Genomic DNA, 57,056 nt, shown 5'->3' on the forward strand with positions numbered 1-57,056 from the left:
TGAACGCCTCCTACAACGCCGAGAAGAAGGAAATGACCTATCACTCGCAGGTCAACCTCGGCATTGCCGTGGACACCCCGGCTGGTCTGCTTTCCCCAGTCATCCACAATGCCCAGGACATGACCCTGCCGGAGCTGGCTCAGGCCATCACAGACATCGCTGACCGTGCACGCAACAACAAGTTGAAGCCAGCTGACCTCAGCGGCGGCACGTTCACCATCACCAACATTGGTTCCGAAGGCGCCCTGAGCGACACCCCGATTCTGGTTCCGCCGCAGGCAGCCATCATGGGTACCGGCGCTATTGTGAAGCGCCCAGTTGTGATCTCGGAGCATGGTGTGGATGCCATCGCCGTACGCCAGATGGTGTACCTGCCGCTGACCTACGATCACCAGATCGTTGATGGCGCGGACGCTGGCCGGTTCCTGACCACCATTCGGGATCGCCTTGAGACCGCCAACTTCGAAGGTGACTTGGGTCTGTAATACAGCAGCTCTGTAGTCATCCACACTATCCCCCGTTCCATGCGGAATTGGGGGATAGTTTTGTTTTATAGCCACCAGTACCGTTTGCCAGGTATAATATTGCGCTGATAATTTTCTGTTTCTTTCCTGTAAATTGGGCTATCTAATCTGTTAGATTGGTAACAACAACTGTCATCGCACCTGCAAGGATTCTGTATGCCTCATTCCCAGCACACCACTGCATCGTCCCTGGAAGGGGACCTCGTGTGGTGTCGGCAGATGCAGGTTTCCCAAGACGAATTCCGCAGTTTCGCCACCCACCTCAGCACGGCAGTTGACAAGGTAAAAGAGGCAAGTTCCCATGTAGACAACGAGCTCGCCGTCATTGATTGGTGCATCACGCAGAATATCGACCGGGCTCACACACTGATCTCGCAGATAAGCTCCTATGCTGCCGAGCGATTCGATATTGGCGGCACGGCGTCATTTATCGCACCGGATTTTGGGGCGACACCACAGGCATGGTTACAGAAAATCTGCTATTGGCTGGACAACGGTGCCTACGAGGATATTTCTCAAGAACTTTCTCGCCTGCCTGTAGAAGAGTTCGCCCAGTGGGAGCTTCGCGCTGTCAGTGTTTTAGAAGAAGTCGGCACATGCACCATCCCGATTTTCGGATCGGCCAGGAGAACGCTAATTGCCCACATTCAGACGCGAGTGTACGAAGCACTCATCTCTGGCTGCGCGCAACTGGCCAGGCTTTATTATGCACGGGTCAATGAGCCTCATCTACATATCGCCAGCTGGCATCGACGCATGGACCATGAACTGCGCTCGATGCTTCTGGAACGCCAAAGCCAGGTGCCTGAGTGCGATCCGTCGGGACACGCTGACGCCCACACCAACAACGCACCGCATTATCACCCCATTGCGTCTGTCGGTTCCCTGACGCTCAGTGCCATCAGCGGACAGCGCACCGGATTACATGGCGAACCCGACCATCGGTGGAACCTCACTTTTAACGCAACGGAACCAAGTGTGTGCAACTGGGGATTGTTCCTAAACTTTGACCACACCGGTGGTTTTGCTACCACAGACGTGAAGACGGTGCAGTTTGCTGTGCTTGACTTGTTGCGTCGCATACCTGCTGGCCGGGTGATCGTTGATGCATTTGACCCGGAACAGCTGGGGGATTCTCTGTCGTTTCTCTTCGGATTGGGTCCTGAAGGCGAGCGTATTTATGGCGACACGGTGCGAACAAACACCAAGCACCTGGAGCAATTGCTGACACAGGTAGAACAGCACATCGCTGTGGTGACTCAGCGGTGTCTGCAGGGACAGCATCACACCATCACCGAGTACAACAAAGCAGCTCCTGAAGCCGCTGAGCCGTACCGGCTGTTGTTGCTTTTCGATTTTCCAAGCGGACTCACCGAGGAACTAACGCGACGCGTGTCCCGCATTGCAGCGGTCGGGCGCCGCGCGGGGGTGTTCGTCATCGTGGTCTCAGCACAACGGCCTGAACTGCTTGAAACGTTGCCGTGGCTTCCCCGCAACGGCACGCCGGTGTATTCCGCGCCAGAAGGTGAGCTACCTCCACACACAATGGACTCGATGGGTCTGGAACACGATGTGCTGTTGGAGTGGACATTCCGACCTGGCACCGCTCCCACTGGCCAGCAGCTTGAGGTATTGCTTCGCGGCATCCGCACGCAGCTGCAAGACTCCCAACCTGCCGACCATGCTCCCGTGTCGCTTGCGGATATCGACGCCGCGCGCCTCGTCACTGCTGATACGCATCATCAGGTTGCTCTCCCTGTGGGCACGGCAGTGCAGACAGGAGTGCCCCTCCTTGCCGAGGTAACCCGCAAGGTTGCTGCTAACGTCGTGGTGGCGGACGTCGATAATCTGCATACCTTGACTGCGATGCTCACCAGCCTGGTGCTGAACAAGGTGGACACGCATCTGATTAACTTCATCTCGGCTAATGCGGAGTGGGAGCAACTTCTTGAGCCTTTAGAGGAACATGGACTGACGGTACAACGTGCCATCACGCTGGATTCCACCGTAGAGTCGTTTCTGAAGGAAGCCCGTGCTCGTGCGGCGGAGGGACGTGATTACGCACCGCAGTTCCTAGTCCTGGCGGGGGTACATCGGGCGAAGCGACTTGATCCAGCAAACCGCGCGACGACTGTATCTGACATGTTGCATGAATTGCTGGCCATTGGGCCTGCCGTGGGCGTTCATACAATCATGACTGCCGACGGGCTAGCTTCCGCCCAAAGCCGCGTGCAGGAATGTGATTGGCATGAGTTCGGGTTACAGGTGCTTGAAGCATCACGTACGAACGACAACCAGCTCCTCTTTGAGGATCACGTTCATGCCTTCACCCAACAAGTTCACGGGTTTGCACCCAGCGAACCCGCCGATATAGAGCGCCTGATCAACACCGTGATGATCCACTCCGGGAGGAAATAACAATGAACTCACCACGCACAGTTCACGATGCGGCACGAACGGAAGGGCTGATCAAATGGGTGACCGCCATTGCGATTGTCATTGGAGTGGTCGGGGCGTTCATCGTGTGGCTGAACAACCTGGAGTATCACCCAGCGTCTTCCCCGGCAGGGCAGGCAGAAACCACGTCCAAGGCAGAAACATCGGAAGCAACCACAACTGCCTCTCAATCGACCACAGCCACATCTGACTCCACAAAGGTGTCCCCCGTTCCCGCTAGCACGCAGAAGGCACAGTTGGTGGACACACCGTCGGAGAACATTTCCTGCGAGCTTCATGACACGTACGTGGGGTGTTCTATTCGCGACCGTTCCTACAGCTCCCACGGATTAGAGGACTGTAACTCCGAGCTTTATTCGATCGCCTTGTATGACAGTTCATCGTCGCCAAGCACTGTGTGCGGCGAACGCTACCTGGGCAGCCCTGGAGATCACGTGCAGCGGCTTGATTACGGGGACCAAGCACAGTGGGGCGATTTTGCCTGCAAGGCCCAACCAACAGGTATGACCTGTTGGCAGCAAAGCACGGGCAAGGGGTTTGTGCTAAACAAGGCCGCGCATAACTCACTGTAGGATGCGCGTAAAATTATTTGCATGACTGCACCCCGTGCCCCTTTTACCGCCCCTGATCAGCCAATTCGCGATATCTCCACTCCCCTAGAGGTCTATAACCTGGGCACGGTGGATTATGTGGAGATGTGGGATCGGCAGGCGGAGTTGGCTGCGCAGCGCGCGGACGGTCTTATCAACGATCAGCTGCTGTTCCTTGAACACCCCAACACCTACACGGCTGGCAAACGAACGCAACCCGAGGATCGCCCCACCAACGGCCTGCCGGTGGTGGATGTAGATCGCGGTGGCCGGATCACCTGGCACGGCCCCGGACAACTGGTGTGCTATCCAATCATCAAGCTCGCTGAGCCGGTGGACGTGGTGGATTATGTGCGCCGCGTGGAGGAAGCCATCATCCAGGTGGTACGTGACCTGGGGCTTCAAGATGCGGGGCGTGTCGACGGCCGTTCGGGCGTCTGGATTCCAGGCAATGATACCCGCCCAGAACGCAAGGTCGGTGCCCTGGGCATTCGAGTAACCCGAGGCGTTACCATGCACGGCCTAGCCTTGAACTGCAATAACACGCTGGAGTTTTACCAGCATATTGTGCCCTGCGGCATCGCTGATGCCGGGGTGACCACCCTGAGTGCAGAGCTGGGGCGCGACGTCGATACGCAAGAAATGGTCGCGCCGCTGGCCGCAGCGTTGGGCGCGGCCTTCTCGGGTGAACTGACGGTCGCGGATCATTCTTTTACACGCCGCGAGCAGCCATAAGACCGTTGATATGCGCCAGCCGTTCCTGATGGTCATTGGGGTGGTAGGCGCCTAGAGTGACGTCGTCGGCGATGGTACCGTCGACGAGGATAAGTACGCGGTCGGCGTGCGCCGCCACCACTGGATCGTGCGTGACCAGCGCAATTGTGGTGCCCTCGTGGTTAATGTCGTGGAAAATGTCCAAGATTGTTGCCGAGGTCGCGGAGTTGAGCGCGCCGGTGGGTTCGTCGCCAAAGAGGATCTTTGGCTTGTTGATCAGCGCCCGGCAGATCCCCACCCGCTGAAGCTGCCCACCGGAGGCTTCAGTGATGGCTCGATCAGCCAGGTCGGCGATGCCGACGCGCTCCATGAGTTCCCGCCCGCGCTCCACAATCGTCTGGCGCGGTTCTTGTTTGGCTAGGAACCCAGGAAGCACGACGTTATCTAGCACACTGAGCGAGCTCAGCAGGTGCGGTTGTTGGAACACAAAGCCGAAAGTGACAAGCCTGAGTTGTGCGAGCTCGGCTTCGCTGAGGTCGGTGAGTTCACGGTCGTCGATACTCACGGTGCCACTGGTGGGCCTATCAAGTCCGCTGAGCGCATGCAACAGCGTCGATTTGCCGGACCCGGACGGCCCCATGATGGCCACGAACTCTTCGTCGTTGATGCTGACGTCGATATGGTCGAGAACTCGGATCTGGTAATCCTTGGTGACCTGGTGCGCGTTAAGCATGGCTGATACCTCGTATCTTTCGGGTTGGAAGAACAATGGCAGTGGCGATGACCAGCGCCAACACAAGTGGAATGAGAACCCACGCCAGGAGCATGTCGGGCAAGAGCTCTACGGCCGGGGCGCCCATGCGGCCGAGGCCGAGTTTGAATAGGCTGTTGCCCAGGGTGTTCACAAGCACCACGCCGACGATGATGCCTGCGAGTCCGACAGTGCCGAAGCGCGTGAGATAGTGCCCCACGAGTCCTCGACTGGTGGCTCCGATGGCGCGGAGGCTAGCAATGTCGTCGTGTTCACGCGCCAGGATGAGAATGAGGAATAGCGTAGTGACCAGGAAAATCAACCCCACTGCGGCGATGGCTGCGAGCAGCGCGATCACACCCAGTTGTGAGGATGCCGCACCGAAAATCTGCTGGCTCACGTCGCTGACATTGTTCACTTTGGCCTCTGGGTAAGTATTCGTGAGCTGCTCGGTTTTCGCATGCACGTCCACACCAGACGCGAGCTGCAGGTACACAACCTCCCAGACTGCGGGTGCGGAGTCCTCGAAGACGGCTTTCGCGGTGCGCCCGCCATTGGTCACATCCTGATAGATGCCGCTCACGCGGAGCTGTTTCTCGCCGCCAGGTGTGCGCATGGTGATGGTGTGCCCGAGGTCCGCATTGACCTCCTGCGCCTGGTTGTAGGACAAGGCGATCTCGTCGGGGGCGGTAGGGGCGTGCCCACTGGTGTAGGACAGTGGGAAAACAGTATGGTCACCACGTTCAACGACGATGGTTTCCCACCCGTCGGCTTTCTTAATGTCATAGCGATTGGAAGTGAGCCGCACCACGTTGGTCACGTCGGGGTCGGATTCTGCGTCCTTGGTGACTTTTTCGGGGTTGATGGTGTTATCGCGGATGTCGATGCGCACGTCCGCCGCGCCAATGCCCACATAGGTGGCAAAACGCTGATCCGCGAAGGTGGAGGCAAGGGTGGTGGGCAGAATCATCAGGAAAGTGCTCAGCGCCACCACAGTCAGTAGCAGCAGGTTCGCGGGCCGCAGCGCTGCCGTCAGTCCGGTCCATTGATGAACGGGGAGGAAGCGGGAACGGGTCAAGCGGAATCGGCGCCCGCTTCTCGACGCCCGCGTCTGCTCCTGCAGCACCTGAACTGCGGAAATACGGTCCATGCGACGCAGCAACAGCCAGCACAAGCCAATGAGCAGCAGCGGCACAATGAAAGCCGCGAGCAGAGGTGCCCACAAGTTGGTCGGCGGCGTGCCCAAATACAGCAACACGGGTTTAAGGCTGGTGTGTGTCATGGGGATGGCCAACAGCAACCCCACAACGGTACCGACGCCCGCCAACGCGGCGTATTTAATCAGGTACAGGCGTTTCATCGCCCGCGACGGGGCACCGATGGCTTTCAGCACTCCGATTTCTTTGAGGTCATTTTCAATCGCCGCGAGGAAGGCAAAGCGCACCGACAGGGCAGCCACCACAACCAGGAGGCTAGCAATCACGATAGCCAGTGCTGCTACCAGCAGAGTACTCAGGGCATTCATGAGGCGGAAGATGGTGGAATCCACCACGATGCCGCGGTTCGGGAGGTGCGCGTCTCTGTAAGCGTGCTGGAATGCGCCGCGATCCGCGCCCTTGGCGAGCTTGAATTCAATAAAGTACTCAGGGTTATTCAGATGCTGATTAACCACCGAGAAATCATCCGGGTGCACCACCATGCGTTTGGAGGTCACCAAGGAGGGGTTCATCTGAGCATCACGCAGAAACGAGGTGACCACAAAATCCTTTTTCACCCCTTCCGCAAGCTGCACCGTCACCGTGTCCCCGAGCTTCAACGTGCCTTGTTCTTGGTAGATCACCGGCATGGCTATCTCACCAGGGCCTGGTTGGACCCGGTTGTAGTGCTCATCCAGCAGGAGGTCAAAGCGCTCTGGGGAGGTCACAAACGCTGGTTCCAGCACAGAATCGGCCTGTGACTGTCCCGCAAGCCACATTTGGGCACCCGGAACCGGGAGTGTCCGCATAAGGTGCATGTCTTCCACCTCTGAGCGCTCGGCGGCCCAGGTTTTGAGCGCCTCCGATTCGGCTCGGTTGGCTTCTAAGTCACCGATGTACATCTGAACCACATCGGGTGGCGACGCCGATTTCCACAGCACATCCACCGCGCCCATTGTCTGCACAACAAGGGAAACACCAGTAATCACCAGCGCTGATGCCAGCGTCATGAGCAGCGTCAGCGTGATAGATACCCCCTTAGATCGGCGAACATCGCCGACGAGCATCTTCCACAGCATTGTTCTTTAGCCTTTCTCAGCGATTGTGTTGGCTTGGGTTCTATTGACGCTGGTTGCGTGCATTGAGGCAGCAATAGCACCCGGCTCGCACCCCAGCAAGCGTTCCGCCGCCGTGACAACCTGTACCAACTGCTCCCCCGCATCCCACTCGGGGAAAAGCCCGTGATCAGGCAACATGAATCCGGCTGTGAGGATGATCCGACAATCCCCCACTGGGTCTGGTGTAGAGAACACGCCTTGATCCACGCCCTCCTGCACTGCGCTTGCCAACAATGGGGCGAGGGCGACGATCGCGCGGGTCATCGTGAGTACATGAAAGTCAGTATTCTCCACGTGATGCAGCTGCTCAATCATCTCAGCCTCCTCCCCCTGGACCCGTGCTGATGCTACGATTTCAGCAAATTTTTCAAGGGGATGGGCATCGGATGATGCTGCTGCCTCGGCTTTTTGACGCATGACATTAGTTGTGCGCGCAATAAGTTGGCGCATGATGTCTTCTTTGCCGCTGAAATGATGATAGAGCGTTCCCTTCGCAATACCGGCCCGATTCAAAATGTCCTCCACCGTTGTGGCGGCAAACCCACGTTCCACAAAAAGCCGCTGCGCCTGGTCAAGAATCAGGTTTTTCCGTTCCTCTGCGGGAAGACCACGCATGGTAAGTTTCCTCTTTTCGCACTCTTCGCATGCTCGCTGTGTGGCTACTGCTTGGTTGCTGTGTGGCTGCCAGTTGGCTTCTAAACGCCGCTAGCAAGCATGGCCTACTTTTCTTACTAGACCGACGGTCCGTCTATATGAGCCAGGCTAGCAATAGCTTTGGAAAGGAAACAATAGGAAGTAAAGGCTTGAACGATAAATGAAACCACGATCACTAGGGGATCGTGGGATTGTTATGATGTTTGCACACCGTCAGGGCCGAAGACGGGCGCTTTTGTCCAGTTAGGACTGGAGCGCTGTGCTGAGGTTTTACTGTAGTGACATCGTGCGGGTTCAGCCCTGCAAAATGTGCTTATGTTCAGGCACGAAAACACCCCTTTTTACGACCTGAGGATAAGCAGATTTTCACGCTTGTCATGTAGGTCTATCGCCAGGTACGCAAACAAGGCGTTTCCGTACCTGGCGATAGACTTTCTTCTATGCAAAGGTTTGCGCTAACGGTGTTCAAGACTGTTGGCGACGCCGCGATCTATGAAATGCACACCCAGCTCGACCCGATGCGTACGCTTCATAGACCTCAATACCCCCACTGGTAGTTCATCGCCAACCATCCAGATCGGGGAAAGGGAAACCTCGTCGCATACCGTGCATACCGCGCGGACCACCATGATCAGCGCAATCTCGGCGAGCACCGCCGCGACCACCTTTAAAGCCGCCACCGCGACCACGTCCACGACCAGGGCGACCCCCAAATGGTCCATGCGCATCATCAGCATCGTGACCCACCACCTCTTCAAGGTGATCAGTCACCCGCTGGAGCAGATCAAGAAATTGCTTCTGCTCCTCGTCACTCAATACGTCAAGCGGGTCAACCTGCGGACGTTTTTCCATTTCCTGCGCGCGTTCTTTGCCGGCCTCAGTGATGCTAACCAGCCGCGCGCGGGCATCATTGGGGTCGGCGTCACGGGTAATCAGGCCTGCGGATTCGAGTTTACCCAGTACTTCCCCGAGAGATTGCGGTCGAACACCCAGGATGTAGGCGAGTTCGCGCTGAGCGATGGGACTACGCATAGCTAGGAGCGCAAGCACCCTCCCCTGCCCCTGGAATGTGTGGGGTCCGTGACCACCCCGACCGAATGGAGGTTTGTCGGGGCCGAATTCTGCACGCCTAAGCAACATCCCCAGGTGGAAGATGCGTTGACCGAGAGTGAGGTCGGCACGCGGATCGGTGTCGTTACCAAAAGAGCCATTCATGATTGAAACTTCCTTTCACTCGTTTTTATGAAGGCACCTTCAATTATTGCCAAGGTACCTGATCAATGTCAACAGGTGCCTTCATATCCGTCATCATGGTTGGTCTTCGAACACATTCCTGTTGTGGGGTAGGGTTATCGGCGTGACTGTTGCACCTGAAGGACGTAAGCTGCTTCGCATTGAGGCTCGGAACTCCGAAACACCGATTGAGAGCAAGCCGCGCTGGATTCGCACAACCGCCAAGACCGGTCCCGAATTCAGGGACATGAAAAAGCGAGTTGCAGGCGCGTCACTGCATACCGTCTGCCAGGAAGCCGGGTGTCCCAACCTGCATGAATGCTGGGAATCCAGGGAAGCCACCTTCCTGATCGGCGGTTCGCAATGCTCACGTCGATGCGATTTTTGCCAGATTAGCTCCGGCCGCCCGGACCCGCTTGACCGCGACGAACCCCGCCGCGTCGCCGAGTCAGTGCGCGAAATGGGCTTAAATTACGCGACCATCACCGGCGTGACTCGCGACGATCTCGACGACGAAGGCGCGTGGCTCTACGCCGAAGTGGTTCGCCAAATCCATGCCCTCAACCCCAATACAGGGGTGGAAAACCTCGTCCCAGATTTTTCGGGCAAACCCGATTTGCTGGAGATCGTCTTCGAATCTCGTCCCGAGGTGTTTGCCCACAACATCGAGACGGTACCGCGTATCTTCAAGCGCATTCGCCCAGCATTCCGCTACGACCGCTCTCTTGACGTGATCCGCCAGGCCAGGGACTACGGACTGGTCACCAAATCCAACCTGATTTTGGGTATGGGCGAAACCTACGACGAAATCCAGGCGACCATGCAGGATCTTCGCGACGCTGGTTGTGACATTCTGACCATCACGCAGTACCTGCGCCCCGGCCCGCTCTACCACCCCATCGAACGATGGGTGAAGCCAGAGGAATTCCTTGAGCATTCTGACGCTGCGAAAGAAATGGGCTTTTCTGGCGTGATGTCAGGGCCATTGGTGCGGTCCTCGTATCGCGCAGGACGTCTATACGCACAGACCATCAAGGCACGCGGCCAGGACCTTCCAGAGAACCTGAAGCATCTGGCGGAAACCACCGAGGGCAGCACGGCACAGGAGGCGTCGTCACTGCTTGAGCGTTACGGTGCTTCGCAGGACACCCCGGTGGTCAGCCGTTAAGCATATGGCCTATCCTTAGTGTCATGGCAGATGCACAGAAGCAGGCCGCCAAGGCCGCCGAAAAAGAAGCACGATCAGCGAAATGGGCTCAGCGCAAGCAGGCGTTTGCCCAGCTGTGGCAGGCTTTTAACATTCAGCGCAAGCAGGATAAGCAGCTCATTCCGCTGATGCTCTTGGCGTTGATTGGCATCGCGGCGGCTTTTTTCCTCATCGGTTTGATCTTCCATATGCAGTGGCTACTGCTGCCCATCGGCATCGCGTTTGGCATCGTGGCCGCCTTGTTCATTTTCACCCGACGCTTGGAACGTTCGGTCTATGAACGGGCATCGGACCAGCCCGGAGCCGCTGGCTGGGCACTGGAGAACATGCGCAACGGCGTGGGCATGGTGTGGAAAACCAAGACTGCTGTAGCCGCCACTACGCATATGGATGCGGTGCATCGCGTCGTGGGCCTGTGCGGAATTGTTTTGGTTGGCGAAGGTGAACCGCGTCGCGTCCGCCCGCTGATCGCCCAGCAGAAGAAGCGCCTCGACCGCATTTCAGGCGGCGTGCCCATTTACGAGATGATGGCGGGCGAAGGCGAAGACCAGGTTCCCATCAGCAAGCTGCAACGTGAGCTCATGAAGCTCCCCCGCAATATGAAGAAGGACGATGTCTACGCTTTGGCGGCACGTCTGGAATCAGCAGATAAGCTCAGCAGCCAGACCGCTAACATGCCGAAGGGGCCCATGCCCAAGAATGTGAGTACGGGCGGGATGAACCGCCGGGCTCGTCGGGCCGCCGAGCGCAACAAACGCGGTTAGAATCCATATAAATCCATAAATCCCACACAATCAAACATTTTCATTTCTGTTGTCCCACATTTTCAGAAAAAATGCAGGACAACTACTAGTAATGTGATGCTTTGAACATCGAAGATGGTTGTGATTATGTCCGTTTCTCGGAAAAATAGACAGTGTGCATCTGTTAGTTGAAAACCAACTTTTTACACTACTTTTAATTATGACAATCGGCCTTTTGGTAGGCCGCATTCAGATCGGGGGGTTTCGGCTTGGTGTGGCTGCCGTCCTTTTTGTCGGCTTAGGTTTGGCCACCATTGAACCGGACATCGCACTGCCCGCCATCGTGTTCATCATGGGTTTGTCCCTGTTCGTGTACACGATTGGCCTGGAAGCCGGACCTGACTTCTTCTCCTCTATGCGCACCACAGGTCTGCGACTGAATGCCCTGGCTATCGGCATGATCGTTGCGACAATGGCGGTGGGTGTTGGACTCCTCAAGTTTTTGGGTATCGACGCCGCGTCAGGTGCCGGCGTATTCACTGGCGCTATGACCAACACCCCTGCTATGGCCGCCGTGGTGGATACCTTGACCAACATGGCGTCGACACCAGAGGAAGTAGTGGCAGCTGAATCAATGCCAGTGGTAGCATATTCGCTGACCTACCCACTGGGTGTGCTGGGCGTGATCCTATCGGTGGCGGTGCTGTCGAAAGTATTCCGCATTGATAATGACCAGGAAGCCCGCGATGCTGGTGTGGCGATACAACAACTGGTCACGCGCCGCATTGAGGTCACGCGCCGCGACCTGCCAACGGTGACGAGTCTCCCCCACAGCCTAGAACTAGATGTAATTGTGTCCCGCATTGAGCATCGTGGCACACTCTATATCCCGGAACCCGGCGATACAGCGCTGGTAGGCGACATTATTTCCGTGGTGGGAACCGAAGAGGAGGTGCAGCGCGCCGAAGAACTCATCGGTGAGGGGCTGCCCGGCGACCCAACCCACGATGATGGCCTGGATTTCCGCCGCATTTTTGTGTCTTCCCCAGAGATGGTGGGTGTACCGCTCGCCCAGCTGCGTTCACGCCTGGACGGCATGCTGGTCACACGTGTTCGACGCGGCGATGCCGACATGGTGGCCACCCCCGACACCGTGCTCCAGCTTGGGGATCGCGTTCGTGTTGTTGCGGAGCACGATCGCCTTGACCGCGCCACACGACTGTTCGGCGATTCCTACAAACGCATCTCCGATTTCAACCTGCTCCCCCTGCTGGCGGGCCTTGCCTTGGGCGTGGTCGTCGGCATGATCCCGATTCCCCTGCCCGGCGGTACCGCCCTGAAGCTGGGCAACGCGGGCGGTCCGCTGCTTGTCGCCCTGATCCTTGGCGCTAAAGGACGCACCGGCCCGATTGTGTGGCAGGTACCGTACGGCGCCAACCTTGCCTTACGACAATTCGGCATCACCGTCTTTCTGGCAGGTATTGGCACCACAGCGGGCGCTGGCTTTGGCAAAGCACTGCAGGATCCGGCGTCACTCACCATTATCGGAACTGGTGCGGTGCTGACCTTCCTGGTCAGCCTGCTCACTCTGATTGTGGGCCACAAGCTCATGAAGATTCCGTTTGGCCAGGTCTCCGGCATGATTGCGGGCATGCAAACCCATCCGGCGGTGCTGAGTTATGTATCGGATCAGACCAAAAACGAGCTGCCCAGCATGGGATACACCACCGTCTATCCCCTCTCCATGGTCACCAAGATTATTTGCGCGCAGGTACTGCTATTCCTGCTGCTCTGACCCCTCTGATTAGCCAAATACGACGGCCGTGCCGGTGGCGCGATCATGCAAGCCCCGGCCATCCGAATCAACAATCACGGCGGGGAAAATAAACAACGTGAGCAGTGAGCGGACGAACGCGCGGATAAAGCCGACACGGGCGTCCGGGACGTCGATACGCGCAACCCCCATACCCAGCACCGCCTGACCTGGGGTGCGGGCAAGGAACGTCACCGACAGCGTCCCAAGGATGAGGAAAACGATGAAGTTGATGGTGGAAATACCGCCCAGTTGGTCGGTGAAACGATGTACGATAGTGGCAGCAAACAGGCAGATAAACCAGTCAAAAGTGATACCGCCCACGCGACGCATCACGGAGGCTAACGCACCGGCACCGGCCTGCGGGAGTCCGAGTTTCTCCCCGGGCCAACGGCCAGGCGCGGAGGGATCGTCGTTCTCCCCGGGGATGTTGGGGCCGTCAAGCCAGCTTTGCTTGTTGTTCGCCATGACAACAACTTAACCATTATGGCATTCGTTGACGAAAATGAGGTGTATAGCACTTAATTATGGTCGATTGATAGAAAATCTGTAAACTCTTTTATAGTCTCGACGAACCCCGACACACGTCCCTCAAGGAGTCCCCACCGTGGCTTTTAACACCACCGAAGACGTCATTAAATACATCAAGGACGAAGGCATCGAGTTTCTCGACGTCCGCTTCACTGACGTCCCCGGGCAAGAACAACACTTCAGTATCCCGGCCAGTGAATTCACCGAAGACGTGGCCGAGGAAGGCTTAGCATTCGACGGTTCCTCCATCGTCGGATTCACCTCCATCGACGAATCCGATATGAACCTCCTGCCGGACGTGACAACCGCCATGGTGGACCCCTTCCGCAAAGCAAAAACCCTCAACATGAAGTTCTTCGTTCACGACCCCTTCACCCGTGAACCCTTCTCCCGCGACCCCCGCAACGTCGCCCGCAAAGCGGAAGAATACCTGGCAGCAACCGGCATCGCCGACACCTGCTTCTTCGGTGCCGAAGCCGAGTTCTACCTCTTTGACTCCATCAGCTACTCCACCGATGTCAACGCGGCCTTCTACGAGATCGGTTCCGACCGTGGCTGGTGGAGCCGAGGCGATGCCACCAACCTTGATGGCAGCCCCAACCTCGGCTACAAGACTCGACTCAAAGGCGGCTACTTCCCCACCGCGCCTTACGACGCCGTGGTGGACCTGCGCGACGACATGACCCTCAACCTGATCAACTCAGGTTTCCAGATCGAACGCTTCCACCACGAAGTGGGTACCGGCGGGCAGCAGGAAATCAACTACCGGTTCAACACCATGCTCCACGCCGCCGACGACCTGCAAACCTTCAAATACATCATCAAAAACACGGCAGTTCAACACGGCAAAACCGTCACCTTCATGCCCAAACCCATCGCAGGCGACAACGGGTCCGGCATGCACGCCCACCAAAGCCTCTGGAAAGACGGCACACCCCTCTTCCACGACGAATCCGGCTACGCCGGGCTTTCCGACATGGCGCGCTACTACATCGGTGGCATTCTGCACCACGCCGGTGCCGTGATGGCGTTCACCAACCCCACGCTCAACTCCTACCACCGCCTGGTGCCCGGATACGAAGCGCCCATCAACCTGGTGTACTCCCAGCGCAACCGCTCCGCAGCTGTGCGTATCCCCATCACCGGCTCCAACCCCAAGGCAAAGCGCATCGAATTCCGCGCCCCCGACCCTTCAGGCAACCCCTACCTGGGCTTCGCTGCCATGATGCTCGCCGGACTCGACGGCATCAAAAACCGCATCGAACCTCACGCACCCGTGGACAAAGACCTCTACGAACTCCCACCGGAGGAAGCCGCCTCCATCCCACAGGCACCCACCTCACTGGAAGCCTCCCTCGCTGCGCTGGAAGAGGACCACGACTTCCTCACCGACGGCGACGTGTTCACAGAAGACCTGATTGAGACCTACATCAAACTCAAGCACGACAACGAAATTGATCCCGTGCGCCTGCGGCCCACCCCACAGGAATTTGAGATGTACTACGATTGCTAAGGTTTGCAGGACTTGTGCATAACTGACGTGCACTAATGCGAAAATAATCCCCCGATGGCCCTGGATGGGCCTCGGGGGATTATTTTCACCACAAACAGACCGGGCCGCCACTTCTCGACATATCGTTTGACACTTGAGGCCGCCGATATAACGGACAGTTCCCCTTACTGGATATGGGAGCTCGAATGGAATGGCCTGAGGATTGTCTCCAAAAAAACGGTGAAATATAAAAACTGATGCTTTTTGAGCCGGGCCGCAAGTTAAGCCCGTGACACACGAACGATCGTGCTGATTCACGAGCGGGGCGCAGTGTTGACGCAATCTTCTTACATGATACCAAGCGAGCAGCAACCCCAGCCCCCTAGGACTACACCTCATTTTTCCCACTCTGGACGAAGTTTGGGTGACACGTGGATAGATTTTATGCACATATTACTAATATGTGACACCTATCACTGCTTCGCCCGTCGCCCTGACACCCCTCCCCGTCCGAGGTATTGAGACATCACCCCGGCGGAACTTGCGTGACATTTTGATGTCACGTCACTAATCATTCGAATGCTTTTGTCATTGCACGTCATCAGAGCAAAAAGCCCACACCACAGGCCATAGCAGACGATATCACTTGGCTGCACTACGCCTTTTCATCACCCAGCTAAAAGCACAGCTGCCACATTAAAATTTTGTCATGAAAATGGCATGAACACTGATTCTGTTTGCTGCAGCTAAGTTACTGTGTCCTATCAGACACAAAATCATTCTGTGAAAGGTCTATAATTTAGTCTATTGCGCCACATTTTGCGCTCACATCGCCCATATCTGTCAGTCTACAGGTATGGTGGTCTCCGTACCTAAACATGCACCTAAGCATGCCCGAACAACCCAAGAGTCAGGCACGCTTGTAAGGAAACGGAGACTTTTTCGATGCATCTGCAACCAAGAGAGCAGGAAAAGCTGATGGTGGTGGTCGCTGCGGATGTGGCGCGGCGTCGACAAGCTCGGGGGCTGAAACTGAACTACCCGGAAGCTGTGGCAATTCTTACTTATGAGCTGCTGGAGGGGGCGCGGGACGGGCGCAGTGTCGCCGAGCTGATGAACTGGGGCAGCACGATTCTCAGTACCGACGATGTCATGGAAGGCGTCGCCGAGATGATTCCCGATGTGCAGGTAGAGGCCACTTTTCCTGATGGCACCAAGCTTGTCACCGTCCACAACCCAATCCGATAGGACGCGCCATGAAACCAGGACAATACTTACTCGCAACCACCCCTATTGTGTGCAACGAGGGAAGAGAAGCCATTACCCTCACGGTAGTTAATCGCGGCGATCGCCCAATTCAAGTTGGATCACATTTCCATTTCGCAGAAACCAATTCCGCGCTGGACTTTGACCGGGATGCCGCTTTGGGCAAGCGTCTTGATATTCCCGCAGGCACAGCCGTTCGGTTCGAGCCCGGCGATGCTGCCACGGTACAGCTCATCGACTTTGGGGGCACCCGGGAGATTTATGGCTTCCGAGGCAAAGTCAACGGCACCATCAACGGATAAGTAGAGGCAGAGTAATGAGTTTTGAACTGAATAGGAAGCAATACACCGCCCTGTATGGGCCTACCATCGGAGATTCGGTGAGGCTGGCGGACACGGAGCTGTTCGCGACCGTCGAAAAGGACCTCACTGTGCCCGGCGAGGAAGCACTGTTCGGCGGCGGAAAAGTCATCCGAGCCGGCATGGGCCAGGACGGCGAACGGCAAAGGCACGAGGACGTGCCAGACGTGGTGATCACCAATGTGCTGATCATTGATTACACCGGAATTTACAAGGCTGACCTGGCCATTCGTGACGCGCACATTTACCGCATCGGCAAGGCCGGCAATCCGAAAACCATGGACGGCGTGACCATCCCCATCGGCGTGTCCACCGACGTCATTGCCGGTGAGGGCAAAATCCTCACCGCCGGTGGGATTGACACGCACATTCACTTCATCAGCCCAGACCAGATCAACACCGCCCTGACCTCTGGGATCACCACCATGATCGGCGGCGGCACCGGCCCTTCGGAATCCACGAAAGCCACCACCCTCACCCCCGGCGCGTGGAATATCGCCGCCATGCTGCGTTCCTTTGAGGCGTTTCCCATGAACTTTGGCCTGCTGGGCAAGGGGCACGGAACCTCCACCGCCGCCCTGGGCGAGCAGATTGAGGCCGGAGCGATCGGCCTGAAGGTGCACGAGGACTGGGGTGCCACGCCCGCCTCGATTGATACCTCGCTGAAGGTCGCCGACCAGTATGACGTGCAGGTAGCAATCCACACCGATACCCTGAACGAGGCCGGTTTTGTGGACAGCACCAAGGCAGCTATCGACGGCCGCGTCATCCACACTTTCCACACCGAAGGCGCAGGTGGTGGCCACGCACCGGACATCATGGAGCTTGCCAGCGAACCGTACGTGCTGCCCGCATCCACCAACCCCACGCTCCCCTACACGCGCAATACCATCGAAGAGCATCTGGACATGCTCATGGTGTGCCATCACCTGAACGCCGACATTCCTGAGGACGTGGCTTTCGCGGATTCCCGCATCCGTCCAGAAACCATCGCCGCAGAGGACGTACTGCATGACCTGGGCATCTTCTCGATTACCTCCTCGGATTCACAGGCGATGGGCCGGGTGGGTGAAGTGATTCTCCGCACCTGGCAGCTGGCCGACGCAATGAAGCGGCAACGCGGTGCCCTCTCCGAAGATGTCGCCATCATGGGCGATAACTTCCGTATCCGCCGTTACATCGCCAAGTACACCATCAATCCGGCCATTGCACAGGGCATTTCCGACTATGTTGGCAGCATTGAGGAAGGCAAGTTTGCGGACCTGGTGCTGTGGGAACCCCAGTTCTTCGGGGTCAAACCAAGCCTGATCATTAAGGGCGGCCAAGTGGTGTCCACCGTGATGGGCGACCCGAACGCCTCGATTCCCACCCCGCAGCCTGCGCTGTACCGCCCCTCTTTCGGAGCATATGGCACTGCCGTTGGTCCCAATTCCATCACCTTCATGTCCCGCGCCGCCGTGGATGCTGGAGTGCCGGAAAACCTGGGCCTCAACAAGGAGATACGGGTATGCCACGGAATCCGTACTCTGCGCAAATCAGACCTGAAGCTCAACGGCGAAACCCCTGACATTTCCGTTGACCCGCAAACCTACGACGTCCGCGTTGATGGGGAGCTGATCAGCAGTAACCCCAACGATTCCCTGCCCATGGCGCAACGCTACTTCCTCTTCTAAACAAAGGCACCACCATGATTGTCACTGAAATTCTCGGAAACACCCACGAGGTGACGGGCCGCAGCTTGATCGGCGAGAGGCACGTTGAAAAAATCGTTCTTCCCAGCGCCGATCTGGTCAAACGCATTCAGCGTGTGACCACCGACCACGGCACCGAGCTTGGTCTGCGTCTGCCCGCAGACTCCCCTGACCTGCGTGATGGCGACATTCTGGCGGTTGAGGAGGGAAACGCCATTGTGGTGTCGGTCCTGCCCACGGACGTGCTGGTCATCACGCCAACGTCCATTATGCAGATGGGTTTTGTGGCGCACAGCCTGGGAAACCGCCATCTGCAAGCGCAGTTTTTCGATGCTGACAGTGACTACCACGCAGAGGTCATGGTGGTGCAGTACGACCACACCGTGGAGGAGTTTCTGACCCACCATGCGGTCCCCTATTCCCGCGAAGAACGCGTCATGCCCGTCCCCTTCCGCCACGCAGAGCACACCCACTAAACCCATGACACCTTCACTGCTTGCTGCCATGCAGCTCACCGATTCCGCCCTTCCTACCGGCGCATTTAGCCATTCGTTGGGGTTTGAAAGCTACATCGAGGCCGGCATCATCCACGACGAAGCCAGCTTCGCAGCCTGGTTGCACATGTTCTGCACCCAGCAACTCACCTTCACCGACGCCTTGGCCATCCGCCTGGTCTACGCCGCTACTGACTTCGCCGAGGTTACCCGTATCGACGCCGCGCTCACCGCCCAGGCGCTCCCCCACGAGATACGACAGGCAGGCGTGACCATGGGACAACGCCTTCTGACCATCGCCGCTGAATCCTACGACAGTCCTTGGCTTGCGGCATACCAGCGTGCGGTAGCGGACCACCTGGTGTATGCGCATCCGGCCAGCGTATGGGCGGTCGTCGCAAAGCACATGGGTGTAGAGGCGGATGATGCGGTGGCACACCACGTGTACGCGACGGTGATTTCGCTGACGCAAAACGCCGTGCGCGGGGTGCCGCTGGGGCAGCAAGCCGGGCAGCGTGTGATCCGGCAGGCCCAGGACTGGGTGCAGCACGCGGTGGAGGCATCAAAGCAACTAGATGAATCCGACCTCGGTGCCATCGCCCCTGGTCTGGAGATTGCGCAGATGCGTCACGAGCAGCAGCGCGCACGGCTTTTTATGAGTTAAGAAAGAGGTTCATAACCACATGAGCGAACAGCATACGGATCCAGTCATCGTTGGCATCGGCGGGCCAGTTGGCTCCGGGAAAACCCAGCTCATTGAGCGCATTACCCGGGCAATGAGCAGCGAGATTTCTATGGCTGCCATCACCAACGACATTTACACCATTGAGGACGCAAAAATCCTTGCCCGTAATTCCGTGCTGCCCACCGACCGGATCATCGGCATTGAAACAGGCGGCTGCCCGCACACCGCCATCCGCGAAGACACCTCCATGAACGATGCCGCCATCACGGAACTCAAAGAACGCTTCCCTGACCTACAGCTCATTTTCGTGGAATCCGGCGGCGATAATCTCTCCGCCACCTTCAGCCCGGAACTGGTGGATTTTTCCATCTACGTCATTGACGTCGCACAGGGCGAGAAAATTCCCCGCAAGGCAGGCATGGGCATGATCAAATCGGATTTGTTCATTATCAACAAAACCGACCTGGCGCCGCACGTGCACGCGGATCTTGCCGTGATGACCGAGGACTCCAAGGCGTTCCGCAAAGACAAACCGTTCGCCCTGACCAACCTGATGACCGACGAGGGCCTGGATAAGGTGTTGGAGTGGATTCGCCGAGATGTCCTGCTCATGGACCTGGCATGACTGCTGAACAACCGACGGGCGAACTGTCGCTGAGGATTGAGCGCCGCCGTGATGCGAATGGTGGCGACGGTTCCAGCGTGGCCACCTCGCAGTTTCACCGGGGCGCGCTGCGGGTACTTCGTCCCTACTACGCCGATGACTCTGGGCAGGCCACCTACACCGTCATTAACCCTGGTGGGGCCTATTTCGGTGGTGACACCTACCAGCTGACCCTTGACGTCGCTGATAATGCCGCGTTGCGCGTAACCACACAATCCGCGACCAAGGTGTACAAAACCCCACAGGGGCCAGCGCACCAGACGATGCACATCACCCTAGGCGAGAGCGCCCGGCTGGACTATGTTCCTGACCAGCTCATTGTCTATGAAAATGGGTCGTACCGTCAGGACACCACGGTGGACATGCAGCCGAGTTCCAGCCTGACCATGTCGGAGATCATCACTCCCGGCTGGTCACCATCAGGGGAGACGTTCACCTACACGGAACTGCGGATGCGCACGGAAATCAGGGTGTGTTCGGAACTATTCGCGATTGACCAATTGCGCATCCTCCCGGCGGAGGAAAGTGTCACCGGCATCGGCTTTATGGAGGGTTTCACCCACATTGGCCAGCTGATTTTCGTGTCCCGCATGGTAGCTCAACCCGCTGTGGCCGATGCGCTGGCCGAGCTAGTGCGCACGTCAGACACACATTCCGGGCTCACCCACGCAGGCCGTCCGCTGCCACTCATTGACGACGCCCCGGTGTGCCTGGTCATCCGTTCGCTCGCCCATTCCACCGAGGCCATCGCCCGCCTCCACGAACAAGCAACTGACATAGTTAAGGACGCATGATGTCTATACTCCGGGGCATTTCTCAAATCTTTTTCATTGACAACCCAGTGACCGGGGCCGTGATCCTCATCGCGCTGGCCTGCGCCGATCCGCGGTTGGCGCTGTTGACCGCGCTCGGGTCAGCCACCCAAACCGTCGGCGCGTGGGCACTGAGGTACCAGGACCAGGCCGACCACGGTTTGATGGGCTACAACGGTGCGTTAGTCGGGGCGTCGACAGCCCTTTATGTTGGGTTCACACCAACCTCAGTGGCATTAACGGTGGTGGGGTCACTGGCTTGCATCATTGTGCACATTGCGCTGCAGCACGTGAGTGAACGGCCGCCACTCAAGCGTTTCGCCCTCCCTGTGTCCACCGCTCCGTTTTGTGCCGTATCCAGCCTGATGTTCGGGACCCTGGGACACCTCATCGACCCGGCACCGCTCAGCTCTGCGGAAGGCACCGCAGGCTTCGGCTTGGGCATAGACAACAGCTTCTCCGAAATAGTGCTTGCCGACGGCGTGATCACCGGCGCCGTCATCATCGCCGCGCTGTTCATTGGTTCCTGGCGGATTGGTGCCTGGGCAGTGGGCGGTTCCGTGGTGTCCACCCTGCTTTCCGGTCTTGCGGAACATGGCTTTTCCGAAACCTCCACCGGCCTGCACACATACTCGGCGGTGCTGGTAGCCATCGCCATTGGCGCGGTGTTCTGGCAGGATCGGCACCTATCTATGCGACTCGTTGGTGCGGGCGTGGGAATTGTGTTGGCCATGAGCATCAACCAGCTCTTCACGTTCACGCTCCTGCCGATTTTCACCTGGCCGTTCCTGTTCGCGATGTGGCTGGTGCTTATTGCTGGTGGGTTTGTTCCTGCTCGGGTTATTAAGGACGCACCTGTGGAGGCCGCAGTAGGCGCGTGAGGTGGGTGGTTAAGCGCAGCGACAGGCTTGTCATACTTTACGTATACTTGAAGTATGACAAGCCTGTCTGGAATCACAACGACAACGATCAAGTTACCTAGCGATACACGAGATCGGCTAAAAGCCCTCGCAGCCGAACGGCGTGAGACCATTGGGTCCACTGTGGAATATCTTCTTGAAGAACGGTTACGCCTTCACAGATTTGAACAATTAGCTGCAGATATTGCCGCTACCCCAGCGGATGAGATGCAAGCATGGCGCATTGATGCTGATATGTGGTTGTCAACGGAGTTGATTGATGACTAACGCATCGCCTGCAGTACATACGGGTCAAATAGTGTGGGTAAATCTCAGCCCTACGGCGGGAAAAGAACAAGCTGGACATCGCCCTGCAGTGGTGGTATCCAGCACATTGTTCCTTCAGGTGGTCACAGATCTAGTGACTGTCATCCCAGTGACCAGCACAAACCGGGGATGGGCAAACCATGTCCCCGTCCCCATATTAGGACCAGATTCCGTTGCCATGACCGAACAGATTCGCACCATTTCGCGGTCACGCATTACAAAATACGGCCCATGTGTTGATGAGGAGTCTTTTGCCACCATGAAAATGTGGATTCGGGACTTCCTCACCTAATCCGCTGCTACCCCAGCACGTCAGGCCAGTTGTGCAACCTGCCGCCGCGATACAACAGGGGTCGTCCACCGTCGTGCCAGCCACATTCGCGGACGGCGACGGTGATAATGATGTGGTCGCCACCCACGTAACGGTCGCGCACGTCACCGAGGAACCACGCGGCGGCATCACCGACAAAGGGGATGTCCTGTTCGCCGCGCCGCACAATGTTGATGCCCGCGAAACGGTCATCAACATGGCGGGCGAACTGCACCGCCACATCGGTGTGGCCCGCCGCCAGCACGGAAATACCGATGGGCGCGCCCTCAACAAGGTGCTGGTGGGACTTGGATTTGCGGTCAATGCTCACTAGCACCATTGGGGGGTCCAGCGACAGGGAGGTAAAGGCGCTGACTGTCAACCCAAAGTCTTCACCACCGTCACGGGTGGTCACGACCGTCACACCGGAGGGAAAATTGGCGACGGTTTCGCGATAGTGGGTGCTAGTTGGTTGGCTCATGAACGTCCTACTTCTTCACCACGGGCTTTGGCGAGTTCCCAACGTAGTTGAGACTCGGAGGGTGATTGTACAGGGATGAAGGCAGCTTCACGGAAACGCCGGGATGCTGGGGAACTCTTGGCGTAACCCGCCCCGCCCGCGACGCGCACCTCAATGCCGGATGCGGCGACGGCGGCGGAGGCGGCGTCGAGACGCAGTTCCAGCAGCTCAACGGGGGTAACAGACTGGCCGGACCCCACGCGGGTGATGATGTTTTCCTGACGCGCGGCAATATCGTCAAGGTCGGTAGCCACCGCAGCCACATCGTCGGCAAAGGTGACGTTAACACCGGTCAAGCGTGACGACGCCGCGGCTACCGCCGCCTCCCCCACGCCCAGGCACTCGGCAATCTGCAGGACAACGAAAGTGGGGCGCACACCGAGGATGAAGTTTTCAAAATCGTGGGTGAGCACTGCGGATTCGGGAACAAACAGGTCGTCGAGCGTAACCCAGGCGGATGCGGTGGCGTTTAGTCCGAGCAGCCCGAAGGGGGTGCCAAAGGTGACCCCGTCCGCATTACCCTCGGCGACGAAGAGGATGCGCTCACCGTCGTCGGTGTGTGCGGCGGTGACAAACACGGCGTCGTCATACAGGTTGGAAGCCCAGTTGAGTTTGCCGTTGACGCGGTAGCCGCCGTCAACACGGGTGGCGGTGAGTTCGATGTCGCCGCAACCTGCGAATTCTTTGAAGGCAGCCGCCATTCCCGTGACCCCGGGGCGTTCCCCGGCCTCCAGTTGCTTGGCCAAAGTCTGCGCGTCCTCTGCGTCTGCTGCCCGCAGATATTCCAGGGTCATGCGGTGGGCCCAGGTGGTGAATCCCACGGAGAGGTCGTTGCGGGAGAGTTCGCGAATGAGACGTGCAGTGGTGAGCAGGTCGGCGTCGAGAAGCCCAGCATCGCCCAGCAGTGGAAGGATGTAGCGCGCGTCTACCTCGCCTTTATCCACAGCGGATGCGGTGGCGGCTACCTGGTCCAAAAGCGCGGGGTCAACGCCGAGTGGTGCGAGGGTGATGGGTTGGGTGGCGGTGGTCATGGCGGTTGCCTCCTGGCGTTTCGGGTGGGTTAAACGAGTTCCGAGGTGAGCTTTGCGGGACGGGTGTAGGTGTTCACCACGGGCGACCACTTAATGGCATCTTTCTGGATCTGGTCGAGGGTATCGCGGTCTGCGTCACCTTCAAGGGCAATTTTGACGCGCACGTCAGAGACACCGGGGCGCTTGTCCTCGCTGAGGTCGCCGACGCCCCAGGTCGGAGAAATATCGATGTCGCCCTCAATGTCAATCTCAATCTTGGTCAGGGTCACGCCACGGTGAGTAGCAATGGCCTGAATACCCACGGAAATGCAGGCCGCGAGGGCAGCCTGGGCAACCTCGGTGGGGTTGGGGGCGGTATCGTCACCCAACAGCGCGGGCGGCTCGGACACCAGCACCGGCTCCAGCTCGCGCACCTTGGTGTAGTTGCGGAACTGGCCGTCGGCTTCAGTGTGGGTGCGTACGGTGCGCTTGCCACCCTCGGGGTTGTCGATGTTCTTCTGCGCGAGTGCGTTCAGTGCATCCTTGTCGATGGGCTGCAGCGGTTCGCCTGGCTTGTGGTTCGGGGTCAGATCGCTCATCTTTATGCTCCTTTTACATCATGATTTTATGGCCGGAGATTCCTAGGGAACTCTGGATTACCTGACCGACCCTAACATAGATCATCCCAAAATGTGAACCACTCAGTCTACAGACCGTTCTATATCGCGACTTAGAACAATTGCGACACATAATGTCTATTTATCACTGTTTTTTCTTTAAGTTTTTACCCAACCACACCCGCCATCGCGCCGGATAGACAGAGACTCATTACGTAAACTAAAGTCAACTGCCAACCATTGCAGAGACTAAGTAGTCTATTTTTTATAGACAGCACCCACGCAGCACCCACGAGGTTCCATGACCCCCAATCACCCGCACCCACCCCTCACCAGGCGCGCGTTCCTCCGTGCATCAGCCGCCGCAGTCGCAGGGGTGTCGTTAGCGGGCATGGCTTCCTCCTGCGGGTCCACCTCCCCCACCATAGATGGCCCAGACTCCGTTCTGGATGTCACCATCGGCTATGTCCCCATCGCCTGTGCCGCCCCGCTTGTGCTTGCCAGCGCCCAGAAACTGTTTGACCAGCACGGGGTCAACGTCGCATTGCGTAAATATGCGGGGTGGGCGGACCTGTGGAGCGCCTACTCCACCGGCGAGTTGAATGTGGCGCACATGCTCGCCCCCATGCCGCTAGCCATTAATGCGGGTGCCGCCAATGGCCAGCGCCCCACCGAGGTGGCCTTCACGCAAAACACCAATGGCCAGGCCATTACGCTGGCAGAAAAACACGTGGGCCGGGCACAGTCGGCGAAAGATTTTGCAGGAATGGTCATTGGCATCCCGTTTGAGTTTTCCGTGCACGCCCTACTGCTGCGTGATTTCCTTGTTGCCGGTGGGGTAGATCCGGTGCGTGACCTGGAACTTCGACTCCTGCGCCCTGCGGACATGATCGCGCAACTGCAGGTGGGTGGGATTGACGGATTCATTGGCCCAGAACCGTTCAACCAGCGTGCGGTCACCACTGGCGCAGGCCGCATTTTCACATTGACCAAGGAACTCTGGGCGGGGCATCCGTGCTGCAGCATAGCCATGTCCAAGGAATGGCGTACCGCCCACCCGGAGAAAGCCCGCGCGATCACGGCGGCGCTGACGCAGGCATCTCAGATGGCCAATGACCCAGCCCAGAAAGACCAGGTGGCGGAGATTCTCTCTCGGGAGAAATACCTAAACCAGAAGAGAGAACTCTTCCTGCCCACACTGGCAGGCACCTACCAGAACTGGGAAGGCGAGGAAAAGACGGACCATGAGCGCATATCGTTCGGCAATCCCACCAACCCCACGGCGATTATCTGGATGGCCACGCAACTTGCCCGCTGGAACTTGGGAGGAGACACACTCACCATGGATGATCCCACCCTGATTCATCTTGCTGATTCCGTCCTTCCCGATGACGTGCCACGCGGCGGCGACCCAGTGACCATTAACGGCCGCGTTTTTGACGCACATACTCCCACCGTTGGATACGAGGTATACACACGATGACTCTTTCCACGCAGACCAGGCAGACCCACAACCCCATCGACACATCCGATACCACCGCTACACCATCAACAACGAGCGAGGCACCTGCGAACCGGGTGCATCGGGGCGTCGATACGCGTATCCAGGCCGTGATCATTGGCGTTGTCCTAGCAGCGGTGAGCATCGGCGTGTGGCAACTTGCTGTGACCGCAGGCTGGCTCAGCGACCTCGCCCCCACCCCGGCGCGCACGTTCAGCCGTGGGGTGGAGATCCTGTCGGACCCGTTCTACCGGGACGGACCCGGCAGCGTCGGTATTTTCTGGCACGTGATCACCAGCCTAAGGCGCGTAATCACTGGTTTTTTCATCGCTACCGTTGTAGCCATTCCCCTGGGGTTTGTGCTGGGCCGCAGCACTGCCCTGCGCTGGGCAGTGGACCCATTGATGCAGGTGCTGCGGCCTGTGTCGCCACTGGCGTGGTTGCCGCTGGGCCTGGCACTGCTGAGCAACGCGGAGCACACTGCAATTTTTGTGATTGTTCTGTCCGCGCTCTGGCCGACGCTGATCAACACTATCGACGCGGTACGTAACGTCAACCCCACCTACATCAACCTGACCGCCACCCTGGGTACCCCGATGTGGGCGCGCATCATCTACATGTGGTTTCCTGCTGCCCTGCCCGGCATTGTCACGGGCCTGCGCATCTCCTTGTCTACCTCGTGGTTGGTGATCATCGCTGCGGAAATGCTCGTCGGGGGCCAAGGCATCGGATTTTTCGTGTGGAACCAATGGAACCGCCTGGACATTGACGCCATTGTGGTGGCCATCGTCTTAATCGGCGTCACCGGCCTGATCCTGGATCACCTTGTTGCCGCCCTGCAGAAAGTTGTGCGTTATGACTAGCCCGCATGTGGAACTGAAGGAAATCACCAAATCCTACGGCTCCACCACCATCATTGCCCCCACCACTATCACCATTGAGGAAGGCCAGTTCGTCTCTATCCTCGGCCCTTCTGGCTGCGGCAAATCGACCATCCTTTCCATGGTGGCGGGCCTGAGTTTCCCCACCACCGGAAGCGTTTTTGCCTCCGGGTCACCCATCACCGGACCGGGACCGGATCGCGGCATGGTGTTCCAGCACCACGCACTCCTGCCGTGGATGACTGCCAAAGGCAACATCGAATTCGGCCTGAAATCCGCACGGCCACACTACAGCCGCACCGAACGCTCCGACATCGCCGACACCTATCTTGAGCAGGTGGGACTCACCCACGCCGCGTCACGACGCCCCGCCCGACTTTCCGGCGGCATGCAACAACGCGTCGGCATCGCCCGGGCCTTCGCCATTGACCCGGAAATACTGCTTCTCGACGAGCCCTTCGGGGCGCTCGATGCGTTGACGCGCCGGGAGCTGCAACTCCAGCTTCTTCATGTGTGGGAATCATCCCGACGCACGGTGATCATGGTGACTCACGATGTGGACGAGGCAATTGTGCTGTCCGACCGTATTCTGGTCATGTCCCACGGGCCGGAATCCACGGTGATAGCAGACGTTGCGGTGGATGTGCCGCACCCTCGGCACGACACAGACGCAGACTCCGCCGTGGAGCTGCGCCACCAGCTGCTTGACCTGCTGGAACACTAGTCTTCGGGGTCCAGCAGAAAATCCACCACGGCGCGGGGATTGTCCAGAAACTCCCGCGTGGCCTGGACAATCGTGGCCTGATCGTACGTGACGGGGGCTAGGCCATCGGCGGTAATTTCCAGAATGGTTGCGTCCGGCACGGCCAACAGAATCGGCGAGTGTGTGGCAATAATGAACTGCGACCCCTCTTCCGCCATCCGCGTGATACGCACCAGCAATTCCATGAGCCGGAATGGCGACAGCCCAGCTTCCGGTTCGTCGAGAATATACAGACCCTTTTTGGTGAACCTCTCGTCCATGATGTGCATCACCGATTCCCCATGAGAGCGGTGATGCAGGTTCAGCCGGTCCTCCGGGGGAAGCGTCGCATCGAATTCGTAGTAGGCGGTGGCCACGTTGTAATAGGATTCCGCCCGCAAAAAGAACCCCCACGTGGGGTTTTTCGCCCGGACGACCGTGAGCCAGTGATGGAGTTCCGATTCCGTATTCATGGTGGAAAACGTGACCTGCCGCGTCCCGCCTTCCGCATTAAATCCACTCCCCACAGCAATGGCCTCCACCAGGGTGGATTTGCCTGACCCGTTCTCCCCCACCACAAAGGTGACTGGCGTGGTGAGGTTCATACGTGGAACGGCCAGCAGGTGTCGCACCACGGGAAGCTCATTAATGTAGCTTGTGGTGCCAATCTCATCGAGTTTGATCCCGGTAATAAACATGATCAGCGTGATGTGGGGTCAGTGTCTGTGTCGCAAGCATCCAGGTAATGCAGTAAAGCCATGATACCGGTGACCTTAATCCTCGTCGCATAGCAAGCACATTTTTAAACCCCACTCCACGGATGGGTCGTGGAGTGGGGTCGTTTTCATCACGCAAGTTAGGAGGTTAAGGGTCGTATTCAGGTCTCCCTTCGTCGGGGGTTTCAGGGGCGTCGTCACGGTTATGAGCAGCGCCGGGGCGTCTCGCCCCCTTTACTTCGAGTCGTCGCGGAAGCCACCGAACGGGCCGTGGCCACCCTCACCGATCTCAATGGCCATTTCTTCGCCACCAAAGACATCTGCGTTGAATGCTTTCAACACAGCATCTTTATCCTTGGATGTGATCTTGCCATCGGTGACAGCCTTATCGAGGCGAGAGGTGAGGTCCTCACGGGTCTTGGTGCTATCGTTAACGTTTCCGTCACCGCCGTCACTGAATTCAATGGCTATTTCTTCACCACCAAGCACGCCTGCGTCGAATGCTTTCAACACAGCATCTTTGTCCTTGGATGTGATCTTGCCATCGGTGACAGCCTTATCGAGACGGGAACCCAAATCCTCGCGAGCCTTGGTGCTATCCAGGGCAACGCTGGCATCGTCGTGGTGAACGCTTTGACTGGACGTGGTGCTCTTAGCATCAGTCGAACTGTTCTGTGCCCACGCCATCGCAGCCCCCGTTCCTAAGAGGGCAGCGGACAAACCGCCGACGATTGCTACTTTGGCTGGGGTTGGAAGAGCGCGCATCGTATATTCTCCTTTGGTATCGGGGGCGCTGGTCTCATGTGGCTTGGATGAGAGTGTTTCCCTCGTAGCCACTGAAACCTAAGGTAAGAGCCAAAGCTTGGGAATCGATGCCACAAACCTTGGAGTTACCTGTCAATAAAGCATGTCTCCTACATATGCCAAAAGCGCAGCCCATGGGCTGCGCTTGGGGATGATAGGTATTCTTATTTGCTAGTTTGCGGCAGGCGGATTACCGGTGCCTCGGCCTCCTTGGTTCTTGTGATTTCGAGCGTCAAATTGACTGCTAAGGTTGTCTCCCAGTTCCCGGAGCGCCGAGAGAAAATCCTGGACGGCAGGCTCGCTCTGGAGTCGGCGAAATGTATCTTCGACGTTGGAGCCAAAGTTGTTGGCGCTGAACCGGGGGCCGGATGTGCTGGTGCCGTAGGTGTTCTCCGCGTCGGAGGCGCTGCGGGCAGAGGAACTGCTGGTGGACTCGCCGACCTCCACGATGACCTGATCGCCTTCAAACTGGAGGACCGCGCTGTCGGGGGCACCGAGTTCCTGGGCGGCTTCGATAAAATCGGCAAGGTCGCCGAGGGTGACATTGGTGAGGCTGAACGTGAGCTTGTATGACATACCTTTAACGCTAGTGCGATATTGGCGACACGTCACCCCCTATCAGGGTTCTCCCTGACCCCGCCCTACCCCTCCCTGATATCCACGCACCGGCAGCGATAACTCAACCTAATAACAGTTCCTATACTGCACCAATAACATGGCGGGCCGCTCCGCTTGAATTACATTCGTGAAAGTATGCGAAAAGTTCCCGGCCCATGATGTCTATTTTTTCACGTTTAAAACCTAGGCACGCCCCTTTACGCTAGGCAGCATGACCATCATTAATCATGTGACCAATCAACCTGTCAGCAGCGCAGATACTGCGGCAGCCGGGGCGTCGATAAGCGTCGCGGACACCATCACCGAATACCTAGAACGAGCTGACTGGCGTGTCAATGCCAACGCTAACCAGGACTATTCGCTGGGTGGCATGATGCTGAACACGTCCGGGAAGGTTGTGGCCAACTACTGGCTGAACGAGGTTTTCTCCCCTGAGGCCGGGCAGGCGCACCGGAACGGTGACATCCACATCCACGACCTGGACATGCTCGCCGGATACTGTGCGGGGTGGTCACTGCGGCAACTTCTAGAACAGGGATTCGGCGGTGTACCCGGCGCGATCTCCTCCGGGCCACCGAAACACCTCTCCTCTGCCCTGGGGCAGATGGTGAACTTCCTGGGCACCTTACAAAACGAATGGGCGGGTGCGCAGGCTTTTTCCTCCTTTGACACCTACCTAGCGCCTTTTGTCAGGCTCGATAACCTGGACTACAGCCACGTCAGGCAGTGCATGCAGGAGTTTATTTTCAATCTCAATGTGCCCAGCCGGTGGGGAACGCAAACCCCCTTTACCAACCTCACCTTCGACTGGACCTGCCCTGCTGACATTGCGGAAGACTATCCCTTCATCGGCGGCGACGTGTGCGATTTCCGCTACGGGGACCTCGCGGAAGAAATGGCGCTGATCAACCGGGCCTTCATCGACGTGATGGCGGAAGGCGATGCTGATGGACGCGTGTTCACCTTCCCCATCCCTACCTACAACATCACCCGTGACTTCGACTGGGACAGCCCCAACGCCCACGCCCTGTTCGACATGACCGCGCGCTACGGGCTGCCCTACTTCCAGAACTTCATCAACTCCGACCTGAATCCCGGCGACATTCGGTCCATGTGCTGCCGCCTCCAGCTTGACCTGCGCGAACTGCTCAAACGCGGCAATGGGCTCTTCGGCTCCGCCGAACAGACCGGGTCCATCGGGGTGGTCACCCTCAACTGCGCCCGCCTCGGGCACCTGTACAAGGGCGACGAGGCGGCGCTACTGGAGGCGGTGACTAGGTTCGTGCGGCTCGGCGTGGACACCCTCGAACGCAAGCGCCGCTACATCACGAAACTCCTTGAGGCTGGGCTGTTCCCCTACACTCAGCGCTGGCTGCCCAGCCTTGACAACCACTTCTCCACCATTGGAGTCAACGGCTGCAATGAAATGATCCGCAATTTCACCAGCGACACCGAGGACATCACCACCCCGGCGGGTCACGCGCAGGTGGCGCGACTTCTCGACCACATCAACACCCTGCTCGTTGAAGCCCAGGAAGCCACCGGGCACCTGTACAACCTCGAAGCCACCCCCGCCGAAGGTGCTACCTACCGGTTCGCCCGGGAAGACATCGCCCGCTACCCCGGAATCATCCACGCCGGAACCGCCGACGAGCCTTATTACACCAACTCCACCCAACTCCCCGTCGCCCACACCCCCGACCCCTTTGACGCGCTGGCCAAACAAGACGACCTGCAGACCAAATACACCGGCGGTACCGTCCTCCATTTGTATATGGGGGCCGCCATGAGCAACGGCGACGCCTGCGCTGCTCTCGTCCGACGCGCGCTCACCCACTACCGACTCCCCTACATCACCATTACCCCCACCTTCTCCATCTGCCCCAACCACGGCTACCTCTCCGGCGACCATCCGCACTGCCCGCGCTGCTGTGCTGACACTGAGGTGTGGACCCGCGTCATGGGCTACTTCCGGCCCGTCGCCAGCTTCAACACCGGCAAAAAAGGAGAATTCCATGAACGCACCTACTTCCGCGAACCCAGCCGGGTGTGATGTTGAGCTGCCCGTCGCCGGAATCATCCCCTTCTCCGCCACCGACTGGCCCGGCAAACTCACCTGCACCATCTTCACTCAAGGCTGCATGTGGACCTGCACCTACTGCCACAACCCCACGCTGCAACCCATCACCCCGGGCGAGCACGCCTTCACTGCAGTAGTGGACCTGCTTGGCCAGCGGCGCGGGCTTATCGACGCCCTGGTCATCAGCGGTGGCGAACCCACACTCCACCACGGGCTTGGGAACGCCATCGCCGCCACCCATCGCATCGGATTCCCTGTGGGCCTCCACACCTGTGGGTACGCGCCGGGGCGGCTGGACGTGTTGTTAGAACGCGAAGAGACCCGCCCTGATTGGGTGGGTCTAGACATCAAAGCACTCCCCAGCGACATGCTCGCCGTCACCGGGTGCTCCCCGCGCGCCGCGACTGGGAGCTGGCAATCCCTCCGATTGCTTGCCGACGCCCGCGATCGCCTAGGCCTTGACCTGCAGGTACGCACCACCATCTGGCCGGATTCCATTCTTGAACACCACCTCGACGATGTGCGCGCCGCCGTAGCAGGTTATGGGTGCGAGTTGGTGGTGCAATATGCCCGGGGCGTCAACGAGCGCGGGGAATATTACGCAAACCTGTTTTAGCGGGCGCCGAGAGCGTTGAAAAGATTCAGGTTAAGCAGGAATGCGTCGGTGGCTTCGGCGAGGAGACGTTCGCGGTCCGCGGCGTCGATAGGCAGTGCATCGAGAGCGGCGCGGTAGTTGTCCTTGTAGGGCTTGGTCTTGGGGATTTCGGCGAAGCGGTAGAAGGTGACACACTCGTCGGAAACGCCGTAATGGCGCTGCATCATGCGGCCGATAACCTGGCCGCCAGACAGGTCACCCAGGTAGCGCACGTAGTGGTGCGCAAGCAGGCGAGCCACATCCTTGGTCTCTTCGATGTCATTGAGGCGTGCAATGTACTCGGCTGTGGCGGGCAGCGGGGTCACGGTGGTGCGCCATTCGGTGGAGCCGTGGAGATGGTCGAGATCATGCTCCAGGGCGTTCACTCGTTCCAGGGCGGGGTCAACAATTCCAGATGCCAGCGGGTGGTCAGCAACGGCGCGGGCGGCGTCTTCCAGCGCGGAGTAGAACAGCCAGGATTGCTCTTGCAGCGCGATGAAGTCGGCAACACTGAGTTTGCCTGCAAGCAGATCATCCATGAACACGGAGTGTTCGGCTTTGTCGTGGGCTTCAGCTGTGGAGGTTTTGAGCGCTGCGGACAGGGACTCACGGGTATCAGTGGCTGTAGTCATGGTTTTTCCTTCTCGTGTGACTCAATATGAGGAGCCATAACGGTGCACCATTCCCGCGTCTGGCTTGCACCTTTTATTTAACTAAGGGTACCCATACCTACACATCAATCTTAGGAATGATTCCTGCTAACCAACCGGCTAGAACCTGGATACACCCCTCGCCTAGCCATCAAGGTTCGAAGGTTTTCTCGCCCCAGAACACCTCATCAACCACCTGGCGGGCACGGCGTGTAACTTTCAGATAGTTTTCCAAAAACTCCTGGTATTCCGTAGGATCCCAGCCAGCAGCACCCGCCACCTGAGCCAAATGCGGACCCGGCGGTGGCAGCTGATCCGTACGCTTACCGCGTACCAACACCAACGCATTGCGCGCATCCGTGGCCGTCAACCACGCGGTCCGTAAAATCTGTACCTTCTCCGGGTCAACGAGCTTGTGGTATTCAATCACGTCCAGACATTCCAGCGTGGACGTGTTGTGCAGTTCCGGCACCTCATGGGCGTGCAAGAGAATCAGCAGCTGCACTGTCCATTCAATATCCGTCAAAGCGCCGCGCCCAAGTTTGGTGTGGGTGTTACGGTCCGCGCCGCGAGGCAGCCTTTCGTTATCCACTCGGGCCTTCATCCGTCGCACTTCGCGCACCAGCTCTGGGGAGGCACCATCGGCCGGGTAGCGGAACGAATCAATCGCTGCGAGGAACTTCAGCCCCACGTCCTTATCGCCAGCGATGTGTGTGGCACGCAGCAGCGCCTGAATTTCCCAGGTCTCACCCCACTTTTCGTAGTAACGAACATACGAGTCGATAGTGCGCACCACGGCACCCGAACGGCCTTCCGGGCGCAAGCCCAAATCCACCTCCAACGGCGGATCACCACTGGGTTTGGAAAGCCTGCGACGCATCCTGTCGCACACACCAATCGACCAGCGCACGGCCTCATTGTCGTCCACGCCTGGCGCGGGTTCGCACACAAACATCACGTCCGCGTCGGAGCCGTAGCCCAGCTCAGCGCCGCCGAGGCGGCCCATGCCGATTACGGCGATGCGCGCCGGAGCTTCCTGCATCGCTCCCTCTGCGCTTCCTTCACGCCCACTCTCCACAGAGGCGCGTATCTCCGCAGCCAGAGCGGCCTCCAGCACGGCATCCCACACAAAGGAGAGACTGCGGCACACCTGCTGCACATCCATCATGTCGAGTAGGTCAGCGGCGGCAACACGGGCGAGTTCAGCGCGACGAAGGGACCGCGCCACGGTGATGGCACGGTCGGGGTCTTTATGCCGGGAGACGCTGGCGCACAGGGAGGAGGACACGGTGGTGGGCGATGCGTCCAAGAGTTTCGGGCCGCGCGCGCCATCACCCAGGAGCTTCACAGAGTCGGGGGTGGCGATGATCAGGTCGGACACGTAGGGGGAATTCCCCAGGATTTTCATCAGGCGCTGCCCCACCACGCCCTCATCGCGCAGCATGCGAAGGAACCATTGGCGGTCATTCGCGGCGTCGGAAAGCTTGCGGTAGTTGAGCAGACCGGCATCGGGATCGGCAGTCTGGGAAAGCCATTCCATGAGGGTGGGCAGCAGCATCGCCTGGATGCGGGCTTTGCGGGTGGTCCCAGAGGCCAAGGCGATCAGGTGCTCGTAGGCGCGGTCCGGGTAGTAGTAGCCCAGCGCAGCGAGCTGGCGTTTTGCCGATTCGGCGGAAAGACGCAGCGTTTCCACCGGCAGGTTGACCACGGAGTTCAGCAGTGGCCGGAAGAAGAGCTTGGCGTGAAGCTGCGCAACTTGGCGGCGGACTTTGCGGTATTCGCTGGCCAGCGCCTCTGCGGAGGTGCCGTCGCCAACACCCATGATCCCGGCGGTGCGGGCCAGCCAGCGGAGACTGGTTTTGTCGTCCTCGGTGGGCATGGTGTGGGTGCGACGGACGCGTTGCAGCTGCAGGCGATGCTCCAGGAGTCGGAGGAATTCGTAGGCGTCTATCAGGGTGGAGCCGTCTTCGCGACCGACATACCCTGCAGCGATGAGGGCGTGCAATGCGGCAACGGTGGAGCACACGCGGAGGGATTCGTCGCTGCGCCCATGCACCATTTGCAGCAGCTGCACCGCAAATTCCACGTCGCGGAGGGAGCCGCGCCCGAGTTTCAGTTCACGTTCCAGCAGTTCAGTGGGCACGTTATCAATCACGCGTCGGCGCATTGACTGCACGTCTTCCACAAAACTGTCGCGCTGGCTCGCGGTCCACACCATGGGGGTAAGCGCATCAACGTACGCTTCCCCAAGCTCCAGCGATCCTGTCATGGGGCGGGCTTTGAGCAGTGCCTGGAATTCCCAGGTGTGGGCCCATCGCTTGTAATAGGCCACATGGGATTCCAGGGTGCGCACCAGCGCGCCCTGTTTGCCTTCGGGACGCAGCGCCGCATCCACCTCGAAGAAGCATTTGCAGCCGATGCGGATCAGCTCACCGGCCACGCGGGTGGCTTTGGTGTCGGCGGGTTCGGCAACAAAAATAACATCCACGTCGGAAATGTAGTTGAGTTCCTGAGCACCACATTTGCCCATGGCGAGCACCGCCATCTGACATTCATAGTCTTTTTCCCCCCACACCACCGCGACGGCAACGGCTAGCGCGGCGGTGAGCGCGGCGTCGGCAAGCGCGGTCAACATTCCCGTGACCTGGTCGAACGGCACCAGGGGCTGGCCGGGGCGGCGCGGGGATTCCGGGTATGTTCCAGCGAGATCGTGCGCGGCGATGCGCATCAACAGCGTGCGATAGGTGCACTTCAGGGCCTTTTCCGCATCAGCACCAGTCAGCCCGGCACGGTAGGTCCCGGGAGTGGTGAGGGTCGCGCTTGCCGACGCATCCAGCGGCATGGCCTGCACACACTCCAGCAACTCGCGCATCATCTCGGCGGGAGTGGGCATCGGCTGCGCCAACAGCCGCCACAACCCCGGGTTCGCAGCCAGGTGATCCCCCATCGCCGTGGACGCCCCCACAAGGGACAACAGCCGCACACGAAACGCCACGTCAGAGCGGATAGCGGCATCAAAATCCGCGTATTCTTTACCGTCAGCATAGTCACCACTTGTCAGCTGGTCACGCAGACGGATCAACGTATTCAGCGCAAGATCCGGGTCGCCAGCCCCCGACAGCGCCCACAACAACTCCACCGACTGGCTATTAAGCCAACCAAGCTCCTCCAGGTCCGCCTTGGCTGTAGGGCTATTGAACCCCAATCCCCCCAACGTGGGCATGGGTCTGCGGGTGGTTCGTGACGTGGGCATGCTGCACATTTCCTGCGCTCTTTCCCGGTAGTTTCCCAGTAGTTTTCTAGTAGTCCAGTGTGGTGCGCAGCTCCCAAGAGGAGATTTGCGCCTGATAGTCGTGCCACTCCCGCCACTTATTGCGCAGGAAATACTCAAACACGTGCTCACCCAGGGTGTCGGCAACCAGTTCGGAGCCCTCCATCAACCGCAGCGCATGGTCCAGGCTGCCCGGCAAATCCTGGTACCCCAAGGCGAGGCGTTCGCGCCGGGTGAGCTTGGAAATGTCCTCTTCAGCAGGCTCGGTGAGCTCATAGCCTTCCCGGACACCTTTCAGCCCGGCGGCAAGAATCACTGCATAAGCCAGGTAGGGGTTGCAGGCGGAGTCAGGGCTGCGCACCTCAACGCGCCGGGAAGATCCCTTACCCAGGCGGTAGGTGGGCACACGCACCAGCGCCGAACTGTTGGACACTCCCCACGTGGCGGCGCGGGGCGCCTCGTTGCCGAACATGATGCGTTTGTAGGAATTCACCCATTGGTTGGTGATCGCCGTGAACTCGGGGGCATGCCGCAAAATACCGGCGATGAACTGCCGCGCCGTGGTGGACAGGCTGAACTCATCATCGGGATCGTGGAAGGCGTTGCTATCGCCCTCGAACAGGGAAATATGGGTGTGCATGGCGCTGCCTGCGTAGCCTGCAAAGGGTTTGGGCATGAATGTGGCCCGCACCCCGTTTTTCAACGCCACCTTTTTGATCAGATAGCGGAAGGTCATGATGTTATCGGCCATGGTCAGGGCGTCAGCAAAGCGCAGGTCTATCTCCTGCTGGCCGGGGGCGGTTTCGTGGTGGCTGAACTCAACGGAAATGCCCATGTCTTCTAGCGCGGAGATGGCATCAAAGCGGAAATGCGGGGCCTTGTCCGTCACCGCTTGATCAAAGTAGCCGCCATTATCCGTAGGCGTTGGGGGCTGCCCCTGGGTGTTAATCGAATCTACCAGGAAAAACTCGATCTCAGGATGGACGTAGCAGGTGAAACCATCGCTCGCGGCCGAGGCCAACTGTCTGCGCAGCACCTGGCGGGGGTCAGCAAAGGAGGGCTGTCCGTCCGGCATGGTGATGTCGCAAAACATGCGGGCAATGCTGCGGTCCGTGCCGTTTTGCTCAAAGGGCATCAACTGGAACGTTGATGGATCAGGAAGCGCAATAGTATCGGACTCGGATATGCGCGAAAAACTCTCAATAGCCGAGCCGTCGAACCCAATGCCCTCCCCGAAGGCGTTTTCCAGCTCAGCAGGCACCACCGCCACCGACTTTAAATAACCCAGAATGTCGGTGAACCACAGCCGTACAAAACGGATGTCACGTTCCTCGACGGTACGAAGCACAAATTCCTGTTGGCTGTTCATTCTTACAAATCTACCGCGCGCACCCGACTCGCCGTGGACACACGGTTGGTGACAGGTAAAAAATAGTGACACACTTTAACCATGAATTCAGACACCGGCTCCACCCCCGCCACGCCCCCGACTCCAGCAACCCCCACCAAACCCGTGCGCATTTCCGACCTGCTGTCGTGGAAAGCCGAGGGCTCAAAATGGGCGATGCTTACCGCCTACGATTACTCCACCGCTCAGGCGATGTCCCAAGCAGATATTCCGGTTCTTCTGGTTGGGGACTCCGCCGCGAACGTCATCTACGGTTACAAGACCACCACGGAAGTATCGCTGGACGAAATGATTCCGCTGGCCCGGGGCGTCGTCAGGGGCGCCGGAAAGGCACTGGTGGTGGCAGACCTCCCATTTGGTACTTATGAGGCATCCGACGAGCAGGCGGTACTGAGCGCCGCCCGGATGATGCGGGAATCCGGTGCCCACGCCGTCAAAATAGAAGGTGGTGTGCGCATTGCCCCCCGCATTCGCGCGCTGGTGGACGCAGGCATTCCCGTGATGGCGCACATTGGGTTCACCCCGCAATCGGTGCACAGCCTCTCCGGATTTAAGGTCCAAGGCCGCGCGGGCGGCGCTGATGCCCTGCGTGCCGACGCCCGCGCCGTCGCCGAAGCGGGTGCCTTCGCCGTGGTCCTGGAGATGGTGCCCGCCGACCTCGCCGCAGAAGTGACGCGCGACCTACCCATTCCCACCATCGGCATCGGCGCCGGCCGGGAGACAGACGCCCAGGTGCTGGTGTGGCAGGACATGGTGGAGCTGCCCGCCGGTGGCTTCGCGCCTAAGTTTGTCCGCCGATTCGGTGCCATTGGTGCCGCGCTTACCGACGCCGCGCGGGACTACCGCGACGCCGTAGCCAGTGGGGACTTTCCCGGCGAGGAGCACGCCTACTAAGTGCGGGGCGGGGTGGGTGTTACACCCGTGTTATCCACCCCATGACAGGCGCTCAGCAATAGAATTGCACCCGAAATATTATTCCTGGTAGCGTAGCCACAACTGATCTTTTTCTCAAAAAATATTTCTCTAAAAAACAGGATTATTTAAGTGGACATTTGTCGAATCGTCAGCTACCTCAGGACTCATCTCTGGGACGACGACGAGCCGACCCTTAGTCGCATCGCCCAGGAACACGGATACAGCGCCTTCCACCTATCGCGCGAATTTAAAAACCAGGCCGGGTACAGCATCCGTGAGTGCATTGAAGCACTACGCATCCAGCGCGGCATCGAACAGATCATGGACCACGGGATGAGCGTCACGGACAGCGCCCTCGCCGCGGGCTACAGCAGCCTTGGTACCTTCTCTAACACGTTCAAAAAACACACCGGTGTGACGGCACGTGACTACCCCAAGGAAGCGTCAAAAGCGCAGGCAGTTTTACAGAAAATTGCCAACCGGGATGGCCTGCTGGTGCATCGCCAAAGCAAAGTGACCACCAACAACACGCTGTCCGTCTCTACGCATTACCCCGATGGCTACAGCTCCAATGTCACCTGCGTGGGTCTGTTCCCCACGGCCATCCCCAAGGGCATGCCCGTGGTCGGGGCTGCGCTTGTTGGTCGCACCTCCTGCACCTTCACCAACATCCCGCCCGGCGAGTATTACTTGCTGGCTTGTGAACTCCGCTACAGCGCCAACCCCGCCCGCGCGCTGCGCGATAACCTGCGCCAGCGCGTGGAACGCAAACTCGCCTTCCCGAACGACTCCGGTGCCACATTCGCGCTGGACATGCGGCCACCCGCGCCGCAGGACCCGCCCATCACCATGAACTTCCCAATCCTGACGATGCGGCACCTGCTGAAAAACCGCAATTCATAATAAGCGGCGCGGCACGGCGTTCAATAGCCTTGGGAGCATGGGAACATTCAATATTTACCTCATGCTACCTGGTACAACACGTGAAGCCTTCGACTTCTACGAAGCACTCTTCGGCGGGCAGCGCACTGCCTTGTTCACCTTTGCGGACATGGCCGCCATGGGCTTGCCCGCCGAAGACGAGCAAGCCGATCTGATTGCCCACACAGCCCTCGAACTACCCAACATGACACTGATGGGCAGCGACAGCACCAGCCCCATCACCCCTTCCACCAACCAATCCCCCGTACTGCTGCACCACTTCACCGACACACGCGAGGATGCCGACCGCATCTTTGCCGCCCTCGCCGAGGGTGGCACCATCATCCGCCCGATTGTCGACGCCCCGTACGGCTACTACGACGGCAGCTGCATCGACCGCTTCGGCATCGCCTGGAACATCATGTACGAACACGAAACATAGACCCAGGTAGGCTGGGAAGGCATGTCAGAGTACTTAGGTGACCTTTTAGCAGACGCAGCGCAACGAAGCAGAGACGTCTTCCACGACGTGCTTTCCCAAGTGACACCCGAGCAAGCCAACTGGCGGCCCGCCCAGAATGCCAACTCCATCGCCTGGCTGGCGTGGCACACCGCCCGTGAGCAGGACCTACAGATCGCGGCGCTCGCGGGAACCCCCGAGGTCTGGACCTCACAGGGCTGGGTGGACCGTTTCAACCTTGACCTGCCGCGCAACTCAATGGGCTACAGCCACACCCCCGAGGAGGCCGCCCGCGTGCACGTCACCGACCTGTCCTTGCTGCTCGGATACCTGGACCAGGCCACCGAGGCGACCATCGCCTACGTTCGCAGCCTCACCCCCGATGTGCTCAACGATGTCATTGATACGCACTGGACCCCACACGTCACCCGTGGTGTGCGGGTGGTCAGCATCATTGATGACGCCGCCCAGCACGCCGGGCAAGCCGCCTACATTCACGGAATGCTGGGATAGCCACAAAACCGCCCCTGCCTGCAGAAAAACTGGTAAACAGGGGTTATGAACACGGATGCGCACACTGAGATTGAAGTCAAATTCGCCGCCACCCCAGAGACTGAACCGCCGGAGCTTGCTGGCGCAATCGAGGGGGTGGTGTCCGAATCCTCGGATATTCACTTCCTTTCGGCTGTCTACTTTGACACCGAGGACCTTCGGCTTACCCGCAACAAAATAACCTTGCGCCGCCGGACAGGTGGAAAAGACGCAGGCTGGCACCTGAAATTACCGAAGCAGGGGACGCACCGCATGGAGCTCCAGGCTGATCTTGGCCCCGATGCCGCCACCGATGTTCCACCGCCGGACCTGCTCGGACCGGTCAGATCCCTGGTCCGTGACCTGCCGCTCGCCCCCGTCGCGCAGGTGGATAACGAGCGCCACGAAACCGTGCTGCACGATGCGGACGGTACCGCCATCGCGGAATTCTGCGACGATCACGTCACCGCCTGGTCCCTCCTCCCCCACGGTGAGCGCACCAGCTGGCGGGAATGGGAAGTGGAGGTGGGCTCGGCCTACACCGACGACGCGCAACGGATTCTGGAGGCAGCGACCAGCGCGATCGTCGATAAGGGGGCGGTGGCTGCCGATAGCCCCTCGAAGCTTGCGACGGCGCTCGGGGATTCCATCGCCAACGCCCCCACCCCGCCGACAGTGAAGAAACTCAAAAAGGGTTCCCCAGCTGCGGCGGTGTTGCAGGCACTGGCCGCCAACCGAGACCGGCTGGTGGCGATGGACCCGGCCGTGCGCCGCGACGACTGGGATTCGGTGCACCAGATGCGCGTAGCCACCCGCGAGCTCCGCAGCCACATGCGCACTTTCGACGGCATCATCACCAACGAGAACTACACGCACCTGGGCAGCGAACTTAAGCACCTCGCTGGGGTTCTCGGAGTCGCCCGCGATGCGGAAGTAGTCGGAGAACGCCTTACTGCACTCGCCCCGCTTGTCGACGCCCCGACCCACACGCGCATCACCAGTAGCATGTCCGATGCCTACCGCACCGCCCATTCCGATGCCGTGACGTTCCTGAATTCCCCACGTTACTTTGCCCTACTGGCAGACCTCGACAATCTTCTCGCCTCCCCCACCGTCACCAGTGGAAAAGGCGGTGCAGCGCGGAAAATCCTGCTCCAGCACCTGGGCAGTGCCTACGAGCTGCTGCTCAACCGTCACACAAAAGCCATCGCTGAGTGGTCCGACACCGACCTACCGTTGGAACAACGGGAAAGGAACATCCACAATGTGCGCAAAGCAGCCAAACGGCTGCGTTACTCCGCCGAAGCCGCAGGCCAAACCACAGGATTAAATACCAAGAAACTCTACTTGGCCTGCAAAAACCTACAGACCGTATTGGGCGATTTCCAAGACCACGTGACCACCCGCGACGTGGTACTACGCCTTGCTAAGGACGCGCGTGCCCATGGTGAGGATACGTTCAGCTACGGCGTGCTCTACCAGCACGAACAACGCGCTAGCGAGGACGCCCTCATGGGCTACGAGGACGGCTTCGCCGCAGTCCGCACAGCCTACAAGAAACTGATGAAGAAAAAGTAGACCTAAAAGTTAGGCTTTGTCGTAGTCGTCTTTGCCCGCTTCGTCATACTCGTCGGCCTGGCGAGTGCGTTCCGCTGCCAGGGCGAGGGCGTCGCGTGCCTCTGCTTCGGTGGCGTAAGGCCCCATGCGGTCCGTCCAGTTTCCGGCTTTGCCTTGACTGACCACCCCGGTCGCGAGGTCAAAGTACCACTGGTTGTCAGTATCTGACATGGTTGCTCTCCTGTCTGTGGGCGTTACGGTTGTACGTTAGGATGGGGTCGCTCGTGATGTCCACGTTAACCACCCCTGCCGTTCACGCTACAGTGAACGCAGTAAACATGTCGTCTTTTGGCTTACACACTAGGAGCTTGTTTTCGCGATGACCATTTCCCCGCAGCAACCTGGTGATCACTCGGATTCGTCTTCGGCAGGCTCCGCAAAGGGTTCCGCAGAAGGCTCAGTGTGTGATCGGGTGAAAGCTGGCCATACCGCCATTTTCGGTTCGGAACCCACGCTGGTGGCCAGCGCCCCCACCACGTGGTCGCTATTGGGTGAGCATGTCGACGTGGTGGGGGGCATCGTGCTTGTTGCATCAAGCGACCTGCGGGTGGGTATCGCGGCATCGCCACGCAGCGATAACAACATCAGTGTGAGCGTGAACGGCGCAAAACCCAACCATATTGCCATGGGTGACGTGAGCGATTTCGCGTTCTCTGTGCTGGACGCGCGGGACAAAACGGAGAGCGTACCCTCGCCGCATGGTTCGTGGCCGGAGCGCCTGGGCGGCGTGGTATGGTCGTTGATTTTCCGACAGCTGCTGCCGCGGGACACGCCAGGGTTTAACATCGCGGTGGAGTCGGAAGCACCCGTTGACTGGGGATTGGGCGTGCATGCCGCCGCCGAGGTCGCCTTTGCGTCGGCGCTGGTAGTGGACGATGAAAACCGTGGTGACTACCCACTGCGCGTCCGTGTCGCCGAAGCATGCTTCCAATCGGCCGCTATTTTCTCCGCGACCCCCGCCCTGCGGGCGCGCTACACCGTCGCATTACGGAGTATGGACGGGCAGATTTCCGTGGTGGACTACAAGGATGAGTCGGTTACGCACACGCCGCACATTGCGAGCCGGAACACTGTGGTGTTTGCGGTCAATACACCACATAATCCGGGCGGGCAGATACCCGAGGAAATGGCCCGCCGCCTTGACTTCATTGATAAGGCCACCCGCGCGTTTGGTGTGGAGTCGCTGCGGCACCTGCCCGATGCCGCCCCCCGCGTACGTGACTGGCTGGAAGCTGTACATAAAGTGCACGGTCCTAGTGGGGTACCCAGCTTGCAGGAAGCGACCCGCTGGCTGGAGTTTTTCGAGGCCGAGACCCGACGCGCACAGTCGATGGTACCGCTGCTACGTTCCCGTAACGTGGCGGAATTATCCGATATTGTGGCGGCCTCACAACGCGCCCTGAATGATGATTACTCCGTCAGTGGTACCGATTCAGCGTTAGCTCAGCTGTGCCGGAGTCGGGGCGCGGTGACGGCCCGCAGCGCCCACGCAGGGGTGAGCAACGCCGTGATCGCGGTGGTGGAGGCCACCCACGCGAGGAATTTCGCCGCCGACCTAGTAGACGACGGCCTAGAGGTCATCGAGCTGCGACCCGGAACAGCGGCCTAAGCAGCTTACACGTTGTTGGGCGAATGAGTCAGCCTCTAAGCCGGATTCTGTCCTCCCCGCCATGCAGCGACGGGAAGTGGTGAACATCCATCTGGACCGGCCATTACTGGCGGCCTCAAGCAGCGTACCCGCAGACTGGGCGAGCAGCCTATGTCCGCGCAGGCATACCGCAGCTGGTACGCCCTCTTGCCTTGCTCCCGGTGGGGTTTACCGAGCCGCGCCAGTCGCCTGACGCGCTGGTGCGCTTTTACCGCACCGTTTCACCCTTACCTCCTCGCGCAGGCGGGAGGCGGTTTGTTTTCTGTGGCACTATCCCGCAGGTCACCCTGGGTTGCTGTTAGCAACCACCGTGCTCTGTGGAGTCCGGACTTTCCTCGACGCCACGTCAAACGCATAGTCACATACATGATCAATGCTGATACGTGTGCCGCGTCCACCCGACTGGCTCATTCGCACGGCATTACTTTACAGGTGAGAGGTGTCGTTGACCAGCCGAACTACTGTGGGGCCATCGGCATAGAACTCCGCAATGGAGATCGACGCGAGATCCAGGTGTAGGCAGTGGAACAGTGAAGGCCCAGCGCCAAGAGCCATGCGCAGTAGCGCCTTGATGGGTGTGACATGGGAAACCACCAGCACGGTTTTACCCGCGTAGTCCTTGCATAGTTCGTCTTTCACGGCACTGATGCGCTGGTAGGCAGCATCAAGGGATTCGCCACCGGGAGGGACGATGCTGGTATCGGATAGCCAGGCACTGTGCGCCTCTGGGTTGGCCTCATGTGCTTGCGCAAAGGTAAGGCCGTCCCACTCACCGAAATCCAATTCGATCAGGCCATCAACACTGGCCACGGGCAGACCTAACGCATCACCGCACGCCCGCGCCGTCTCCATGGTTCGAGTCAGCGGCGAAGCCACGATCGCATCAATGCCACCCCGCGCTGCTAATCGACGCGCCGCGCCTGCCGCCTGCTGCGTCCCCAGTTGCGTCAGTGGAGGGTTGCTGCGCCCGGAATACTGTCGGGCCGCAGACATCTCGGTTTGTCCGTGCCGCAGCAGGATCAGCCGGGTCGGCTCCGTGGTGGCACCGTTCCACGAGGTGGGACAGGTGGTATGCGTTTTGCCGTCGGTTCCTTCCTCCGCTTCGTCCTCACCGCCAGCAACAATCCCAATCGGCGCCCCCGCCGCGCCCGCATCCATGGCCTGGTTGGCCAGGGCGTCGGCCTCGGAGTTTTCGGCGCGGGGAATCCAGGTGTAGCTGATGGCATCGAAATCCCGCGCAATGGCCTGGGCTTTCAGCGCGAGTTCCTTCATGTCGGGGTGCTTGATTTTCCAGCGCCCACTCATCTGCTCGACAACGAGTTTGGAGTCCATGAGCACCTCCACCTCGGTGGCCCCGAGGTCGCGGGCAGCTTCCAATCCGTTAAGCAGAGCGCGGTATTCGGCGACGTTGTTGGTAGCAGTGCCCACGTAATCGGCGATGCTGGTCAGCACCGTGCCAGAAGCATCGTAAAGCACAGTCCCGGAGCCTGCGATGCCGGGGTTGCCGCGGCTGCCGCCGTCGGCTTTGATCTGCACTTTCATTGGGCATCTCCCGCCGTGGTGCGCACCAGATAGGTGCCGCAATCGGGGCAGCGGGGAACGTCATCGGCGGGCGCGTTGCGGATCTGACTCACCGATGTCGGCGGCAGCACAATGAAGCAGCCCCCGCAGGCGCGGCCGTTAAAGGCGGCGGCCCCAACCCCGTACACGTCAACCTGGTCGTCGTAGTCGGCGAGTGTCGCGGCGTCGAAAAGCGCGCGGAGCTCGCTGATGCGTTCGGCACGGTTGTCGGTGGGGACGGTGATGCGATCAAGCGCATCACTGAGTTCCGCCACTCGAGCCTTGTGACGTTCCGCCGTCGCGCGCAGGGCGTGCAGCTCATCGTGGCATTCCTTCAGCTCACCGCGCAGGTCGTCGAGGCGACGGTAAGTGGTGGACAAGTCATGTTGCAGGTCGCGGCGCTGTTCCACATCAACGGCGGCACCCAGGCCAGCCTTGTTGGCTTTTTCGCGCTGCCGCAGCTTGGACATGTCGGCTTCGATGCGGCGAATATCCACCTCAATGTCGGAAATATTGACCTGGGAGGTGCCTAGTACTGAGCGGGCGTCGGCTAGTTCCTTGGTTAGCCTGTCGCGTTTCTGTTGTTCCTCAGAGACGACCGGGGAATCCCCGGCGCGTTCCAGGGTGGCCAGTTCCAGCAGGCTGCGTTGGAGTTCGAAGGCGAGTTTCATGATCGTGTGCTTTCTGTGTGGGTGGGGTGTGCTGAGATGGTCCAGGGGTCGGTGCGGATGTTCAGAACCTCCACCTCCACGGAGGCTTCGCGGGCGACCAGTTCGGCAGCCTGCTCACACCAGGGGAATTCGCTGGCCCAGTGCGCAGTATCAATGATCGCCGGTCCGCCGTCGCGCAGCGCCTCATCAACCGGGTGGTGGCGCAAATCCGAGGTCACAAACACGTCCGCACCCAGGGCCTTCGCCGCCGCCAGGTGACTGTCCCCCGCGCCCGAAGACACGGCCACGCGCTGCACCATGCGCTCCGGGTCACCCGCTGCACGAACACCCCACTTTGTGGCAGGCAGGCGGTCGGCCACGCGCTGCACAAAATCAGCGAGCCTCATTGGCTCCGGCAAGTCCCCGATACGCCCCAGGCCACAGGCGGTGGAAAGATCCTCTGTGGATTCCAGCTCCACCACGTCAAACGCCACCTCCTCATACGGGTGGGCCTCTCGCAACGCCACCATGATCGCATGACGACGTCCCGTTGGCGCCACGAATTCCACCCTGGTTTCCGTTCCTGTGAACACACTGCCCACCTGACCCAGCGTGGGATTCGCGCCATCAACCGGGCGGAATTGCCCCTGCCCGGACCACTCGAACGCGCATTCCCGGTAATCCCCAATTGCACCGGCCCCGGCGGCGAACACGGCCGCTTTCACCTCATCGATATGATCCAGCGGGACCATCACACCCCACTTATCCACGGTGGACGTGTTCTTGGGTTCCAGCGGACGCTCCGGCGTGACTCCCAGCAGCTCCGCAAGCCGATCATTCACCCCCGGGCGGGCCGAATCCGCGTTCGTATGCGCCGCCATCAACGCCACCCCATGACGAATCAGCGTATGGATAATCCTCCCCTTCGGAGTGTCCGCAGCCACCGTGTGCGTACCAAAAAGCAACAACGGGTGATGCACCACCAGCATCTGTGCCCCCGCCTCCACGGCGCGCTCCGCCACTTCCTGGGTGCAATCCAGCGCAAACACCACCTTATGCACCCGATCCGCCGGATCCCCGCAGATAAGGCCGACCTTATCCCAACTTTCCGCAAGGTGCGGAGGATACGCCTCCTCCACAATGGCACGAATGTCAGCCACCGTCGTCATACAACTCACTCCTTCACAACCTGCCTGTATTCTTCCAACAAGTGCTGCACCGCGTCCATGTCACGCACAGCCAAACGCCAAAAACCCTGGTCCAGGCCCGGGAATGTATCGCAGCGCCGCACCGCGACGCCCCTGTCCAACAACCGCAGCCGCGCCGACTCCGGGTCCAGGGTGGGCGGCCGCACCAGCACAAACGGTGCCGACGACCCCGCCACAACCCGAAACCCCTCGTCTTCCAGGTACCTGACCATCGCGGCGCGCTCCCTGGCCACATCACCCGCTATCTGCTCTGCGGCAGCAGGACCCCGGCGCATCACCTCAGCGATGGCGCGCAGCTGCACACTTCCCAATGGCCAATGCGGACGCCCAGCAGACAGTCGCGCCAGCACCTCGGGCTGCGCCAGCACATACCCACACCGAAGACCCGCCAACGCCCACGTCTTGGTCAAACTACGCAGCACAATTAGCTGGGGATTATCCACCACGCGAGCCGCTAGGGAATGCTCTTCCCCCGCCACATCCATGAATGCCTCATCCACCACCAGATGCGGAACATCCCAGGTGAGCAGGCGCGCCGGGTCGTGCAACACGCCGGTGGGGTTGGTGGGATTACCCACCACGGCCATATCGACGCCGTTGGGGAGACTGGCTGAGAGGGTAAACGGGGCGTCGAGAAGCAAGCGCACCACCGGCACCCCAGCTGCGCGCAGGGCGTACTCCGGTTCGGTGAAGCTTGGGTGCACCGCCAGGGCCGAACCGCCCGCGGGAACCAAGCGCGGCAGCAGCGAAAACCCCTCCGCAGCGCCCGCCAACAGCAACACGTGCGAGGCCGGAATGCCATGAAAATCGGCCACGGCCTGCCGGGCCTGCTGCTCCGTCTGTGCTGAAGGGTAGCTGGCTATATTGCTCAGTTCCTCCGTCAAGGCCTCCAACAACCAGGGCGGGGGCTCGGTCCCTCGCACGTTCACCGCAAAATCAAGGTGTGCGTTTGCGGCGTCAACATCGCCATGGAACCGCAGAAACTCGTCCGACACATCACAGCCATTCACCTGCAACAGTGTACGTCTGCCACACTAAAACACGTGAAAACTCTCCTCTTAGACGTTGACGGAACCCTCATTGACTCCTACCCAGGCATCATCACCAGCTTTGTTCATGCCCTTGACCAGGGAGGGCATCCCCGCCCCTCCGAGGACTTCCTGCGCAGCGTGCCCGGCCCACCGCTGGAAGTAACCCTCAACCGGCTCGGCCTGACGCCCGAGGACAACCGCGCCACTCTCCGCCGCTACATGGAGCATTACGACACCACGGGTTGGGCCATGAGTGCGCCCTATCCTGGTATCCGTGACCTGCTAGTGAGTTTGAAGGACCAGGGATTCCAGCTCTGCACCGCCACCTCAAAATCCCAGCCCATCACCGAGAAAATACTCGAACACCACAAACTCGCAGAGCTTTTCACGTTTATCGGTGCCGCGACAGGTCCAGATGGTGGTAGGCGAAGCAAACGCGACGTGATCGCGCACGTTCTGGACAATGTGGGGCTGGACGAGGGCTCAGATATTCTCATGATTGGCGACCGCATCCACGACATCACCGGCGCTGCCGAATTTAACATCCCCACCGTGGCCGTTACCTGGGGATACGGCAATGCTGAGGAACATCAGCACGCCCACCGCGTCGCCGACACCCCCGCAGAACTCGAAAGGATCATCCATGACTGGGCACACTGAAAGCCTCTACATCGTCTTCGTCTGCACGGGAAACATCTGCCGCTCCCCCATGGCTGATGTCATCTTCCGCGACGCGCTTGACGACGCCCACCTCACCGACGATGTCCTCGTACGTTCCTGCGGTATTGGTGGCTGGCATGTTGGCCAGTCCGCTGACCGGCGCGCCATCGCGGAACTTCAAGCTTCTGGACACGACGGCACACAGCACCGAGCCGCCCAGCTTGGCCCCGAACACGACGATGCCGACCTCTTTGTGGCCCTGGACAACGGGCACATTCACGACCTTGTGCGCCACGGAATTCCCTCCGAAAAAATCCGCCTGCTCCGCTCCTTCGACCCATCCTCTCCCCGTGGTGCCGACGTTGACGACCCCTACTACAGCAATGCTGCCGCCTTCACCGAAGTGCGCACACAAATCGACGCCGCCATGCCTGGGATGATCGACTGGGTCAAGGAAAGGCTGGAACATTCCTCTAAGCGGTGAGGGGTTCGGGGACTGCAGTGGTTTTATGCGGATGGGCGGGCAGTGTGATGGATCATGGGCTACGCAGAGCATTGAACAACGTTAGTGCAAACGGTTGCATAAAAGTATGCTTATCCCCAGGTCGCAAAACGGGGTGTTTTCGTGCTTGAGCATAAGCACATTGTGCAGGGTCGACCGTAACTACGGTAAAACCCCAGGTCAAGGGCCGTCTGGGCGTGCACTTCCGTAGACCACAACCCCGACAGTTCTCAGTAGCCCAACACCACCACACGCACCCTTTTCACAGGCATCCTAGAATAAGGAATCGTGAACAGTGCGCGCCCTCATCCCAGCACCCAGCGCAGCGTGTGGAAAACATTTTTGAAGCCTGGTTGGGTGTTCACCGCTGCGGCGGTGCTGATCTTCGCCTATTTTGCCTTCACGGTGCTAGCACCGTGGCAACTGCACAAGAACGAGGCGAAAACGGAACGCAATCACAACATTGAGGCTGCGTTTGAGACGGACCCGGTGCCGTTGTCAGAGATTTTCACTAAGCGGGGCGAGGTCGCTGACAGCAAGGAATGGCGTCGTGTGAGCATGACCGGTCATTACCTGCCGGAGTCTGAAGTGCTGTTACGTTTGCGTCCAGTCAACTCGTCACCTGCTTTTCAGGCGCTGACCCCATTTCGCCTGAACAGTGGTGAGATCATGCTGGTGAATCGTGGCTTTGTACCAGCCAATCAGGACAACGTGCCAGACATCCCAGCGGCCCCGTCCGAGGAGGTCACCATCGTGGGGTATGCCCGCTTGGACGAGCCGCCACCATCCCATGAGCCGCTGACAGATCAGGGTCGGTTGCAAGTGTCGGGCATCAATTCCCAGCAGATCGCTGACCTCACCCATCTTGAACTGGGGAAAGATTACGTCCAACTAAGTGATGGGCAGCCAGGTACATTATCGGCCATCCCATTGCCACAACTGGACTCGGGTCCGCACCTGTCCTATGGCATCCAGTGGATTGCATTTGGCATCATGGCCCCACTCGGGTTGGGGTATTTCGTGTGGGCGGAGATGCGCGAGCGCCGACGCGAACAAGAAGAGCAACAAGCACTACAAGAACAGCAACAAACGCCACTCGAACAGCAGGACGAGAAAGACCAGCAAGAACCCGAGTCGCCAGCAGAGGCGAAGCTCCGTAGCAGGTATGGCGGCGCCCGAGTTGATCACTACAGTAAGATTGCTAGGAGGAACGAGGAACGTTTTTAGCTTTTCTTATCAACTAGCATTGAGTTCATGACAACTTTCATTAACGCCTACTCCACGGTTGTCCAAGAGATCCCCTGGACTGGTCCAGGGGCTACTTATTTTAAGTACCGATCCACCGTGACCGGCACTAACCAGGAGATTTCTGATTTCCAGGATCACTTGAATGGCTTTCTAGGCTACGCCATCGATTTTTGGATCACGCAGGGTATTGAGTACAACGCGTTTATCCACAGCATCTCCCAGCACATCAGGGAGACGCGTAGCCAGTACGTGTTTGAGCGGGATGCGTCGTTCGAGCCTGAAGATCTGAAGGATTTCAAAGAGTGGGCACGGGCGACGAACTCGATCTTTTTCCTCAACGACGGCGGTATTTACAACGCCGACGGCGTGAATTTGCTCGACCCGAACACCAAAAAATTCGCCCCGATTCACCCCTTGTCCAAGTCTAGGAGTGAACGTATCCGCACCGATTTGGGGAAGAAGGGCATGTCGGTGCCACAGTCGTTGCCGCCGGTGCGCTCAGAGATGGAGGTGCAGTTGCGGTCCACCCAGGAGGTGGCTAGCCGCTTCCGCGCTTTGGTGATTGTTGCTCATTTGGCAGCGGCGGTGCTGGATGGGGATAAGAACACGGCGAAGAATATTTACACAGTGATGAGTAATTCGCCCTACGATTTCACCCCCACTGAGCTGGCGTTTATTGATACGGTGGCAAAGGAGTCGCAGAAGAAGTTCGGCAAGTACGGCAAGTCAACCCAGGAAGCTGCGGTGCAGTTAGTGTGGCGGTGGGAGTCCGCGACAGTGCTGGGATGGGTGCTCGGCAAAGTGAGTATGGACCCCATGGTATTGGAACCCGCCAACGTTGATCGCCTGACAACGCTGGAGGAAAACCCCGACGAGTTGTATGACATTCACCGCTTGATTGACACGTTCCACATTTGCGACGGCTACGAAAGCACCTACTCACAGCGCTGGTACGCCGTGGACCAGGACGTCAACCCAGAGAACTCACCACCTGTGTTTGAAAACGTGCACTGTAGCATCCTGCTGGAGCGCCATCACGCATTCTCGTGGCTGCATCACCCCTTGAGCACCTGGGATGACGTGGATTTAAACACGTAGGCCATGGCCCCGACCGCCAGCTGCGTCCATCGCGATAGTCGCACGGCCTCCCGGACGGTTTGCACCGTAGGCGCTGGCCCCTCGCCCAGATAGGGCCGCTTTTCGACGCCGTGTGCATACGCCGTCGGCCCGCCCAACCGCACCCCGAGCGCGGCAGCGGCCGTCGCCTCCACTGGCCCGGCGTTGGGGCTAGGGTGCGACGGGGCGTCGTCACGCCACGCCCGCAGCGCCGCAGCACCTCGACCGTGAAGAGCGGCGAAACCAGTATGGACTGTTGCGGTAAGCCTGGCCGGAACCCAGGCCATGGCGTCGTCGAGCTTCGCGGCGGCCCAGCCGAAATTGCGGTACCGTTCGTTGCGGTACCCCACCATCGCATCCAAGGTGTTGACGCAGCGATGTGCCACCACACCCGGCGCGCCCGCCACCGCTGCCCACACCAGCGGCGCAATGGCGGCGTCCGACGTGTTCTCCGCGACGGATTCGACGGCGGCGCGAGCCATGCCGGGAGCGTCGAGAAGCTCGGGGTCGCGGGAGCACAGCCACGGAACCCAGCCGCGGGCCGCATCCTCATCGCCGGATTCCAGCGCCTGCGCCATCCGCATGCCGGTACGCTCCAGGCTCGTACCCCCCAGCGCCGCCCACAGCGCCACCGCAGTAGCTAGCCGTGGTGCCCGCTTGGCGACGCCCGCTGCCACCAGGGTCGGTGGCAGCACACAGACCGCCGCGAACACTGCTCCCGCGACTTTGTTGTCGCGGTACAAACGGCGCTCCCACCACAGCGCGTACTGACCGAACAGCGCCACCGGATGGTAGCGCTGGGGGTCTTTAATCAGTCGATCAGCCAGAATGCCCGCTGCAATTCCACTAGCATGGTCCATACCGACAGACTAGTCTGAAATGCCAAAAGCCGAGGACAGGAAACTGATGACCTGCTCACGGGAGTTGTGGGCGGCACGACCGTTGGCATCGGCATCACCACCCACAGCAATGCGATGCCCATGGTCCTTGATCACTGTTGTCGCGGGCAACCCTGAGAAGCAGAAAGGGTATCCGCTGGCGTGACCGGCTGCTGGATATTCAACGCAGAACACCTCAATGTTGTGCTCGCGGGCAGCTTTTTCCAGGTTGGTAGACATACCGACGCTGTCCCACACGGCATCATCGGTGCCTGCAGTGAGCAGAAGCGGACCGGTCATGCCACTAAGATCAAGCGGCGTGGCTTTGGCGTGGGCATGCTGGTAAAAGTCCCACAGCTTCGCCGGATGGCCAGTCACTGCGGACTTCATAAAGGCGGAAAAACCGGGCCGATCACAGTGCACGTCACTGGGGGAATGTGCCACCACAGGTCCAATGAGATCGGGATGGGTGCTTGCCAGGTGAATGGCATCGGCGCAGCTCCTGCCCTGCGCCACCAGCGCGAGCGGCAGCTCTGAGTCAACACGCTCGTGCTCGTGGATCTCTGCTGCGAGTTCAGGAAGACGATCCGCCGGGATTTCCGGGCAGTAGAAGACCGTGAACCCATGATGCGCGAGGGCGGCGGCACTAGCAGAGGCGGTGGCTGGTGGGGTGTCAACAAGCAGCAAGACCCCGGGTGCCCGGTGATTGGGGCTGAACCCGGAGCAACCTTTCGGCGCTGCGCATTCCTCCACCTCACGGGCGATTGTGCGCTGCACCAACGCACCCCAGCCTTCCTCTTCCGAGCGGGCTTTCACGTGGATGTGCACTGACGCCAAGCCGTTCAGTTCGAACGCACCCGCTTCCCCATCATTCGTGCCGATGCTGTCGGGACGCATTGTCCACAGCAGTCCACAGTGATGCGGTGGCGACCATAGCGCGCTTTCAGGAAACGATGTCGCAACATCCACCACACCATGCTCATCAGCATGAAACACCTGCTCATTCGACCAGGGTTGTTTCTCTGCGTCTACCGCAGAGACGTGGATGCGCACCCGTTCGCCTGGCTGCGCGTCCTGAACTCGAATCACCAACGGGGAATTAATCCCACTAATTGATCTCACAACCAGTTCCATGGAGTTCGATGCTAGTCCCCTCACTTGGCCAGTAGCTCACCTTTAGTGGAGCGACCACGTAACACAAATGCGGTCCCGCCAAGAATCACCAACAATGACAACAACACAAGCCCTACTATCGACGCACCCGTATTCGCTGCATACGACCTGTCCACTGTCTCGGTCGAGGTGGCGATGTCCGTATCCGCAAGCGAAGCAGTCAACTCCGATGACGTGACAGGAGTCACTTTAATCGAGGGTTCGGTTGACTCATGATGAGGTACTAACACATCAAATGCCCACGGAATCAACTGCACTGCGGCCAAAAGCGAATGGTACCACGTACCCCGTCTGACCTGCGATATTGCAGCTGACCCCGTTGGTGCTGTCGGGCGTACAGACGATACCGCAGGAGCTGATACATCCACGCCATTGACGTAAATCACCGGGTCCGGCAGTGACGAGGCAAACTGCACACGATACGCAGCACCCCGCACCGGATTATCAATCACCACCGTCAGTGCCCCCGCCAGCGACCACACAGACACCCGCTCCCCCGCCGCGCCCGCAAAATACGTCTCACCTGCGGAATCCGCCAGGAAAACACGCTGCGCACACCCCAGTTGCTGGGCATGAAGGTCGCCACCTGGCTGGCAGCGTGTCGACGCCGCGTCTTCCCACGTCCCACGGTCATACGCTGCACCTGCGTCACGACGCCGCACCTCAACAAAACCCTGGTCAGCCTTGCTAGACTCCACCACGATCCGACCCGAACGGGACTGCCTTGCCGAGGCAATCACATCCCAGCGACCATTCGGTTGCTGATGTGCCGCCTCAACGATATCTGCCGGTGGGATTGTTGGGATGGCTTGGTTGACGTGGTTGGCGGCAAGTTCTTTTCGAAGGTCAAATGCTCGACCTCCCCACCGCACCAGTGCAGAATCGTTGGCATTCTTGACAGCTACCGGAACTTCGACCGAGCCCAAAATGTCTGCCGACGGAGTGGAAACATCGATGAAAGTACAGGTCACAGCTGTAGATGCTTGCGTTGATATACACCGCACATTCGGCTGATCCTGCTGCACCATGCGGACGGGCTCCAACCAGTCAGGAAGGCTAATCGTGACATTATCGCCCGGAATGAGCTGCGTACCTGCGGGAACAACCCAATCAAACCGGACCGCCGGCATCTTCCCCTCTGCCGACGGCACGACTGTAACGCTCGTTCCAAACTCGCCGCTCCTGTCGCCTCGCGTTGCGCCTGCCTGCGCCTGCGCTGGAAATGGGCGACAAGACAGGGCTACCAAGGCAAACACAACACACAGGACGGCGACTCTACGCACCAGCATGGTGTGGCGTATTGAATCGAATGCCTGCATGCGTGTTTTCTCCTTATCCTTTGAGGATGCCCTACCGCTCACTCACACGTGCGGACGCTGCTAACACCCGGCAAGCTTCAGTAGAACAACCACTACAAAGGTTAAGGTTTTACCAGGTTTTTTCTTAATTTATTTTAAGCTTTACCCCCGGTTTTTATTAAAATGCCTGGAAAATGCCACCCCCTGCCAGGCTGGCGCTGAGGGCATTTTTCTTAGGTTTCTAGCGGACGTGGGGATTACTTTAGGAATCTTGTGAAGTGTGTATACGCTCCGGTCGGGAGTGCTGGATGTTGTCAGGCTTGGCGGGTATACGCGCTGTGCAGGGGCGGGCAGTTTGACAGAGCACGCTGGCTACGCGGCTGGCGACGATCCACCAAACTGCCAAAAACCCAGGAAAAGTGGCAGTTTGATAGAGCGCGGCGAACGGGAAAGCCTTGAACACCGTTAGTGCAAACTTTTGCATAAAGATAGGTCTACTGCTGGGTGCGGAAACACCCTGTTTTCGTACCTAGCAGTGGACCTACATGACAAGCGTGAAAATATGCTTATCCCCAAGCCGCACAACACTCCATTTTCGTGCTTGACCATAAGCATATTTTGCGAGGCTGAGCATTTCCGCACCTGACGGTTTGCCCCCCCTCCCAACACAAAAGCCCCTCACAATGAGGGGCTTTTGTGTTACACAGATCTTGTGCGCCCTGACGGGTTCGAACCGCCGACCTGCTGGGTGTAAACCAGCTGCTCTTCCAGCTGAGCTAAAGGCGCGTGCGCTGCAGCGATATGCATCATGCAATCAATAATGCTGCGACTCGAAAGATACTAACACATTTCCAAAACTCTACAAATCAGCAGTTCACAGTACCCAAAAGCCAACCAGCCCAAGGCCGAAGCGCAACACCTAGCTGCGTTTCGCCGCACCGCGCTGCACGAGGCATGATCCCTGCCAGGACCCGAGGCGTTCCGCTTTGGTTTGTACTAGGCCGGCGAGCTGTGCGGATTCAGATACCACGCCTGGAGCAAGTTCACCTTTGGTGCCAGCGGCGGGCGAAAGTAGCCAGATACGCCCGTGGTCGGCGAGGGGGCGTACAGCGTCGACAAGTTCATCAACGAGGTCACCGTCGTCGTCACGCCACCACAGGAGGACGACATCACAGAGTTCGTAGGAATCTTCATCAAGGAGGTCGGCACCGATAGCGTCTTCGACTGCTTCGCTGATTGCACTATCGCAGTCATCATCCCAGCCAACTTCCTGTACCGTGTGACCAGCTTTGATGCCGAGTGTTTTTGCGTAATCCTGGACGCCGTTTTTGGTTGCGCCCGGAATGTCCACCACTGTTTCAATCCTCCTGAGTATCTAGCGACGTGGTTTTGCAGCACATTTGCGCCTCCCCACTGTTCCATTGTAGAAAAGATAGTTTCCCATTGACAGTACCGTTATGACCTGAATTGTAGGTACGGACATGGATTTTTTTTCAAATCTTCAGCACCACCACCCTACCCCATTTGGGGTTAATTGCTGACTTTTGCCCACACCCACGGACACCCCAGCACCCCGGAGGGAAATGTGCGGCTAGGGTGCCGGATGCTTATTGACGCCCCGCCTCCCTCACCGCAGATGAGACACTCTACGCTCACGC

At 59.1% G+C, this 57,056-nt stretch carries 56 protein-coding genes, 1 tRNA gene and 1 other RNA gene (1 of these 58 running past the window's edge); 33 read left to right on the forward strand and 25 right to left on the reverse strand.

Features of this window, described 5'->3' with window-relative positions; translation table 11 throughout:
- The 4 genes from sucB to lipB form a co-directional block, all read left to right on the forward strand.
- Positions 1–485: the 3' end of a 2-oxoglutarate dehydrogenase, E2 component, dihydrolipoamide succinyltransferase gene (gene sucB, locus CDUR_RS09105; protein ID WP_290207314.1), read on the forward strand. The gene continues 1,531 nt to the left of window position 1, outside the view; 485 of the gene's 2,016 nt are visible here — the last part of the coding sequence; its start codon lies off the left edge, out of view; the stop codon is at positions 483–485.
- Between the two features lie 195 nt (positions 486–680).
- Entirely contained in the window at positions 681–2,942 is a 2,262-nt protein-coding gene (locus CDUR_RS09110; protein ID WP_179417961.1) for a hypothetical protein, read from the forward strand.
- A gap of 2 nt (positions 2,943–2,944) precedes the next feature.
- Positions 2,945–3,553: a hypothetical protein gene (locus tag CDUR_RS09115; RefSeq protein WP_179417962.1), complete on the forward strand. Its 609-nt coding sequence runs from the start codon at positions 2,945–2,947 to the stop codon at positions 3,551–3,553.
- 21 nt (positions 3,554–3,574) lie between these two features.
- The gene (gene lipB, locus CDUR_RS09120; protein ID WP_179417963.1) at positions 3,575–4,306 is read left to right on the forward strand and encodes a lipoyl(octanoyl) transferase LipB; all 732 of its coding nucleotides are present in this window, start codon (positions 3,575–3,577) and stop codon (positions 4,304–4,306) included.
- On the opposite strand, the gene CDUR_RS09125 is transcribed toward lipB, so the two are convergent.
- The 4 genes from CDUR_RS09125 to CDUR_RS09140 all read right to left on the reverse strand — a co-directional run bounded on the left by CDUR_RS09125 (position 4,284) and on the right by CDUR_RS09140 (position 9,219).
- Positions 4,284–5,018, reverse strand: coding sequence for an ABC transporter ATP-binding protein (locus tag CDUR_RS09125; protein ID WP_179417964.1), 735 nt, complete (start codon positions 5,016–5,018; stop codon positions 4,284–4,286). The genes lipB and CDUR_RS09125 overlap by 23 nt on opposite strands.
- Positions 5,011–7,311, reverse strand: a complete 2,301-nt coding sequence (locus tag CDUR_RS09130; protein WP_179417965.1) for an ABC transporter permease — start codon at positions 7,309–7,311, stop codon at positions 5,011–5,013. Before CDUR_RS09130 ends, CDUR_RS09125 begins: the two co-directional genes overlap by 8 nt.
- Positions 7,312–7,317: 6 nt before the next feature.
- Positions 7,318–7,965, reverse strand: a complete 648-nt coding sequence (locus CDUR_RS09135) for a TetR/AcrR family transcriptional regulator (protein WP_179417966.1) — start codon at positions 7,963–7,965, stop codon at positions 7,318–7,320.
- Positions 7,966–8,562: 597 nt separating this feature from the next.
- The gene (locus CDUR_RS09140) at positions 8,563–9,219 is read right to left on the reverse strand and encodes a MarR family winged helix-turn-helix transcriptional regulator (RefSeq protein ID WP_179417967.1); all 657 of its coding nucleotides are present in this window, start codon (positions 9,217–9,219) and stop codon (positions 8,563–8,565) included.
- Positions 9,220–9,361: 142 nt separating this feature from the next.
- Between CDUR_RS09140 and lipA the strand changes: the two genes are divergently transcribed.
- From lipA to CDUR_RS09155, 3 genes are all read left to right on the forward strand, one after another.
- Complete coding sequence (lipA, locus tag CDUR_RS09145) at positions 9,362–10,405, forward strand: lipoyl synthase (protein WP_179417968.1); 1,044 nt, start codon at positions 9,362–9,364, stop codon at positions 10,403–10,405.
- Between the two features lie 23 nt (positions 10,406–10,428).
- Positions 10,429–11,208: a DUF4191 domain-containing protein gene (locus CDUR_RS09150; RefSeq protein WP_179417969.1), complete on the forward strand. Its 780-nt coding sequence runs from the start codon at positions 10,429–10,431 to the stop codon at positions 11,206–11,208.
- Positions 11,209–11,362: 154 nt separating this feature from the next.
- Positions 11,363–12,982: an aspartate:alanine exchanger family transporter gene (locus CDUR_RS09155; RefSeq protein WP_179417970.1), complete on the forward strand. Its 1,620-nt coding sequence runs from the start codon at positions 11,363–11,365 to the stop codon at positions 12,980–12,982.
- 9 nt (positions 12,983–12,991) lie between these two features.
- On the opposite strand, the gene CDUR_RS09160 is transcribed toward CDUR_RS09155, so the two are convergent.
- Positions 12,992–13,468 (reverse strand): RDD family protein, encoded by a 477-nt coding sequence (locus CDUR_RS09160; RefSeq protein ID WP_179417971.1) that lies wholly within the window; start codon positions 13,466–13,468, stop codon positions 12,992–12,994.
- Positions 13,469–13,607: 139 nt separating this feature from the next.
- Between CDUR_RS09160 and glnA the strand changes: the two genes are divergently transcribed.
- The 11 genes from glnA (at position 13,608) to CDUR_RS09215 (ending at position 22,512) form a co-directional block, all read left to right on the forward strand.
- Positions 13,608–15,044 (forward strand): type I glutamate--ammonia ligase, encoded by a 1,437-nt coding sequence (gene glnA, locus CDUR_RS09165; protein ID WP_006063959.1) that lies wholly within the window; start codon positions 13,608–13,610, stop codon positions 15,042–15,044.
- A 924-nt stretch (positions 15,045–15,968) separates the two neighbouring features.
- Complete coding sequence (locus tag CDUR_RS09170; RefSeq protein ID WP_179417972.1) at positions 15,969–16,271, forward strand: urease subunit gamma; 303 nt, start codon at positions 15,969–15,971, stop codon at positions 16,269–16,271.
- A gap of 8 nt (positions 16,272–16,279) precedes the next feature.
- Positions 16,280–16,591 carry an urease subunit beta gene (locus tag CDUR_RS09175; protein WP_006063962.1) on the forward strand — a complete coding sequence of 104 codons (312 nt, stop codon included), beginning with the start codon at positions 16,280–16,282 and terminating at the stop codon, positions 16,589–16,591.
- Between the two features lie 14 nt (positions 16,592–16,605).
- Positions 16,606–18,321, forward strand: a complete 1,716-nt coding sequence (gene ureC / locus CDUR_RS09180) for an urease subunit alpha (protein WP_179417973.1) — start codon at positions 16,606–16,608, stop codon at positions 18,319–18,321.
- 14 nt (positions 18,322–18,335) lie between these two features.
- A complete protein-coding gene (gene ureE / locus CDUR_RS09185; RefSeq protein WP_179417974.1) occupies positions 18,336–18,815 on the forward strand; it encodes an urease accessory protein UreE in 480 nt (159 codons plus the stop codon).
- A gap of 4 nt (positions 18,816–18,819) precedes the next feature.
- On the forward strand, positions 18,820–19,497 hold the full coding sequence (locus CDUR_RS09190) for an urease accessory protein UreF (RefSeq protein ID WP_040360168.1): 678 nt from the start codon (positions 18,820–18,822) through the stop codon (positions 19,495–19,497).
- Between the two features lie 19 nt (positions 19,498–19,516).
- Positions 19,517–20,143 carry an urease accessory protein UreG gene (gene ureG, locus CDUR_RS09195; protein WP_006063966.1) on the forward strand — a complete coding sequence of 209 codons (627 nt, stop codon included), beginning with the start codon at positions 19,517–19,519 and terminating at the stop codon, positions 20,141–20,143.
- The gene (locus tag CDUR_RS09200) at positions 20,140–20,976 is read left to right on the forward strand and encodes an urease accessory protein UreD (RefSeq protein WP_179417975.1); all 837 of its coding nucleotides are present in this window, start codon (positions 20,140–20,142) and stop codon (positions 20,974–20,976) included. Before ureG ends, CDUR_RS09200 begins: the two co-directional genes overlap by 4 nt.
- Positions 20,973–21,875, forward strand: coding sequence for an urea transporter (locus CDUR_RS09205; RefSeq protein WP_179417976.1), 903 nt, complete (start codon positions 20,973–20,975; stop codon positions 21,873–21,875). The genes CDUR_RS09200 and CDUR_RS09205 overlap by 4 nt, the downstream gene beginning before the upstream one ends.
- A 54-nt stretch (positions 21,876–21,929) precedes the next feature.
- Positions 21,930–22,181, forward strand: a complete 252-nt coding sequence (locus CDUR_RS09210) for a hypothetical protein (RefSeq protein WP_006063969.1) — start codon at positions 21,930–21,932, stop codon at positions 22,179–22,181.
- On the forward strand, positions 22,174–22,512 hold the full coding sequence (locus tag CDUR_RS09215; RefSeq protein WP_179417977.1) for a type II toxin-antitoxin system PemK/MazF family toxin: 339 nt from the start codon (positions 22,174–22,176) through the stop codon (positions 22,510–22,512). Before CDUR_RS09210 ends, CDUR_RS09215 begins: the two co-directional genes overlap by 8 nt.
- A gap of 7 nt (positions 22,513–22,519) precedes the next feature.
- Here the strand turns inward: CDUR_RS09215 and CDUR_RS09220 are convergent, their stop codons facing one another.
- Genes CDUR_RS09220 through CDUR_RS09230 form a run of 3 tightly spaced genes read right to left on the reverse strand, consistent with a single transcriptional unit; the run spans position 22,520 to position 24,659 of the window.
- Positions 22,520–23,011 (reverse strand): flavin reductase family protein, encoded by a 492-nt coding sequence (locus CDUR_RS09220; protein ID WP_006063970.1) that lies wholly within the window; start codon positions 23,009–23,011, stop codon positions 22,520–22,522.
- Positions 23,008–24,081, reverse strand: coding sequence for an acyl-CoA dehydrogenase family protein (locus CDUR_RS09225; RefSeq protein ID WP_179417978.1), 1,074 nt, complete (start codon positions 24,079–24,081; stop codon positions 23,008–23,010). Before CDUR_RS09225 ends, CDUR_RS09220 begins: the two co-directional genes overlap by 4 nt.
- A gap of 29 nt (positions 24,082–24,110) precedes the next feature.
- Entirely contained in the window at positions 24,111–24,659 is a 549-nt protein-coding gene (locus CDUR_RS09230; protein WP_006063972.1) for an OsmC family protein, read from the reverse strand.
- A gap of 319 nt (positions 24,660–24,978) precedes the next feature.
- On the opposite strand from CDUR_RS09230, the gene CDUR_RS09235 reads away from it, so the two are divergent.
- From CDUR_RS09235 to CDUR_RS09245, 3 genes are read left to right on the forward strand one after another with little or no spacing between them, the layout of a single operon-like run.
- On the forward strand, positions 24,979–26,160 hold the full coding sequence (locus CDUR_RS09235; RefSeq protein WP_179417979.1) for an ABC transporter substrate-binding protein: 1,182 nt from the start codon (positions 24,979–24,981) through the stop codon (positions 26,158–26,160).
- Positions 26,157–27,041 carry an ABC transporter permease gene (locus tag CDUR_RS09240; RefSeq protein ID WP_218865433.1) on the forward strand — a complete coding sequence of 295 codons (885 nt, stop codon included), beginning with the start codon at positions 26,157–26,159 and terminating at the stop codon, positions 27,039–27,041. Before CDUR_RS09235 ends, CDUR_RS09240 begins: the two co-directional genes overlap by 4 nt.
- On the forward strand, positions 27,034–27,783 hold the full coding sequence (locus CDUR_RS09245; protein WP_179417980.1) for an ABC transporter ATP-binding protein: 750 nt from the start codon (positions 27,034–27,036) through the stop codon (positions 27,781–27,783). The genes CDUR_RS09240 and CDUR_RS09245 overlap by 8 nt, the downstream gene beginning before the upstream one ends.
- On the opposite strand, the gene CDUR_RS09250 is transcribed toward CDUR_RS09245, so the two are convergent.
- From CDUR_RS09250 to CDUR_RS09260, 3 genes are all read right to left on the reverse strand, one after another.
- Positions 27,780–28,499: an AAA family ATPase gene (locus CDUR_RS09250; protein ID WP_179417981.1), complete on the reverse strand. Its 720-nt coding sequence runs from the start codon at positions 28,497–28,499 to the stop codon at positions 27,780–27,782. The two genes, CDUR_RS09245 and CDUR_RS09250, sit on opposite strands and share 4 nt — an antisense overlap.
- A 252-nt stretch (positions 28,500–28,751) precedes the next feature.
- The gene (locus tag CDUR_RS09255) at positions 28,752–29,282 is read right to left on the reverse strand and encodes a hypothetical protein (RefSeq protein ID WP_179417982.1); all 531 of its coding nucleotides are present in this window, start codon (positions 29,280–29,282) and stop codon (positions 28,752–28,754) included.
- A 210-nt stretch (positions 29,283–29,492) separates the two neighbouring features.
- Complete coding sequence (locus CDUR_RS09260) at positions 29,493–29,897, reverse strand: hypothetical protein (protein ID WP_179417983.1); 405 nt, start codon at positions 29,895–29,897, stop codon at positions 29,493–29,495.
- 253 nt (positions 29,898–30,150) lie between these two features.
- Between CDUR_RS09260 and CDUR_RS09265 the strand changes: the two genes are divergently transcribed.
- A complete protein-coding gene (locus tag CDUR_RS09265; protein ID WP_218865434.1) occupies positions 30,151–31,992 on the forward strand; it encodes a ribonucleoside triphosphate reductase in 1,842 nt (613 codons plus the stop codon).
- On the forward strand, positions 31,955–32,635 hold the full coding sequence (locus tag CDUR_RS09270) for an anaerobic ribonucleoside-triphosphate reductase activating protein (protein ID WP_179417984.1): 681 nt from the start codon (positions 31,955–31,957) through the stop codon (positions 32,633–32,635). Before CDUR_RS09265 ends, CDUR_RS09270 begins: the two co-directional genes overlap by 38 nt.
- Here the strand turns inward: CDUR_RS09270 and CDUR_RS09275 are convergent.
- From CDUR_RS09275 to CDUR_RS09285, 3 genes are all read right to left on the reverse strand, one after another.
- Positions 32,632–33,285 (reverse strand): biliverdin-producing heme oxygenase, encoded by a 654-nt coding sequence (locus tag CDUR_RS09275; protein WP_179417985.1) that lies wholly within the window; start codon positions 33,283–33,285, stop codon positions 32,632–32,634. The genes CDUR_RS09270 and CDUR_RS09275 overlap by 4 nt on opposite strands.
- A 169-nt stretch (positions 33,286–33,454) precedes the next feature.
- A complete protein-coding gene (locus CDUR_RS09280; protein ID WP_233452930.1) occupies positions 33,455–36,556 on the reverse strand; it encodes a bifunctional [glutamine synthetase] adenylyltransferase/[glutamine synthetase]-adenylyl-L-tyrosine phosphorylase in 3,102 nt (1,033 codons plus the stop codon).
- Between the two features lie 46 nt (positions 36,557–36,602).
- Positions 36,603–37,943 (reverse strand): glutamine synthetase family protein, encoded by a 1,341-nt coding sequence (locus tag CDUR_RS09285; RefSeq protein ID WP_179417987.1) that lies wholly within the window; start codon positions 37,941–37,943, stop codon positions 36,603–36,605.
- A gap of 81 nt (positions 37,944–38,024) precedes the next feature.
- Between CDUR_RS09285 and panB the strand changes: the two genes are divergently transcribed.
- The 5 genes from panB (at position 38,025) to CDUR_RS09310 (ending at position 42,387) form a co-directional block, all read left to right on the forward strand.
- Complete coding sequence (panB, locus tag CDUR_RS09290) at positions 38,025–38,876, forward strand: 3-methyl-2-oxobutanoate hydroxymethyltransferase (RefSeq protein WP_179417988.1); 852 nt, start codon at positions 38,025–38,027, stop codon at positions 38,874–38,876.
- 150 nt (positions 38,877–39,026) lie between these two features.
- Positions 39,027–39,800 carry a helix-turn-helix transcriptional regulator gene (locus tag CDUR_RS09295; protein WP_179417989.1) on the forward strand — a complete coding sequence of 258 codons (774 nt, stop codon included), beginning with the start codon at positions 39,027–39,029 and terminating at the stop codon, positions 39,798–39,800.
- Positions 39,801–39,837: 37 nt separating this feature from the next.
- Positions 39,838–40,260: a VOC family protein gene (locus tag CDUR_RS09300; RefSeq protein WP_179417990.1), complete on the forward strand. Its 423-nt coding sequence runs from the start codon at positions 39,838–39,840 to the stop codon at positions 40,258–40,260.
- A gap of 21 nt (positions 40,261–40,281) precedes the next feature.
- The gene (locus tag CDUR_RS09305) at positions 40,282–40,791 is read left to right on the forward strand and encodes a mycothiol transferase (protein ID WP_179417991.1); all 510 of its coding nucleotides are present in this window, start codon (positions 40,282–40,284) and stop codon (positions 40,789–40,791) included.
- A gap of 45 nt (positions 40,792–40,836) precedes the next feature.
- A complete protein-coding gene (locus CDUR_RS09310) occupies positions 40,837–42,387 on the forward strand; it encodes a CYTH and CHAD domain-containing protein (RefSeq protein ID WP_179417992.1) in 1,551 nt (516 codons plus the stop codon).
- A gap of 9 nt (positions 42,388–42,396) precedes the next feature.
- Here CDUR_RS09310 and CDUR_RS09315 read toward each other — a convergent pair whose 3' ends face one another.
- On the reverse strand, positions 42,397–42,597 hold the full coding sequence (locus CDUR_RS09315) for a hypothetical protein (RefSeq protein ID WP_006063989.1): 201 nt from the start codon (positions 42,595–42,597) through the stop codon (positions 42,397–42,399).
- Positions 42,598–42,745: 148 nt separating this feature from the next.
- On the opposite strand from CDUR_RS09315, the gene CDUR_RS09320 reads away from it, so the two are divergent.
- Positions 42,746–44,035 carry a galactokinase family protein gene (locus CDUR_RS09320; protein ID WP_179417993.1) on the forward strand — a complete coding sequence of 430 codons (1,290 nt, stop codon included), beginning with the start codon at positions 42,746–42,748 and terminating at the stop codon, positions 44,033–44,035.
- 20 nt (positions 44,036–44,055) lie between these two features.
- Here the strand turns inward: CDUR_RS09320 and rnpB are convergent.
- The 5 genes from rnpB to cobC all read right to left on the reverse strand — a co-directional run bounded on the left by rnpB (position 44,056) and on the right by cobC (position 48,502).
- Positions 44,056–44,484: RNase P RNA component class A (gene rnpB, locus CDUR_RS09325), an RNA gene on the reverse strand.
- Positions 44,485–44,500: 16 nt separating this feature from the next.
- Positions 44,501–45,616, reverse strand: a complete 1,116-nt coding sequence (locus CDUR_RS09330; RefSeq protein WP_179417994.1) for a bifunctional RNase H/acid phosphatase — start codon at positions 45,614–45,616, stop codon at positions 44,501–44,503.
- The gene (locus tag CDUR_RS09335) at positions 45,613–46,305 is read right to left on the reverse strand and encodes a zinc ribbon domain-containing protein (protein ID WP_179417995.1); all 693 of its coding nucleotides are present in this window, start codon (positions 46,303–46,305) and stop codon (positions 45,613–45,615) included. The genes CDUR_RS09330 and CDUR_RS09335 overlap by 4 nt, the downstream gene beginning before the upstream one ends.
- Positions 46,302–47,453, reverse strand: a complete 1,152-nt coding sequence (locus tag CDUR_RS09340) for a Nif3-like dinuclear metal center hexameric protein (protein ID WP_179417996.1) — start codon at positions 47,451–47,453, stop codon at positions 46,302–46,304. The genes CDUR_RS09335 and CDUR_RS09340 overlap by 4 nt, the downstream gene beginning before the upstream one ends.
- 5 nt (positions 47,454–47,458) lie before the next feature.
- Positions 47,459–48,502 (reverse strand): Rv2231c family histidinol phosphate aminotransferase CobC, encoded by a 1,044-nt coding sequence (gene cobC, locus CDUR_RS09345; protein WP_179417997.1) that lies wholly within the window; start codon positions 48,500–48,502, stop codon positions 47,459–47,461.
- A gap of 33 nt (positions 48,503–48,535) precedes the next feature.
- Here cobC and CDUR_RS09350 point away from each other — a divergent pair, with 33 nt between their 5' ends.
- The 4 genes from CDUR_RS09350 (at position 48,536) to CDUR_RS09365 (ending at position 52,031) form a co-directional block, all read left to right on the forward strand.
- Positions 48,536–49,183 (forward strand): HAD-IA family hydrolase, encoded by a 648-nt coding sequence (locus CDUR_RS09350; protein ID WP_290207356.1) that lies wholly within the window; start codon positions 48,536–48,538, stop codon positions 49,181–49,183.
- On the forward strand, positions 49,167–49,667 hold the full coding sequence (locus tag CDUR_RS09355; protein ID WP_006063997.1) for a low molecular weight protein-tyrosine-phosphatase: 501 nt from the start codon (positions 49,167–49,169) through the stop codon (positions 49,665–49,667). Before CDUR_RS09350 ends, CDUR_RS09355 begins: the two co-directional genes overlap by 17 nt.
- A 306-nt stretch (positions 49,668–49,973) precedes the next feature.
- Positions 49,974–50,912, forward strand: a complete 939-nt coding sequence (locus tag CDUR_RS09360; protein ID WP_290207359.1) for an SURF1 family cytochrome oxidase biogenesis protein — start codon at positions 49,974–49,976, stop codon at positions 50,910–50,912.
- A 27-nt stretch (positions 50,913–50,939) separates the two neighbouring features.
- Positions 50,940–52,031, forward strand: a complete 1,092-nt coding sequence (locus CDUR_RS09365) for a DUF4272 domain-containing protein (RefSeq protein ID WP_179417999.1) — start codon at positions 50,940–50,942, stop codon at positions 52,029–52,031.
- Here the strand turns inward: CDUR_RS09365 and CDUR_RS09370 are convergent.
- The 5 genes from CDUR_RS09370 to CDUR_RS09390 all read right to left on the reverse strand — a co-directional run bounded on the left by CDUR_RS09370 (position 51,989) and on the right by CDUR_RS09390 (position 56,752).
- Positions 51,989–52,909, reverse strand: a complete 921-nt coding sequence (locus tag CDUR_RS09370) for a CobD/CbiB family cobalamin biosynthesis protein (RefSeq protein ID WP_179418000.1) — start codon at positions 52,907–52,909, stop codon at positions 51,989–51,991. The two genes, CDUR_RS09365 and CDUR_RS09370, sit on opposite strands and share 43 nt — an antisense overlap.
- 9 nt (positions 52,910–52,918) lie before the next feature.
- The gene (locus tag CDUR_RS09375; RefSeq protein ID WP_290207364.1) at positions 52,919–54,049 is read right to left on the reverse strand and encodes an acyl-CoA thioesterase/BAAT N-terminal domain-containing protein; all 1,131 of its coding nucleotides are present in this window, start codon (positions 54,047–54,049) and stop codon (positions 52,919–52,921) included.
- Positions 54,050–54,081: 32 nt separating this feature from the next.
- On the reverse strand, positions 54,082–55,419 hold the full coding sequence (locus CDUR_RS09380) for a hypothetical protein (RefSeq protein WP_179418002.1): 1,338 nt from the start codon (positions 55,417–55,419) through the stop codon (positions 54,082–54,084).
- 692 nt (positions 55,420–56,111) lie between these two features.
- A tRNA-Val gene (locus CDUR_RS09385) sits at positions 56,112–56,184 on the reverse strand.
- A gap of 133 nt (positions 56,185–56,317) precedes the next feature.
- Positions 56,318–56,752, reverse strand: coding sequence for a DUF3052 domain-containing protein (locus tag CDUR_RS09390; protein WP_006064005.1), 435 nt, complete (start codon positions 56,750–56,752; stop codon positions 56,318–56,320).
- Positions 56,753–57,056: the final 304 nt, after the last annotated feature.

Source organism: Corynebacterium durum, from assembly GCF_030408675.1.
In the GTDB taxonomy this organism is placed as follows: Bacteria; Actinomycetota; Actinomycetes; order Mycobacteriales; family Mycobacteriaceae; genus Corynebacterium; species Corynebacterium durum.

Excerpts from the sequence above, each read along its gene's own strand:
- CDUR_RS09110 (WP_179417961.1), top strand. The coding sequence starts at position 681 with ATGCCTCATTCCCAGCACACCACTGCATCGTCCCTGGAAGGGGACCTC.
- CDUR_RS09115 (WP_179417962.1), top strand. The coding sequence starts at position 2,945 with ATGAACTCACCACGCACAGTTCACGATGCGGCACGAACGGAAGGGCTG.
- lipB (WP_179417963.1), top strand. The coding sequence starts at position 3,575 with ATGACTGCACCCCGTGCCCCTTTTACCGCCCCTGATCAGCCAATTCGC.
- CDUR_RS09125 (WP_179417964.1), bottom strand. The coding sequence starts at position 5,018 with ATGCTTAACGCGCACCAGGTCACCAAGGATTACCAGATCCGAGTTCTC.
- CDUR_RS09130 (WP_179417965.1), bottom strand. The coding sequence starts at position 7,311 with ATGCTGTGGAAGATGCTCGTCGGCGATGTTCGCCGATCTAAGGGGGTA.
- CDUR_RS09135 (WP_179417966.1), bottom strand. The coding sequence starts at position 7,965 with ATGCGTGGTCTTCCCGCAGAGGAACGGAAAAACCTGATTCTTGACCAG.
- CDUR_RS09140 (WP_179417967.1), bottom strand. The coding sequence starts at position 9,219 with ATGAATGGCTCTTTTGGTAACGACACCGATCCGCGTGCCGACCTCACT.
- CDUR_RS09150 (WP_179417969.1), top strand. The coding sequence starts at position 10,429 with ATGGCAGATGCACAGAAGCAGGCCGCCAAGGCCGCCGAAAAAGAAGCA.
- CDUR_RS09160 (WP_179417971.1), bottom strand. The coding sequence starts at position 13,468 with ATGGCGAACAACAAGCAAAGCTGGCTTGACGGCCCCAACATCCCCGGG.
- CDUR_RS09170 (WP_179417972.1), top strand. The coding sequence starts at position 15,969 with ATGCATCTGCAACCAAGAGAGCAGGAAAAGCTGATGGTGGTGGTCGCT.
- CDUR_RS09175 (WP_006063962.1), top strand. The coding sequence starts at position 16,280 with ATGAAACCAGGACAATACTTACTCGCAACCACCCCTATTGTGTGCAAC.
- ureC (WP_179417973.1), top strand. The coding sequence starts at position 16,606 with ATGAGTTTTGAACTGAATAGGAAGCAATACACCGCCCTGTATGGGCCT.
- ureE (WP_179417974.1), top strand. The coding sequence starts at position 18,336 with ATGATTGTCACTGAAATTCTCGGAAACACCCACGAGGTGACGGGCCGC.
- CDUR_RS09190 (WP_040360168.1), top strand. The coding sequence starts at position 18,820 with ATGACACCTTCACTGCTTGCTGCCATGCAGCTCACCGATTCCGCCCTT.
- ureG (WP_006063966.1), top strand. The coding sequence starts at position 19,517 with ATGAGCGAACAGCATACGGATCCAGTCATCGTTGGCATCGGCGGGCCA.
- CDUR_RS09200 (WP_179417975.1), top strand. The coding sequence starts at position 20,140 with ATGACTGCTGAACAACCGACGGGCGAACTGTCGCTGAGGATTGAGCGC.
- CDUR_RS09205 (WP_179417976.1), top strand. The coding sequence starts at position 20,973 with ATGATGTCTATACTCCGGGGCATTTCTCAAATCTTTTTCATTGACAAC.
- CDUR_RS09210 (WP_006063969.1), top strand. The coding sequence starts at position 21,930 with ATGACAAGCCTGTCTGGAATCACAACGACAACGATCAAGTTACCTAGC.
- CDUR_RS09215 (WP_179417977.1), top strand. The coding sequence starts at position 22,174 with ATGACTAACGCATCGCCTGCAGTACATACGGGTCAAATAGTGTGGGTA.
- CDUR_RS09220 (WP_006063970.1), bottom strand. The coding sequence starts at position 23,011 with ATGAGCCAACCAACTAGCACCCACTATCGCGAAACCGTCGCCAATTTT.
- CDUR_RS09225 (WP_179417978.1), bottom strand. The coding sequence starts at position 24,081 with ATGACCACCGCCACCCAACCCATCACCCTCGCACCACTCGGCGTTGAC.
- CDUR_RS09230 (WP_006063972.1), bottom strand. The coding sequence starts at position 24,659 with ATGAGCGATCTGACCCCGAACCACAAGCCAGGCGAACCGCTGCAGCCC.
- CDUR_RS09235 (WP_179417979.1), top strand. The coding sequence starts at position 24,979 with ATGACCCCCAATCACCCGCACCCACCCCTCACCAGGCGCGCGTTCCTC.
- CDUR_RS09240 (WP_218865433.1), top strand. The coding sequence starts at position 26,157 with ATGACTCTTTCCACGCAGACCAGGCAGACCCACAACCCCATCGACACA.
- CDUR_RS09245 (WP_179417980.1), top strand. The coding sequence starts at position 27,034 with ATGACTAGCCCGCATGTGGAACTGAAGGAAATCACCAAATCCTACGGC.
- CDUR_RS09250 (WP_179417981.1), bottom strand. The coding sequence starts at position 28,499 with ATGTTTATTACCGGGATCAAACTCGATGAGATTGGCACCACAAGCTAC.
- CDUR_RS09255 (WP_179417982.1), bottom strand. The coding sequence starts at position 29,282 with ATGCGCGCTCTTCCAACCCCAGCCAAAGTAGCAATCGTCGGCGGTTTG.
- CDUR_RS09260 (WP_179417983.1), bottom strand. The coding sequence starts at position 29,897 with ATGTCATACAAGCTCACGTTCAGCCTCACCAATGTCACCCTCGGCGAC.
- CDUR_RS09265 (WP_218865434.1), top strand. The coding sequence starts at position 30,151 with ATGACCATCATTAATCATGTGACCAATCAACCTGTCAGCAGCGCAGAT.
- CDUR_RS09270 (WP_179417984.1), top strand. The coding sequence starts at position 31,955 with ATGAACGCACCTACTTCCGCGAACCCAGCCGGGTGTGATGTTGAGCTG.
- CDUR_RS09275 (WP_179417985.1), bottom strand. The coding sequence starts at position 33,285 with ATGACTACAGCCACTGATACCCGTGAGTCCCTGTCCGCAGCGCTCAAA.
- CDUR_RS09280 (WP_233452930.1), bottom strand. The coding sequence starts at position 36,556 with ATGCCCACGTCACGAACCACCCGCAGACCCATGCCCACGTTGGGGGGA.
- CDUR_RS09285 (WP_179417987.1), bottom strand. The coding sequence starts at position 37,943 with ATGAACAGCCAACAGGAATTTGTGCTTCGTACCGTCGAGGAACGTGAC.
- panB (WP_179417988.1), top strand. The coding sequence starts at position 38,025 with ATGAATTCAGACACCGGCTCCACCCCCGCCACGCCCCCGACTCCAGCA.
- CDUR_RS09300 (WP_179417990.1), top strand. The coding sequence starts at position 39,838 with ATGGGAACATTCAATATTTACCTCATGCTACCTGGTACAACACGTGAA.
- CDUR_RS09305 (WP_179417991.1), top strand. The coding sequence starts at position 40,282 with ATGTCAGAGTACTTAGGTGACCTTTTAGCAGACGCAGCGCAACGAAGC.
- CDUR_RS09310 (WP_179417992.1), top strand. The coding sequence starts at position 40,837 with ATGAACACGGATGCGCACACTGAGATTGAAGTCAAATTCGCCGCCACC.
- CDUR_RS09315 (WP_006063989.1), bottom strand. The coding sequence starts at position 42,597 with ATGTCAGATACTGACAACCAGTGGTACTTTGACCTCGCGACCGGGGTG.
- CDUR_RS09320 (WP_179417993.1), top strand. The coding sequence starts at position 42,746 with ATGACCATTTCCCCGCAGCAACCTGGTGATCACTCGGATTCGTCTTCG.
- CDUR_RS09330 (WP_179417994.1), bottom strand. The coding sequence starts at position 45,616 with ATGAAAGTGCAGATCAAAGCCGACGGCGGCAGCCGCGGCAACCCCGGC.
- CDUR_RS09335 (WP_179417995.1), bottom strand. The coding sequence starts at position 46,305 with ATGAAACTCGCCTTCGAACTCCAACGCAGCCTGCTGGAACTGGCCACC.
- CDUR_RS09340 (WP_179417996.1), bottom strand. The coding sequence starts at position 47,453 with ATGACGACGGTGGCTGACATTCGTGCCATTGTGGAGGAGGCGTATCCT.
- CDUR_RS09355 (WP_006063997.1), top strand. The coding sequence starts at position 49,167 with ATGACTGGGCACACTGAAAGCCTCTACATCGTCTTCGTCTGCACGGGA.
- CDUR_RS09365 (WP_179417999.1), top strand. The coding sequence starts at position 50,940 with ATGACAACTTTCATTAACGCCTACTCCACGGTTGTCCAAGAGATCCCC.
- CDUR_RS09370 (WP_179418000.1), bottom strand. The coding sequence starts at position 52,909 with ATGGACCATGCTAGTGGAATTGCAGCGGGCATTCTGGCTGATCGACTG.
- CDUR_RS09380 (WP_179418002.1), bottom strand. The coding sequence starts at position 55,419 with ATGCAGGCATTCGATTCAATACGCCACACCATGCTGGTGCGTAGAGTC.